General features: G+C 64.7%; 53 protein-coding genes and 1 pseudogene (1 of these 54 running past the window's edge). 33 read left to right on the forward strand and 21 right to left on the reverse strand.

Annotation, left to right across the window (positions count from 1 at the left end):
- The first annotated feature begins 595 nt into the window (after window positions 1-595).
- The 4 genes from C437_RS13815 (at window position 596) to C437_RS21130 (ending at window position 2,565) form a co-directional block, all read left to right on the forward strand.
- Complete coding sequence (locus C437_RS13815; protein WP_004517590.1) at window positions 596-1,237, forward strand: Era-like GTP-binding protein; 642 nt, start codon at window positions 596-598, stop codon at window positions 1,235-1,237.
- Window positions 1,238-1,241: 4 nt separating this feature from the next.
- Window positions 1,242-1,625 carry a DUF2073 domain-containing protein gene (locus tag C437_RS13820; protein WP_004517591.1) on the forward strand — a complete coding sequence of 128 codons (384 nt, stop codon included), beginning with the start codon at window positions 1,242-1,244 and terminating at the stop codon, window positions 1,623-1,625.
- On the forward strand, window positions 1,625-2,311 hold the full coding sequence (locus tag C437_RS13825) for an OapC/ArvC family zinc-ribbon domain-containing protein (RefSeq protein WP_004517592.1): 687 nt from the start codon (window positions 1,625-1,627) through the stop codon (window positions 2,309-2,311). The genes C437_RS13820 and C437_RS13825 overlap by 1 nt, the downstream gene beginning before the upstream one ends.
- A 128-nt stretch (window positions 2,312-2,439) precedes the next feature.
- Window positions 2,440-2,565, forward strand: coding sequence for a hypothetical protein (locus C437_RS21130; RefSeq protein ID WP_004517593.1), 126 nt, complete (start codon window positions 2,440-2,442; stop codon window positions 2,563-2,565).
- 123 nt (window positions 2,566-2,688) lie between these two features.
- Here the strand turns inward: C437_RS21130 and mdh are convergent, their stop codons facing one another.
- Complete coding sequence (mdh, locus tag C437_RS13830) at window positions 2,689-3,603, reverse strand: malate dehydrogenase (RefSeq protein WP_004517594.1); 915 nt, start codon at window positions 3,601-3,603, stop codon at window positions 2,689-2,691.
- A gap of 127 nt (window positions 3,604-3,730) precedes the next feature.
- Between mdh and C437_RS13835 the strand changes: the two genes are divergently transcribed.
- Window positions 3,731-4,543: an Sjogren's syndrome/scleroderma autoantigen 1 family protein gene (locus C437_RS13835; RefSeq protein ID WP_004517595.1), complete on the forward strand. Its 813-nt coding sequence runs from the start codon at window positions 3,731-3,733 to the stop codon at window positions 4,541-4,543.
- Window positions 4,544-4,551: 8 nt separating this feature from the next.
- Here C437_RS13835 and C437_RS13840 read toward each other — a convergent pair whose 3' ends face one another.
- From C437_RS13840 to C437_RS13855, 4 genes are all read right to left on the reverse strand, one after another.
- Window positions 4,552-7,065, reverse strand: a complete 2,514-nt coding sequence (locus tag C437_RS13840; protein ID WP_004517596.1) for a DEAD/DEAH box helicase — start codon at window positions 7,063-7,065, stop codon at window positions 4,552-4,554.
- 66 nt (window positions 7,066-7,131) lie between these two features.
- Window positions 7,132-7,731 carry a hypothetical protein gene (locus tag C437_RS13845; RefSeq protein WP_004517597.1) on the reverse strand — a complete coding sequence of 200 codons (600 nt, stop codon included), beginning with the start codon at window positions 7,729-7,731 and terminating at the stop codon, window positions 7,132-7,134.
- A complete protein-coding gene (gene glyS / locus C437_RS13850; protein WP_004517598.1) occupies window positions 7,732-9,522 on the reverse strand; it encodes a glycine--tRNA ligase in 1,791 nt (596 codons plus the stop codon).
- On the reverse strand, window positions 9,519-10,364 hold the full coding sequence (locus tag C437_RS13855) for a CBS domain-containing protein (protein WP_004517599.1): 846 nt from the start codon (window positions 10,362-10,364) through the stop codon (window positions 9,519-9,521). The genes glyS and C437_RS13855 overlap by 4 nt, the downstream gene beginning before the upstream one ends.
- A 371-nt stretch (window positions 10,365-10,735) precedes the next feature.
- Between C437_RS13855 and C437_RS20670 the strand changes: the two genes are divergently transcribed.
- Together C437_RS20670 and serA are read left to right on the forward strand one after the other, a co-directional pair.
- Window positions 10,736-10,903 (forward strand): DUF7556 family protein, encoded by a 168-nt coding sequence (locus tag C437_RS20670; RefSeq protein ID WP_004517600.1) that lies wholly within the window; start codon window positions 10,736-10,738, stop codon window positions 10,901-10,903.
- A gap of 146 nt (window positions 10,904-11,049) precedes the next feature.
- Complete coding sequence (gene serA / locus C437_RS13860; protein WP_004517601.1) at window positions 11,050-12,636, forward strand: phosphoglycerate dehydrogenase; 1,587 nt, start codon at window positions 11,050-11,052, stop codon at window positions 12,634-12,636.
- 33 nt (window positions 12,637-12,669) lie between these two features.
- Here the strand turns inward: serA and C437_RS13865 are convergent, their stop codons facing one another.
- The 7 genes from C437_RS13865 to C437_RS13895 all read right to left on the reverse strand — a co-directional run bounded on the left by C437_RS13865 (window position 12,670) and on the right by C437_RS13895 (window position 21,710).
- On the reverse strand, window positions 12,670-12,885 hold the full coding sequence (locus C437_RS13865) for a hypothetical protein (protein ID WP_004517602.1): 216 nt from the start codon (window positions 12,883-12,885) through the stop codon (window positions 12,670-12,672).
- A 57-nt stretch (window positions 12,886-12,942) separates the two neighbouring features.
- Window positions 12,943-13,992, reverse strand: a complete 1,050-nt coding sequence (locus C437_RS13870) for a sensor histidine kinase (protein ID WP_004517603.1) — start codon at window positions 13,990-13,992, stop codon at window positions 12,943-12,945.
- On the reverse strand, window positions 13,985-16,051 hold the full coding sequence (locus C437_RS13875) for a hybrid sensor histidine kinase/response regulator (protein ID WP_004517604.1): 2,067 nt from the start codon (window positions 16,049-16,051) through the stop codon (window positions 13,985-13,987). Before C437_RS13875 ends, C437_RS13870 begins: the two co-directional genes overlap by 8 nt.
- 120 nt (window positions 16,052-16,171) lie before the next feature.
- A complete protein-coding gene (locus tag C437_RS13880; protein WP_004517605.1) occupies window positions 16,172-20,359 on the reverse strand; it encodes a DNA-directed DNA polymerase II large subunit in 4,188 nt (1,395 codons plus the stop codon).
- A gap of 1 nt (window position 20,360) precedes the next feature.
- Window positions 20,361-20,783, reverse strand: coding sequence for a PPC domain-containing DNA-binding protein (locus tag C437_RS13885; protein ID WP_004517606.1), 423 nt, complete (start codon window positions 20,781-20,783; stop codon window positions 20,361-20,363).
- Window positions 20,784-20,971: 188 nt separating this feature from the next.
- On the reverse strand, window positions 20,972-21,481 hold the full coding sequence (locus tag C437_RS13890) for a 2'-5' RNA ligase family protein (protein WP_049919815.1): 510 nt from the start codon (window positions 21,479-21,481) through the stop codon (window positions 20,972-20,974).
- A gap of 40 nt (window positions 21,482-21,521) precedes the next feature.
- Window positions 21,522-21,710, reverse strand: a complete 189-nt coding sequence (locus C437_RS13895; RefSeq protein WP_004517608.1) for a DUF7554 family protein — start codon at window positions 21,708-21,710, stop codon at window positions 21,522-21,524.
- Window positions 21,711-21,867: 157 nt separating this feature from the next.
- Here C437_RS13895 and C437_RS13900 point away from each other — a divergent pair, with 157 nt between their 5' ends.
- From C437_RS13900 to argF, 11 genes are all read left to right on the forward strand, one after another.
- The gene (locus C437_RS13900; RefSeq protein WP_004517609.1) at window positions 21,868-22,953 is read left to right on the forward strand and encodes a helix-turn-helix transcriptional regulator; all 1,086 of its coding nucleotides are present in this window, start codon (window positions 21,868-21,870) and stop codon (window positions 22,951-22,953) included.
- 137 nt (window positions 22,954-23,090) lie between these two features.
- Window positions 23,091-23,876, forward strand: coding sequence for a hypothetical protein (locus tag C437_RS13905; protein WP_004517610.1), 786 nt, complete (start codon window positions 23,091-23,093; stop codon window positions 23,874-23,876).
- A gap of 398 nt (window positions 23,877-24,274) precedes the next feature.
- Window positions 24,275-25,534 carry an argininosuccinate synthase gene (locus C437_RS13910; RefSeq protein ID WP_049919822.1) on the forward strand — a complete coding sequence of 420 codons (1,260 nt, stop codon included), beginning with the start codon at window positions 24,275-24,277 and terminating at the stop codon, window positions 25,532-25,534.
- 4 nt (window positions 25,535-25,538) lie between these two features.
- Window positions 25,539-27,038, forward strand: coding sequence for an argininosuccinate lyase (gene argH / locus C437_RS13915; RefSeq protein ID WP_004517612.1), 1,500 nt, complete (start codon window positions 25,539-25,541; stop codon window positions 27,036-27,038).
- 165 nt (window positions 27,039-27,203) lie between these two features.
- The gene (gene lysW / locus C437_RS13920; protein ID WP_004517613.1) at window positions 27,204-27,368 is read left to right on the forward strand and encodes a lysine biosynthesis protein LysW; all 165 of its coding nucleotides are present in this window, start codon (window positions 27,204-27,206) and stop codon (window positions 27,366-27,368) included.
- Between the two features lie 84 nt (window positions 27,369-27,452).
- Window positions 27,453-28,349: a lysine biosynthesis protein LysX gene (lysX, locus tag C437_RS13925; RefSeq protein ID WP_004517614.1), complete on the forward strand. Its 897-nt coding sequence runs from the start codon at window positions 27,453-27,455 to the stop codon at window positions 28,347-28,349.
- On the forward strand, window positions 28,346-29,383 hold the full coding sequence (argC, locus tag C437_RS13930) for an N-acetyl-gamma-glutamyl-phosphate reductase (RefSeq protein ID WP_004517615.1): 1,038 nt from the start codon (window positions 28,346-28,348) through the stop codon (window positions 29,381-29,383). The genes lysX and argC overlap by 4 nt, the downstream gene beginning before the upstream one ends.
- A 16-nt stretch (window positions 29,384-29,399) precedes the next feature.
- Window positions 29,400-30,260: an acetylglutamate/acetylaminoadipate kinase gene (locus C437_RS13935; protein WP_004517616.1), complete on the forward strand. Its 861-nt coding sequence runs from the start codon at window positions 29,400-29,402 to the stop codon at window positions 30,258-30,260.
- Window positions 30,257-31,384, forward strand: coding sequence for an aspartate aminotransferase family protein (locus C437_RS13940; RefSeq protein WP_004517617.1), 1,128 nt, complete (start codon window positions 30,257-30,259; stop codon window positions 31,382-31,384). The genes C437_RS13935 and C437_RS13940 overlap by 4 nt, the downstream gene beginning before the upstream one ends.
- Window positions 31,381-32,442 carry a [LysW]-lysine hydrolase gene (locus C437_RS13945; RefSeq protein WP_004517618.1) on the forward strand — a complete coding sequence of 354 codons (1,062 nt, stop codon included), beginning with the start codon at window positions 31,381-31,383 and terminating at the stop codon, window positions 32,440-32,442. The genes C437_RS13940 and C437_RS13945 overlap by 4 nt, the downstream gene beginning before the upstream one ends.
- Window position 32,443: 1 nt before the next feature.
- A complete protein-coding gene (gene argF, locus C437_RS13950; protein WP_004517619.1) occupies window positions 32,444-33,340 on the forward strand; it encodes an ornithine carbamoyltransferase in 897 nt (298 codons plus the stop codon).
- 126 nt (window positions 33,341-33,466) lie between these two features.
- On the opposite strand, the gene C437_RS13955 is transcribed toward argF, so the two are convergent.
- Entirely contained in the window at window positions 33,467-34,210 is a 744-nt protein-coding gene (locus C437_RS13955; RefSeq protein WP_004517620.1) for an SDR family oxidoreductase, read from the reverse strand.
- Window positions 34,211-34,287: 77 nt separating this feature from the next.
- Window positions 34,288-35,265, reverse strand: a complete 978-nt coding sequence (locus C437_RS13960) for an orotate phosphoribosyltransferase (protein WP_004517621.1) — start codon at window positions 35,263-35,265, stop codon at window positions 34,288-34,290.
- 440 nt (window positions 35,266-35,705) lie between these two features.
- On the opposite strand from C437_RS13960, the gene C437_RS13965 reads away from it, so the two are divergent.
- From C437_RS13965 to C437_RS13980, 4 genes are all read left to right on the forward strand, one after another.
- Complete coding sequence (locus C437_RS13965) at window positions 35,706-36,095, forward strand: helix-turn-helix domain-containing protein (protein ID WP_004517622.1); 390 nt, start codon at window positions 35,706-35,708, stop codon at window positions 36,093-36,095.
- Between the two features lie 65 nt (window positions 36,096-36,160).
- Window positions 36,161-37,552, forward strand: a complete 1,392-nt coding sequence (gene thrC, locus C437_RS13970) for a threonine synthase (RefSeq protein WP_004517623.1) — start codon at window positions 36,161-36,163, stop codon at window positions 37,550-37,552.
- A 235-nt stretch (window positions 37,553-37,787) separates the two neighbouring features.
- Window positions 37,788-38,462 carry a DUF4166 domain-containing protein gene (locus C437_RS13975; protein WP_004517624.1) on the forward strand — a complete coding sequence of 225 codons (675 nt, stop codon included), beginning with the start codon at window positions 37,788-37,790 and terminating at the stop codon, window positions 38,460-38,462.
- A complete protein-coding gene (locus C437_RS13980) occupies window positions 38,459-39,442 on the forward strand; it encodes a YndJ family protein (protein ID WP_004517625.1) in 984 nt (327 codons plus the stop codon). The genes C437_RS13975 and C437_RS13980 overlap by 4 nt, the downstream gene beginning before the upstream one ends.
- 7 nt (window positions 39,443-39,449) lie before the next feature.
- Here the strand turns inward: C437_RS13980 and C437_RS13985 are convergent, their stop codons facing one another.
- Window positions 39,450-39,848 carry a GNAT family N-acetyltransferase gene (locus C437_RS13985; protein WP_004517626.1) on the reverse strand — a complete coding sequence of 133 codons (399 nt, stop codon included), beginning with the start codon at window positions 39,846-39,848 and terminating at the stop codon, window positions 39,450-39,452.
- A 201-nt stretch (window positions 39,849-40,049) separates the two neighbouring features.
- On the opposite strand from C437_RS13985, the gene C437_RS13990 reads away from it, so the two are divergent.
- The gene (locus tag C437_RS13990) at window positions 40,050-41,225 is read left to right on the forward strand and encodes an aspartate kinase (protein WP_004517627.1); all 1,176 of its coding nucleotides are present in this window, start codon (window positions 40,050-40,052) and stop codon (window positions 41,223-41,225) included.
- A 14-nt stretch (window positions 41,226-41,239) separates the two neighbouring features.
- On the opposite strand, the gene fer is transcribed toward C437_RS13990, so the two are convergent.
- From fer to C437_RS14005, 3 genes are all read right to left on the reverse strand, one after another.
- Complete coding sequence (gene fer / locus C437_RS13995; RefSeq protein ID WP_004517628.1) at window positions 41,240-41,902, reverse strand: ferredoxin Fer; 663 nt, start codon at window positions 41,900-41,902, stop codon at window positions 41,240-41,242.
- An 89-nt stretch (window positions 41,903-41,991) separates the two neighbouring features.
- Window positions 41,992-42,690 carry a metallophosphoesterase family protein gene (locus C437_RS14000; protein ID WP_004517629.1) on the reverse strand — a complete coding sequence of 233 codons (699 nt, stop codon included), beginning with the start codon at window positions 42,688-42,690 and terminating at the stop codon, window positions 41,992-41,994.
- Window positions 42,691-42,766: 76 nt separating this feature from the next.
- Complete coding sequence (locus C437_RS14005; RefSeq protein ID WP_004517630.1) at window positions 42,767-43,375, reverse strand: IMP cyclohydrolase; 609 nt, start codon at window positions 43,373-43,375, stop codon at window positions 42,767-42,769.
- A 508-nt stretch (window positions 43,376-43,883) separates the two neighbouring features.
- On the opposite strand from C437_RS14005, the gene C437_RS14015 reads away from it, so the two are divergent.
- On the forward strand, window positions 43,884-44,315 hold the full coding sequence (locus tag C437_RS14015) for a universal stress protein (protein ID WP_004517631.1): 432 nt from the start codon (window positions 43,884-43,886) through the stop codon (window positions 44,313-44,315).
- Between the two features lie 38 nt (window positions 44,316-44,353).
- Here C437_RS14015 and C437_RS14020 read toward each other — a convergent pair whose 3' ends face one another.
- Window positions 44,354-45,547 (reverse strand): inorganic phosphate transporter, encoded by a 1,194-nt coding sequence (locus C437_RS14020; protein ID WP_004517632.1) that lies wholly within the window; start codon window positions 45,545-45,547, stop codon window positions 44,354-44,356.
- A 157-nt stretch (window positions 45,548-45,704) separates the two neighbouring features.
- Between C437_RS14020 and C437_RS14025 the strand changes: the two genes are divergently transcribed.
- The 7 genes and pseudogenes from C437_RS14025 to leuS all read left to right on the forward strand — a co-directional run bounded on the left by C437_RS14025 (window position 45,705) and on the right by leuS (window position 54,507).
- A complete protein-coding gene (locus C437_RS14025; protein WP_079992056.1) occupies window positions 45,705-46,880 on the forward strand; it encodes a BMP family lipoprotein in 1,176 nt (391 codons plus the stop codon).
- Window positions 46,881-47,053: 173 nt separating this feature from the next.
- Window positions 47,054-48,610: an ABC transporter ATP-binding protein gene (locus C437_RS14030; protein WP_004517634.1), complete on the forward strand. Its 1,557-nt coding sequence runs from the start codon at window positions 47,054-47,056 to the stop codon at window positions 48,608-48,610.
- On the forward strand, window positions 48,607-49,887 hold the full coding sequence (locus C437_RS14035) for an ABC transporter permease (protein ID WP_004517635.1): 1,281 nt from the start codon (window positions 48,607-48,609) through the stop codon (window positions 49,885-49,887). The genes C437_RS14030 and C437_RS14035 overlap by 4 nt, the downstream gene beginning before the upstream one ends.
- A gap of 10 nt (window positions 49,888-49,897) precedes the next feature.
- A complete protein-coding gene (locus C437_RS14040; protein ID WP_049919823.1) occupies window positions 49,898-50,944 on the forward strand; it encodes an ABC transporter permease in 1,047 nt (348 codons plus the stop codon).
- Window positions 50,945-51,084: 140 nt separating this feature from the next.
- Window positions 51,085-51,482: pseudogene (locus tag C437_RS14045) on the forward strand (type II toxin-antitoxin system death-on-curing family toxin).
- 33 nt (window positions 51,483-51,515) lie between these two features.
- Window positions 51,516-51,686, forward strand: coding sequence for a hypothetical protein (locus C437_RS20675; protein ID WP_004517637.1), 171 nt, complete (start codon window positions 51,516-51,518; stop codon window positions 51,684-51,686).
- A 142-nt stretch (window positions 51,687-51,828) separates the two neighbouring features.
- On the forward strand, window positions 51,829-54,507 hold the full coding sequence (gene leuS, locus C437_RS14050; protein WP_004517638.1) for a leucine--tRNA ligase: 2,679 nt from the start codon (window positions 51,829-51,831) through the stop codon (window positions 54,505-54,507).
- Here leuS and C437_RS14055 read toward each other — a convergent pair whose 3' ends face one another.
- A complete protein-coding gene (locus tag C437_RS14055) occupies window positions 54,508-54,951 on the reverse strand; it encodes a GIY-YIG nuclease family protein (RefSeq protein ID WP_004517639.1) in 444 nt (147 codons plus the stop codon). It lies immediately after the preceding gene.
- A gap of 8 nt (window positions 54,952-54,959) precedes the next feature.
- The gene (locus C437_RS14060; RefSeq protein WP_004517640.1) at window positions 54,960-55,250 is read right to left on the reverse strand and encodes a hypothetical protein; all 291 of its coding nucleotides are present in this window, start codon (window positions 55,248-55,250) and stop codon (window positions 54,960-54,962) included.
- A gap of 92 nt (window positions 55,251-55,342) precedes the next feature.
- Here C437_RS14060 and C437_RS14065 point away from each other — a divergent pair, with 92 nt between their 5' ends.
- Together C437_RS14065 and C437_RS14070 are read left to right on the forward strand one after the other, a co-directional pair.
- On the forward strand, window positions 55,343-55,975 hold the full coding sequence (locus tag C437_RS14065; RefSeq protein ID WP_004517641.1) for a rhomboid family intramembrane serine protease: 633 nt from the start codon (window positions 55,343-55,345) through the stop codon (window positions 55,973-55,975).
- A 97-nt stretch (window positions 55,976-56,072) separates the two neighbouring features.
- A protein-coding gene (locus tag C437_RS14070; RefSeq protein WP_004517642.1) for a lamin tail domain-containing protein crosses the window boundary here: on the forward strand, window positions 56,073-57,383 show its 5' portion. The gene runs 138 nt beyond the window's last position; only the first 1,311 of its 1,449 coding nucleotides appear in the window; its start codon is at window positions 56,073-56,075; its stop codon lies off the right edge, out of view.

The following is a 57,383-nucleotide window of genomic DNA, read 5'->3' on the forward strand; positions in this document are numbered from 1 at the left end:
AGTGTAAATATTGGGAGGGGCATGAAGAGCCGATACTTGCAGCAGACTCCGACCGCAACAGGCCAACCCCCCCACCCCTTCGTTTCCGGTGGAGCGGGAAACAGGCCCGGGGGGAGGGGGTGGGGAGGCCGATAATGTTCTGTAAGAAGAGGAAAGATTTAATACAGTGCTACATAAACCAAATCCGTACTAGACAAAACAAAAGACTATCAGGGTTCAATGTACGGTTTTCTAGTGTCTAGACCACTCTAGCTAGTGAAGTCACAAGTCCCACCGATCTCCAGAACCGATGCGCTCCTGATTCAACGGGAAATTCTCCCACCCCCTCCCCAGGGGGGTGTGCTGTTCCACTTGAAACGAAGGGGTGGGGGGCTAGGATCGCTCACTCAAATTCGCATCGCTCGGTTCCATGGCCGAACTCGACTCGAATAGTCCCCCTTTCGATCAAACCCTCAGCAGCGTCCGCACGCTGCCCTGTGCTATGCTCTCCCATGTCAGAAAAGGGACCAATGTCTGACGTAGGCTTAAGTGAATTCGCCTATCTTTTAGGGTCAGAGCCGCCATACCGGACGACTCCGGGCGGCGGGAGGATAGGATGGGATTGTTAACAAACCTCAAAGATAGCATCTCACGCGCGGCATCGACGCTGTTCTCCGAAGAGGATCCGAAGCGTATCGGAATCTACGGCCCGCCAAACGCCGGCAAGACGACGCTGGCGAACCGTATTGCACGCGACTGGACCGGTGACGTTGTCGGGCCGGAGAGTCATGTCCCCCACGAGACTCGTCGGGCCCGCCGAAAGGAGAACGTCGAGATTGAACGCGACGGGAAGAAGGTGACAATCGACATCGTCGACACGCCGGGCGTGACGACGAAAGTCGACTACACCGAGTTCCTCGAACACGATATGGAGAAAGACGACGCCGTCCGTCGCTCCCGCGAAGCGACTGAGGGCGTCGCTGAAGCGATGCACTGGCTCCGTGAGGACGTCGATGGTGTCATTTACGTACTTGATTCCGCGACCGATCCGTTCACGCAGGTCAACACCATGCTCATCGGCATCATCGAGAGTCAGGACCTGCCGGTGTTGATTCTGGCAAACAAGATTGATCTGGAGGAGTCGTCGGTTCAGCGCATCCGAAACGCCTACCCCCAGCACGAGACGATTCCGCTGTCAGCGCTCGAGGGAGACAACATGGACGAAGTCTACGATAAAATCGCGGAGTACTTCGGGTGATATAATGGCGGAAGTCAAAGACCCAGACGACGGCGTTCAGATAGACCTCATCAGCGGTGAACGCATGGCCGGGCTGGCCTCGATGGAGAAGATTCGAATGATTCTCGACGGGGTCCGTGACGGCAATATCGTCATCCTCGAGGAGGGCCTTTCGCCCGACGAGGAGTCCCGCCTGATCGAAGTCACGATGACGGAGATAAGCCCCGATGAGTTCAACGGCATCGAGATCGAGACCTACCCCAAGTCCGAGGCCGCCGACGCCAGCATCCTCGACCGGTTGATGGGCAAACAATCGACCCAGAAGCTAACGGTCATCGGACCGGCCAACCAGATAGAGACGCTCCACAAGGACGAAACGCTCATCAGCGCCCTCGTCTCCCGGAAATAATGCCCCATCAGTGTACGGACTGTGGCCGTGGCTTCGACGACGGGTCCAAGGAGATGCTCTCGGGCTGTCCCAACTGCGGCGGGAACAAGTTCCAGTATCAGCCCGAGGGGGCCGACATCTCCGAGACGCCGGACGCGGAGCCACCGGAACCACCGGGACCTGACAGTACTGTCGCTCGTACCGTTGGCAAAACCGCTGCCTCGGTGCGCGACTTCGTCAGCGGTTCCGCTGCGGACGGGGACCGGGACGCTGCGCAGTCCCAGTTCGACGCCGACCGGTCGGCTGACGCCCAGCCGAGTGACCCATCCCACACGTCCGGTTCGCCGTCGACCGAACCCGACCGCACATCTGTGACCGAGGATTCAGCCCAGGCCAGCGCCCGCGGCGATATCGTCGAACCGGATGAGCTTCCATCCGACGCGCCGTCGGCGTCCGAATCTGAACACCGGTTCAGCCCTGTCGGTGCTGACCCTGACCCACCAGCGGAACCAGAACAAGAGGATCGCCCTGACCTGGAGGAACTGCGCGCAGAACTCAACGACCAGTTCGAGTCGATCAAAGTACTGGAACCCGGTCAGTACGAACTGAACCTGATGGAACTGTACGACCGCGAAGAGTACATCATCGCGTTGCAGGAAGACGGCCACTACTCGATTCAGGTCCCGGAAACTATCCGCTCTGAGTAATCGGCGCGGCCCTCTATTTTTACCGATTCGATACCCGCGAATTACCCCGTAGAACCGCTGCAGACACCATTGAGTATCAACGCGGCACAACCATTATATAATATGCCGTGGATGCTTCCGATAACGCCATGAGCCACCGAGAACTCTCGACATCGGAGTCACACCTCGAAGAGTGGGCGGCACTCCTCGGTGCTGATATCGACGACGACGGGCGCGACACCGATCTGCTTGACGACCAGGACGACCCCGCGTAACCATCGCGGACCGTTAGAGGGCGATTCGCAGTTACAGCTACGTCTCTCACCCAGATAGCGGAACGAAAAGGCACCTCGGGACGGCGTCAGTCCCGAACGTTCGCAGTATCGTGCGATACTGAATTACGAGATTTTGTCGTACTGATCGGAGAGCTTCTCGGCGGCGTCGGCCATCAGGTCCTGTTCGTAGTCGTCGAGACCCCATTCGACAATCTCTTCGACACCGTTGCTTCCGAGACGGACCGGGACACCGAAAGCGGTGTCTTCGTGCCCGAACTCGCCCTCCAGCTTGACTGAGGCCGGCAGCACCTCGCCGGTGTCGTTGAGGATGGCTTCGACCATGTGCGCGACGCCGCGGGCCGGCCCCCACTCGGTCGCGCCCTTGCGCTCGATGACGTCCATCGCAGATTCCTGCAGGTCGCCGAGCAACTGCTCTTTCTCGTCGTCGCTGAACTCGGGGTCAGTGCCGTCGACGCGGACCTTCGAGAACACGGGGACCTGTGCGTCGCCGTGCTCGCCGAGAATCGTCCCTTCGACGTTCTGGACCGGCGCGTCGAACTCCTCGCTCAGCACGTAGCGGAACCGCGCGGAGTCCAGGCGGCCGCCGAACCCGATGACCTGCTCACGCGAGCGGTCGCCGGCCTCGTAGAGGTGCCGGTTGAGCAGGTCGACGGGGTTGGAGGTAGTCAGTGAAATGTAGTCGTCGTTGTGCTCGTCGAGCGAGGACTGGATGTCCTCCATGATAGGTGCGTTGTCGCCGGCGAGGTCAATCCGGGTCTGCCCGGGCTGGCGCGGGATGCCGGCTGTGATGACGACCACGTCGGAGCCGGCGGTGTCCTCGTAGCCGCCCTGGCGGACGCGCGTGTTCGAGTCGTAGGCGATGCCGTGGTTCGTGTCGGCTGCCTGCCCGACTGTGTCGTCTTCCTTGTCCGGGATGTCCACGAAGACGACTTCATCAGCGATGTCACGGAGCGCGATGTTGTACCCTGCGGCTGCGCCGACCGTACCGGCTGCGCCGACTACGCTTACCTTTGTCATACCATTCGGAAAGGCTCGGGCGCGAACGTTAAACGTGTCGAAACCCCGATTCCGCCGCGCATCGTTCAGGCAGTATCGGCGTCTCGCACCCGTAAACTGTTTTCAGCCCGGCGGCGTTGTGACACGTATGAGCGACTTCGACAAGGAAGCCGAACGCGAGAAACTCCGCGAGAAGTTCGAGCAAGAGGAGGACAACCGGGCGGCGACCGAGCAGATGAGCGAACTCCTGTTGAAGGGCGCAACGATGACGAACGCCCACTGCAGCGAGTGTGGCGACCCCATCTTCCGCTACGACGGCCAGGAGTTCTGTCCCACCTGCCAGAAGCCGGTCGCTCGCAACACGCAGGAAAATGGCGCTGAATCGTCGGACACCGACCAACAAGAGGGGCAGGCTGACGATGGTGACCAGATTGAGGTTACCGATCCAACCGACGAGGCCCGCGTCCAGTTCGGCGATGCTGCCGAGGACACAGGTGAGAGTGTGGCGGACGCGACGGACGAGTCCGAACAGCGGGAGACCGCACACACCCAGCCCGACACCGCGTCACAGTCTCGCTCTGAGCCGGCGGCGCCGACATCCGATTCGGCCGTTCCACCTGAAGCGGGGGGTAACCAGTCGACCCAGCCGTCCGACGACTCGGAGCCAGCGCCACAGACTGCTGGAACAGGTACTTCGTCGGCGTATAGCGGTCGAGCTGCCAACGACCAGCCGCGTGGGACAGCACCACAGAACCCCCCTGTTTCCGCTCGACAGACTCGGACGACCGATAGTCACACGGACGATATTGCGGCCAATCTCGATGCGGCATCTGCGCTACTGGCCGAGACGGTTCACCGCTTTGCCGAGCGCGCCGCGGCGGCCGAGAACCCACGGGAGGCTCGCGAACAGCTCCAGGCAGCGAGAGAAGCGGCGGAAGCGCTGGACGCGACGCGGTTCTGAACGGACCGCTACGGCGCGTAGTCGCTGGCGATGACCTCTCGAATCCGGTCGGCGGTCACGTCGCCGATACCGGACACCTCTAGCAGGTCTTCCTTATCGGCGGTCATCACCGCCTCGACGCTGCCGAAGGCGTTCAGTAGCGTGCGCGCGGTTACCGGACCGACTTCGGCGATAGAGGCGACAACGTACTCCTGTTGCTCGGGGAGCGTCTTCGATTGTTTCTCCCCATGGACGCTCACCTCGCGGTCGGCCACCTCCTGTTCCCGCCCGGCGATGACCTCCAGCAGGTCGGCGGTCTCGTCCTCGTCACTGGTCCGTAACACGCTCGCGCCGAAATCGACTGCCAGCGACGCGAGCGCGCCCTGAATCGCCTTGTGGTGCACGTTTCGCGCGCCAAAGAGGTCCTCGCCCTCGATGACGACGACGGGCCGGCCGTAGTTGCGCGTGGCGTCCCCGACCTGTTCGAACATCGACCGGTCGCCGCCGGTCAGCGTGTCCATGAAGTCAGCGACGGTCTTGCGCTCGACGACGACGCGGTCCGAGAGTATGTAGTCCCCGACGGCCAGCGTTTCGAGTCGGGTCTCGATACCGTCCCGCGTCGAGAGGTCCCGGGCGATGTTCGAGTCGAGTTCCCGCTGGTCGGCGACGATCTCGACGGGGTCGTCCTCGTCGTCGCGTCCGGCAGTGGCGACCGTCCCGCTACTCTCCTCCTCTCCCGTTCTCTCGTCCCCATCGGTCGCCTCCGACGAGGCTTCTGCGAAGGCGTCCAGTCCGGCCTGACCGTCGCCGTCGTCGTTCTCATCGTTTGACTTGTTAGCTGTACTAGCCCTTTCGTTTCCGGTGGAACTCGACTGCTGTGTGGCGGTTTCATCGCGCTTCGTTCCACCCGAAGCGACCCCCTCGGCGTCTGGACCGTCGCCTCCCCCGCTCTCGTCTTCGTACTCGTCGAGCCCGGTCTGGTCGAGGCGGGCCTCCAGTTCGCCGGCGACGCTCTTGAGTTCGTTCAGCTCGCGTTTCATCCGCTTCTGGTCGTTGCGGGCCTTCCAGAAGTACGCCTCGTCGCGGGTGTCCTCGGCCAGCAGGACGACGACCCGTCCCTCGGCCTGGCGGCCGGTTCGGCCCTTCCGCTGGATGGCTCGAATCGCGGTCGGCACCGGCTCGTAGAACAGCACCAGGTCGACTTCGGGCACGTCCAGCCCTTCCTCGGCGACGGAGGTGGAGACGAGCACCTCGAACTCGCCGTTGCGGAACCGATCCAGCGTCTCCTGTTGCTGGGTCTGTGTCATCCCCTCGCTGCCGTCGGTGTCGCTCTGGCCGACGAACTTCTGCGTTGTGAAGTGGTCTGAGAGGAAATCGACGAGCGTCTCGGCGGTGTCACGGGACTCGGTGAAGACGATGACGCGCTCGCCGTTCTCGATGCCCAGCGTCTCCGCGAGCAACATCCGGGTCTGGCGGAACTTCGGATGGAGGTCGTCGTAGCTGTTGGCTTTCCGTATCGCCTCCCGCACCTTCGGCTCGCTGACGAGGCGCTGGTCGGCCTTCGATGCCCCGGAGGAGCGGGCGGCCTCCTTCAGCCGCTCGAAGTACCGCCGCAGGGACTCGACGCTCTGGGTCTCGACGTAGGTGACCGCGGTCCGGAGCTTGCGGATTTCGGCGAGCAGGCTCATCCCCTGATACCCCTCGCTCTGATCGTTGTTCATCAGGTCCCGCAGCTTGCCCTGCATCTGCTGGATTTCTCGCTCGGAGATGTCCGCCGAAGATTTGTTCGTGACGCCGAGTTCCCGCAGCTGGTCCAGTCGGTCCTCGATGACCTCGTTGATGGCGTCGCGGATTTCGACGACGATTTCAGGTAACTCGATGCGATTCCAGTCAACGCTTGTGTCGTGGGTGTACTCGGTCACGTCGGCGTCGTCCTCGGTCATCACCGCAACCTCCGCAAGCCCGAGGTTCTCACAGACCTCCAGTATCGCTTCCTCGTCGTCGCCGGGCGAGGCACTCATTCCTGTCACCAGCGGGTCCGCGGCGTCGGCGTGATAGCGGTCGGCGATGTAGTTGTAGGCGTAGTCGCCGGTCGCCCGGTGACACTCGTCGAAGGTACAGTGAGTCACCTCGGCAAGCGAGATTCGGTTGCCGACGAGGTCGTTCTCGACGACCTGCGGCGTCGCGATGACGATACGGGCGTCCTCCCAGAGCGCGGCCCGGTCGTCTGGCCGGACCTCACCGGTGAACACGACGACGTCCTCGTCGTCGATTTCCAGCGCTTCGCGGTAGAACTCGGCGTGTTGCTGGACCAGCGGCTTCGTCGGGGCCAGCATGAGTGCTTTCCCGCCGACGGCGTCGAGCCGTTCGGCGGTCACCAGCAGCGAGACGGTCGTCTTGCCCAGCCCGGTCGGGAGACAGACGAGCGTGTGGTCAGCGCTCGCCGTCTCCGCCAGTTCGGTCTGGTAGCGGCGGTTCTCCAGAAACTCGGGCGTCACCAGCGGGCGCTCGACGTACTCGCCACCGGCGTCGGTGGTCGCCATTACCTACGTGTTCGACCCCGCGGTGGTTAAGGGTTCAGATACCGCGGTGAAAGTGAACGGACGGCCTCAGAGGCCGAAACCGGGCAGGTACTGGACGCCAACCCACATCGCCAGCGCGCCGAGCACCGGAATCGAGAAGTTGTCGTCGATGACGTAGCCGGCGATACGGGGCTTGACGCCGTCGGCGAACGTCGCCGCGACCCCGCCGAGCACGGCTGCAGCGGGGGGGACAAATGGGGCTGCAAGCAGTGTGCAGACGCCGAACATCACCAGCAGCACCCAGGCCTGCTTGACGTTGCTGGCATCGCTTGAGCCCAGCAGGCCGCTGATGGGGTCGCCGATGGCGAGCATCAACATCGCGGGGACGGCGATGGTTTCGGTCACGCCGGGCAGTTCGACGGCGACGGCGACGATGGCCATTCCGACGATGTACAGCGCGTAGCCGGCGGGGTTGTCCTGCTCGTACTCGCGGGTGAGTCGGTCGTACACGACCCAGTCTAGCCCCGTCGTCAGCCGCACCGCTTCGAGAACGATGACAACGACCAGCGCCACAGTCAAAAAGCCCTGCACGACGCGCCACGTAATCAGGTCCGGCCGGAACAGGTGTGCGAGCGGCACCGCCGACCCGGTGACGTGGACCAGCCGGCGGGAGACCTCGTCGGCCATCTACAGGTCGTCGAAGGTGCGGTCGCCGGTACTGAGCTGTTCGAGCGTCTCCGCCAGCCCGTCGATGGGGAGCCGTTTCTGCTCGGTCGTGTCCCGCTCGCGAACGGTGACCGTCCCCGCTCGCGGCTCATCGCCGCTCGCGCTTTCCGAGGCGCGTTGCGCCTCGCCGCCGTCCTCCAGACTTTCGTAATCCACAGTAACGCAGTAGGGCGTTCCCACCTCGTCCTGCCGGCGGTAGCGCCGGCCGATGGCCCCGGAGTCGTCGTAGGTGACCGAGAGGCCGGCGGCCCGAAGGTCGCCGGCGATATCGGTCGCGAGCTCGGCCATTCCGTCCTTGTCCATCAGCGGGAAGACCCCGACCGTCGTCGGTGCCTGCTCCGGCGGCAGGTCGAGGTAAGTTCGTTCCTCGCCGTCGACCTCGTCGGTCTCGTAGGCGTGTGCGAGGACGGTGTAGATGATTCGGCCCACGCCGAAGGACGGTTCGATGACGTGTGGGCGGATGTGTTCGCCGTTCTCGGTGACCTCGTCGACGCTGAAGTTCGTCTGTTCGACGGGGACGGTGTGGGACTCGCCGTCGACCTCGACGGTGACCTCGTCATCGTCGAAGGCGTCCGGGTTCCGCTCGGCCAGCGCTTCGAGTGCGTCGGCGACCGCACCGGCCGACCCGCCGAACTCCGGCCCGAGGTAGCTCATATCGGGGTCGACAGTGGCCCGTTCGACGGTGATCGGCTCGTCGTACTGCTTGAACACGGTGTAGTCCTCGCCGGAGTGGTCGGCGTGTTTCGAGAGGTCGTAGTCGCCCCGGTAGGCGAAACCGGTGATCTCGATCCAGTCGCCGTCGACCTCGCTCTCGGCGTCCCAGCAGTCGGAGGCGTAGTGGGCGCGCTCGCCGGCGAGATGCTGGCGATACCGGAAGCGGTCCATGTCGACGCCGATGCGCTCGTACCACTCCTTAGAGACGCCGAGGTAGTAGGCAACCCACTCGCTCTCGACGACGCCGTCGTCGACGGCTTCACGAACGGTGAGTTCGCGCTGGCCGCCGTCCTCGGCCTGTTGGTCGGCGACGGAGTACAGCGGCAGGACCACGTCTTCGACCTCGGCCAGCGGCGGTTCGTTCTCCTCGGGGTCGATGAAGTGTTCGAGCTCGGCCTGGGTGAACTCCCGGACACGGACCAGCGACTTCCGCGGTGAGATTTCGTTCCGGTAAGCCTTGCCGATCTGTGCGACGCCGAAGGGGAGCTGATTGCGGGCGTACTCCGAGAGCTGTGGGAACTCGACGAAGATGCCCTGTGCGGTCTCCGGGCGGAGATAGCCCGGCGACGATGACCCCGGCCCGATGTTCGTCTCGAACATCAGGTTGAAGTTGTCGACCGGCTGGTCGGCCAGCGACGTGTGACAGGAGGGACACTCGATGCCGTGCTCGGCGATGAGGTCCATTACCTCCTCGTTGGGGAGTGATTCGGCCTCTTCGATGTCCGTGTTGTCCTCGACGAGGTGGTCGGCGCGGTGGGTCGCACCGCACTCGCCGCACTCGACGATCATGTCATCGAAGCCATCGAGGTGGCCCGAGGCCTCGAAGACAGGTTCGGGCATCACGTCGGGTGCCGAGATCTCCTGATGACCTTCTTTGACGACGTAGCGGTCCCGCCAGGCGTCCTCGATGTTCGATTTCAGCGCTGCGCCCTGTGGACCGTAGGTCCAGAAGCCCGCCGCGCCGCCGTAGGCGCTTGAGGAGGGGAAGTAGAAGCCGCGACGCTTGGCCAGCTCGGTGAGGCGTTCGCCTTCGCTCATAGGCCTCGCAGCAAGTCTATGTCCCGGACGATGCCGGTGAGCTCGTCACCCGACAGCAGCGGGATCTGCTCGATGTCGTGCTCGATCATCAGCTGTGCCGCCTCCTCGGCGGTGCGGCGCTTGTTCACCGTCACGACGTCGTCGGTCATGAACTCGCGGACAGGCTCGGCCGGGAGTTCGACGTTTCGGGTGGGCATGTACCGACCGCCGACCGCCTTGATACCTTCCCAGGCCCAGTCGTCGTCCTGATTGGCGATGGAGTCGCCGGTGTCGTCCTCGCCCTCGACGACGCGGGCGACAGCGATGATATCGACCTCGGTGAGCATCCCCGACATGTCCCCGTCGTCGCCGAGCACGACGCCGTAGGGGACGTTCGCGTGGGAGAGCTCCCGCTCGGCGACGGTCAGCGGTGTCTCTTCGTACACGCAGTTGATGTCGCGGTTGGCGAGTTCCCCGACGATCTCGTCGCCGTCGACGTCGCCGTTGGCGATGGACCGAATCACGTCGGTCACTGTGATGATGCCTTTGAGCTGGCCGTCGACGATGGGCAGGCGACGCTCGCCGTCCTCGACCATCATCCGTGCAGCGGCCTCGATAGACGTGTCCCCGCTGATTGCCGGGACTTCCTCAACGAGAATGGCGAGCTGGTCCTCGTCAGGGCTCTCGATGAGCGCATCGCGTGAAATAATCCCTCTGAATTCCTCGCCCTCGTCCGTCTCCTTGATAACCGGGACCGACGAGAAGGCCTGCTCCTGGAGGTACTCCAGTGCGTCATCACGGGTACCGGGTATGGTGACCGTGACGACCTCCGAGCGTGGCGTCATAGCGTCTGCGACGTTCATACTGCCAGAACTTCCTTCCCGCATCTACTAAGTCCTTAACATCCGTCCGTTTTCGCCATCCGGGTAGCATGTCGGGCGGCCAGCAGCTACCCCCGACGACCGTACAGGCGCTGTCGGAAACCGGGAGACCGTGCTGGATCGGAAACAACTACGTCTTCTGCCATATCGACACTTCGTCTCCAGGTGTGGACAGAATCCCTCCATCAACCCCTATTGGTTGAGATATCAGGCTCTAACTGTGCCAGCATACGAACCAGATCATCCCATTCCTGACAGGACGTGGACTATTGTCAGACGGTTGGCCCAGCGCCATACCACTCCCCTCTCTGGGTTTCGCTAAATTTTTATAGGGTTGTTACATATTATCATGCATGGAGTCGGAACCTGTCGCTCCGATTGAGATGGCCGCGGACGGAGACATCATGGCGTCCGTCGAAGAGGGTCCAACGGACCAGTTCATCGTCGCTGACGTGACCCGAGACGACGCCTATCTCACAACCCCGCTCGCTGACGCTGCTTCGCTCCCGGCCTGGCGATAGGTCCGGTCTCTCGATTCGTTTTCTCGACCGCTCTCGCCCAACAGGATACCCCATTAGCGGCGCGGTCGCTCCGCCCTGCGTCCCCGTCCGCAGTCGTTCGGACGGAGAAAACAAGCGTTATGCCGCCCCAGTAAGTTCGATTCGGTATGAAGGTACTCGTTACGGATCCTATCGCTGACGCCGGTCTCACGCGGCTCCGTGAGGCGGGCCACGACGTCGAAACAGCCTACGAGGTCGAGGGCGACGCGCTCCTCGACGCGGTGGCCGACGCGAACGCGCTCATCGTCCGCTCGGGCACCGAAGTCACTGAAGAAGTGTTCGAAGCCGCGACCGACCTCATCATCGTCGGCCGGGCCGGTATCGGCGTGGACAACATCGATATCGACGCCGCCACTGACCACGGTGTCATTGTCGCTAACGCCCCTGAAGGCAACGTCCGTGCCGCCGCGGAACACTCCGTCGCGATGGCGTTTGCCACCGCTCGCTCCATCCCGCAGGCCCACGACCGCCTGAAAAGCGGCGAATGGGCCAAAGGCGAGTTCCTCGGGACGGAAGTCAACAACAAGACGCTGGGCGTCGTCGGCTTCGGTCGCGTCGGCCAGCAGGTCGCCAAGCGACTCGGCAGCCTCGGCATGGACATCGTCACCTTCGATCCTTACATCAGCCAGGAGCGCGCCGACCAGTTCGGTGCGGAACTCGTTGATGACCTCAACGACTGTCTCGCCAAGTCCGATTTCATCACCATCCACACGCCGCTGACCCCTGAGACGGAGAACATGATCGGCGAGGACGAACTCGCACTGCTCGAAGGCGGCTACGTCGTCAACTGCGCCCGCGGCGGTATCATCGACGAGCCGGCGCTTGCTGAGGCCGTCGAGAACGGCGTCCTGAAGGGCGCAGCGCTCGACGTCTTCGGCGAGGAACCGCTGCCCGAAGACAGCCCGCTACTCGACGTGGAGGACATCATCGTTACGCCCCATCTGGGCGCGTCGACGGAGGCCGCACAGGAGAACGTCGCCACCTCCACGGCCGACCAGATCATCGCCGCGGCCAACGGTCAGCCCGTCGCAAACGCCCTGAACGCCCCGTCGCTGGACGAGGCGACATTCAAGCAGGTCGGGCCGTACCTCGACCTCGCCGACACCGCCGGCCGCATCGCGGTCCAGCTGTTCGGCGGCCACATGTCCGAAGTGCAGGTCACCTACGCGGGTGACATCGCCGAGGAGGACGTGGAGTACGTCACCGCGAGCGCCCTGAAGGGCGTGTTCGCGCCCTCGGACCTGCAGGTAAACGCCGTCAACGCCCCGCAGATAGCCAAGGACCGTGGCATCGACGTGACCGAGTCCAAGACCCGCACCTCCGAGGACTACCAGAGCCTCATCACCGTCACCGTCTCCGACGGCGAGGAATCCGTCTCCGTCTGTGGGACCCAGTTCGGCGGCGAGGAGCCCCGTATCGTCCGCATCGACGACCACCGTATCGAGGCCGTTCCCCACGGACATATGCTGGTCGTCCGCAACCGCGACGAACCGGGTACTATCGGCTTCATCGGCACCGTGCTGGGCGAAGCCGACATCAACATCGCCGGGATGTTCAACGGCCGCGAAACCATCGGCGGCGAGGCCCTGTCCGTCTACAACCTTGACGAGCAGCCGCCACAGGACATCATCGAGCGACTCAACGGCGACAGCCGCATCATCGAGACGACCTACGTCGAACTCGGCGACGAGTAACACACAGCGGATTTTTCGGAAAGCCAGTCCCGACTATTTTCCGTCGATAAGGCGCTCGTACCGGTCGACGACGGCCTGCCGGTGCTCGCGTTCCCGTTCGAGTGCGGTCTCCAGTGTCGCTACCTGTGAGCGCAACAGCGCGATCTGTATCTGATAGATCGTACTGGGGGCCTGCCGGGCTGATGGTGACGGGGAACCCGACTGGTCCCCGGAGTCGAACGGCGGTGCTGAATCGCGGGACGAGGCCATACCCGTGACAGGACCGCCACGGACAAAAACACCCGTCGGACAGCCGTCACGCGCCCGTCAGTCGCCCTGAGAAGTCCGGCGTCGGTCGTCGCCGGCGACAGTGACATCGGTGGTGAGTGGCAGCCGGAGCGTGAGCGTTGTTTCCCCGTCGCGCCTGTCGTAGGCGAGGTCTCCGCCGTGACAGTCCAGTATCCACTTCGTCAGCCACAGCCCCAGACCGGTGCTGTGTCTGAGTTGCGTTATCGGTTCGTCGCCGAACAGCACCGCCCGCTCGTTCTCGGGCAGCCCCGGCCCGTCGTCGCTGATCTCGACCACCGCGTCCGTCCGCTCACGGCGCACCGTGACCGACAGCCGCGGCTCCCCGTTCGTGTGCTTGACCCCGTTCTCGACGAGCTGTGCCAGCGCGATTTCCAACCGGTCGTCGACGGCGACGACCACGGTCTCGGAGGCCTCGACGACCAAATCGACCGTCGCAGCGTCGTCGCACCGTTCGAGCACCGACCGCACGCTCTCGACAAGGTCTGTCTGCGACTCCGTCGTCGCGGCTGACCCCATCACGTACTCCATCTTCCCGGCTATCTCGCTCAGCTCGGCCAGTTCGCCCGCTGCCGTCGCCATCAGGGACGCTTGCGCCCCAAGGTCGCCCGACAGTTCGGCTGCGAGCATCTCTGTCCCGTCGAGCAGCGGCACGAGTTTGTTCCTGAGGTTGTGCCGTAGCACACGGTGGAGCACCTGATGGTGTTGCTCGCGTTGCTCTCGCCCGGCCAGGTCGGTGTATATCACCAGTGCTCGGTTCGCTGTCGTCGGAACGACCCGACAGTACAACTGCCGGGGACCCTCGACTGTCTGTCCCGTGACGGTGCCCTGCTGGAGGTGGGGGTCGCCCGGCCCTCCATCGGATGCTCTCCAGTTGTCCCGCTCGATTCCCGGGACGTACTCGGTCAGTGGCTCCCCGCGTACCTGCTCGCCGTCGACGCCAAATAGTTCGCCGAAGGCCGGATTCACCGCCCGGAGTATCGGCTTGCCGTCGACGAACTCGACCTCGGCGACAGCGTCGTCGGTGTGTTCGAACAGTGCCCTGAACGACGTGGCATCCCGCTTATTCATCCCTGTACTGCGTGGCGGTGATGAACTCGAAGCGGGCGCCACCGGTCCCGCTTTCGGTTACAGACACGTCCCAGCCGTGTGCGCTCGCGATCTCTTTGACGATTGTCAGGCCGAGCCCCGTCCCGTCGTCACTCGTCGTGTAGCCGTTCTCGAAGATACTGTCCCGCTCTTCCGGGGGGATACCCACCCCGTCGTCGGCGACGTAAAACCCGTTGTCGAGTGCCGCGACCCGGATGGTCGACGCCTGCCCGTGTGTGACAGCGTTGCGAAACAGGTTCTCGAAGAGGTGTTTGAGGCGGGCGTCGTCCCCGGAAACGACGAGGCTGTCCGCCTCGACGACCAGCTCCGTGTCACAGGCGCTAACGTGGGTCCAGCAGGCGCGCGCGACCGCACTGAGGTCGACCGGCGACGGGTCCTCAACGCGGTCCCCCTGTCGTGTCAGCGTCAACACGCCCTCGATAACTTCTTCCATCCGCTCGTGAGCCTGACGCAGCCGGCCAACCCCGGCAGTACAGTCGTCAAGCTGGCTCAGCGTCCCTTTAGCGACCTGCAGCGGGTTTCGGAGATCGTGTGAGACGGTGCTGGCGAACTGTTCGAGCCGCTCGTTCTCCCGCTGTAGCGCCCGCTCCTTGCGGAGCCGTTGCAGGGCAATTTCGGCGTTGCTCGCGATTATCTGGACGAGGTTCAGGTCGGTCTCGTCGAACGCGTCTGCTTCTGTCTGTCCCACGCTGATGACGCCGTAGTCGCTTATCGGGACGTACAGCCACGAGACGACCGGTTCCAGCGCCGCGCCGCCGTCGTGGTCGCGGATATCCGTATAGACGCGTGCCTGCTGGTCCTCGAAGGCCGCACCGGGGAACCCCTCGCCGACCTCGTAGGTCGGCCGTTCCGACAGCAACCGCTCGGCCTTGTCGTTGACGTGACACGGCCGTAACTCCCCGTTTCGGTGGACGCGGATTACGTTGATGCGGAACGCCAGAATCGACTCGATGGCCGCCCCGACCTCGGCGGCGACCGCCGACGGGCTGTCCGCGCTGAGCAGGTCCCGCGTGGCCTCGTGGAGCGCCTTTATTTTCTCTTCACGCCGCCGTTTTTCGGTGATGTCCGTGTTGATGGCGACGTACCCGCGCGGCTCGTCGTCGCGCGGGAGCGGTGCAATCGTCTGTTCGATGACGTAGCGCTCGCCGTCGGGGCGTTCGTTGACCAGTTCCCCCCGCCACACCTCGCCGGCCCCGATGGTTTCCCACAGATCCTCGTAGACGGCCTCGCCGTGCTCGCCGGACTTGAGGATTCGCGGCGTGTGGCCGACGACTTCCGACTCGGCGTATCCAGTCAGCTCCTCGAACGCCGGATTGACGTACTCGATGACGCCATCGGTGTCAGTGAACACGACGGCGTGGCCGGCGCTCTCGACCGCCTCCCGGAACTTCCACGGGCTGATATCGTCGGCTTCTGGGCGGCTCTCGCCTACTTTTCCGCCGTCGGTCCGCGCCGCTCGCTGTCCGTCGGTAGCCCCGCGTATCAAGCCGAGCTGAGCGGAGCGGATATCGGTGTCAATCCGTTCAATCTCAGCCAGAACCTCCGGCCTCGCCAGCTCGCGGAGTCGTCGACGCACGTGGTCGAACGCCGGGTTCTGTTCGGGTTCACTGCTCGGCTGAATCGCATCGAGGGCCTGTGCCTTCCGCGTCAGCGACACCATCTCACGGCGGTCGCCGTTCCGGACCGCCATCGCCCGGTCGATTGCCTGTTTGAGTGCGTCCCCGTCGACCGGTTTGTGGAGGTAGTCGTCACATGGGACCGAGAGGAGTTCCGGCGTCGGTTCGGCCCCGGCCACGACGACCACGTAGTACGACCCGCTGGCGTCCCGGACCGTCTCTTTCAGTTCTTGAAACACCATCTCCGGCTGTCCGTGGTCGTAGACGACAACGTCCGCCTGCTCGAACGAGGGCGCGATTCCCGCCAGTGTCTCGGCCAGCGCGTAGCTGTACGCTGGATCGAGGCCCGCCTCGTACACCCGGGGGTCGACTGCATCGTCGATGACCAGCACGTCTCGATCCATTTCTTGCCCCCGTCTCTATCAGTATTCATAATATATTTCCCTCTGATTGTGAGCAGCTGAGAACGCGAACCAGTTTTAAATGATGCCCCGAACGTGTACTCCTGCGCCCGCCGACCCGTCTTACATGAAGTCGGCGATACCTGACTGTTTGTTGTGGTCGTTCTCGAACACCGACTCGATTTTCCGCTCCAGAATCTTGAGCCGCTGTTTCGTGTAGTCCCGTGCGCCGAACTCGTCGGCGACCCGAATCGCCGTGTCGATGTACTTGTTGACCGACCCCTCGTGGACCGTGAGGGTGACGCGGCCGCCACACTCCCGGCAGTCGCCGGTCAGGGGCGCGCGGCGGAACGACTCGCCGCAGTCCAGACACCGGACCTCCTGTCTGGAGAACGCCCGGAGGTTCCCGATGAGGTCCGGCAGGAAGTGGTACTCGATGATACGCTCGGCCACGTCGCTCTCGACGACGGCCCGGAGCTTCCGGGAAATCTCTAGCTGGGCGTCCATCTTGTCTTCCATCGAGCCGAGCGTCTTGTACGCCGAGAGGTCCGGCCCGGCGGCGATGTTCGTCGTGTCGTGGGTATGGCGGAACTCGGTGTACTCGCGGTCGGTCCCCAGTGTCTCCTCGGCGATCTTCATGATATCCTCGACCTCGGTCGGGTCTTTCATTTCGCGGGTGGCCTCGTAGAACTCCCGGGGATAGGTCTCCATGATGTCCATGTTGTGGGCCTCGTCGTCGATCTCGCTGGGGTCGATGCGCGAGGACATCACCAGCGGGGCGTCCATCTGGCCCCCGCGCTGGTTCGGGAGATACGACTTCGAGAAGTTCAGGAGGCCGTCCATCAGGAGCATCACGCAGTCTTCGTCGCCGTCACACTGCCCGACGTAGGTCCCCTCGACGGCCACTCGGTGGGTGTCAGCGACCGTGAGGCAGTAGACGTGGTCCACGTCGCTTTCGACGTACTCAACGGCCTCGACGGTGTCCGTCGGGGCTGCGCCGTCGGTGGCTTCCGTCGATTCTGCATCGCGTGCCGTCATCGTCGTCGTCTCGCCGCCGTCGTAGGCGGGAAGTTCGTCGCCGGCAGTCAGGTCGCTGGCCGGGATCTCTTCGATACCGTCCGGGCCGGCCCGGAGCATCGTGTGGTCGGGCGTGACCCGGAGTGTTCGGTCACCCACGTCGATGCGGACGAGGTGGTCCGGCGCGGGGTGTTTCGAGACGGCGTCGACCGGCTTGCGACAGGGACCGTCGTCACCCAGCGACGACACGGTGAGGTCGCCGTCGAGTTCCTGTACAAGCGTCCCGAAGTCGTCTTCTTCGGGGTCGTCCAGCCGCTCCTCGACCAGTTCCTCGATAGTACCGTACTCCCAGTCGCCGCTCTCGTCCTCGTACCACAGCCGAGTCTCCGGGTGGAAGCAGTTCCGGCGCTTGGCGGCGTGGAAGTACGGGTGGGCGTAGCCGACGGCGGCGGAAGTGAAGCCAACCACGCGCCCGACCGTTGCCGCGCTGGTGTGCGGAGCCATCCCAAAGACGAGTTCACCGACGAGGTCCTCGCGGTCGTCGAACTCGTAAAACCGCTCCAGCCCGTAGTACTGCTCCAGGAGGTCGTCGACGAAGCGGGCGGTCTGGAGCATGTGCTCGGCCGCGCCGTCCGAGAGCACGATGTCCTGGACCTTCAGTTCGACCAGCTGGTCCTCGTGGGTCAGCGGGTCGCCGTGGATGTCCTCCCTGTAGCCAAGCCCGCGGAGTCGCTCGGCGGAGACATCCAGTTCCGCGGCTCGGACCGCTGTCACCGGCAGGTCCGTCATGTCGTAGCGGACCGTCCCGTCTTTGAACGCCGACACGTCGTGTTTCGCCCGGAGGATGCCCTTCTCCATCGGCTCTGGGACTTTCTCCTCGGATGTGAGCCCTTTGACGGCTTTCAGCTGCTCGAAGGCCGTCTCGCGCTCGCCGACGTTCTGTAGCGCGTCCCGATACGCTTCCTGCAGGTCGAGCACTTTGTACTGGGTCGGCGAGGCGAGCGTCTCACACCGCGGACACTCCGCACGGCCGGACTCGTCGCGCTCGACTTCGCTTTCGCAGTCAGGACAGACGTACACCGGCTCCGTGGTCCCGTCGCATTCTGGACAGTTCGCCTGATGGGTCTCGGTCCCACAGTCGGGACAGCGACGGCGGGCGATCTCCACTTCGACCTGTCCGGGCGTGTCGCTCATGTCGTCGGCGTGTTTCGTCGCCTTGGCCACGTCCCGCTGTGCGCCGCCGGCCTCGCCGATGGGGCTGAGCGTGTGGACGGCCGGCGAGAGGTCCCGCCGCTCGGATTTCTCGGGCCGCCCCATCCGGTTGCCGATGCGGGTCGGCGCGCGCTCCCGTATCTGGAACGGGGCGATTTCGTTGACTGCCACAACAGCGTTCTGGCCGTCTTCGCGCTCGGCGTCCTCGGCGACGCCAATGGCGTCCAGTGACTCGCTCTCGCCGTAGGTCCGGGCGCGCTCGGAGAGGTCCGAAGGCGTCCAGTCGCGCTCTAGCGACCGCGAGAACCCGAGTGTGCGCACCAGCGGCACCCAGTCGGTGACCGTGATCGTGTCCTCGTCCTGCGTGTGTTCGACGAGCAGGTGTTCAAGCGTCTGCTGGACGGCGTCGCTCCGTGGCAGGATGAGCGCGCCGTCGTCGCTGTACGTCTCGCCCGCTGTGCCGTCCATCTCCGGATCGGCGTACGCCCCGTCGGCCTGTGCGATTTGGCCGTCCTCGACGGCGTCGGCGAGCGCACACACCCCGTCGACGCTCACGTCGTGCCAGAGGTAGGTGTACTTCGGGTGCAACGGCGCGTCGTAGTCGGTCGCCCACTCGATAGCTTCCTCGGCGCTGGGGTCGGCCAGGTCGATGTGGGGGGAGTCCCGCATCGCCTGTACGTCCGCGCCCGCGGCGTCGAGGTCCTGTTCCCACCACTCGACGGTGTAGGAGGCCGGCGCGAGCGGGTGGTTGTTCTCGACGAACTCGCCGTAGTTGACCAGATACTCCCCCAGGTCGAGTATCTTCTCGACGCCGTTACGGACCTCTAGAGCTTCCTCGGCGTCGTCGATGCGGCGTACGTCGCCGTTGGCCAACCGCACGGTCGGCCCCTCGATGGTGTCGACCGGGACGACGCCGGCGGCTTTCCCCGGTCGTTCGGTCTTGATCTGGGTGCCGGTCGCGAGGAAGTCGTCGACCAGATGCATCGTCGCCGGGTGGACGCCCGCCGTGGCGAAGCCGTGGTTTCTGGAGCGTCCGTACCGAAGCCGGAACCCGCCCGCCTTCGACGGGTGGGAGAACACCGGCCGGCCGGCGATGAGGTCCCGGAGGTATTTGTCGGCTGGCTCGACGCGCGGCGGGCCAGCCTGCTCGGTAGCGCCGTCCTCGCCGTCGTCTTCATCCCTCTCGCTCGCGTTGTCGCCGCTCTCGTCCTCCGAGCCGTCCCCCTGGTCGGCCTCGTCCTTGCCGATAGTCCCGTCGATGAGATCCTGGAGCCACGGCCAGTCGACCTCGTCGAGATTTCGGGTGTAGCGCTGGATTTTCGGCGCTTTCAGCGCGATTCCCTCGGCCAGTACCAGACACATCCCCCCGCGCGGCGAGTTCGAGTCGACGCGTTCGAGGTCCCGGTAGCCCGAGACTTCCTCGTCGCCGGTCGCCTCGCCGTCGAGCATGATGGGCATGTGCTCGGCGATGAACTTCGTCTCCTTCTCCTTGGGCGAGTACTGGAGGCCGGTGTCTTTATCATAGAGGTCGATCTCCTCAGCGTAGCGCCCGATCTCTTCCTCGCGGGCCTTGTACTGGTCGATGCCAAGCAGCGCGCGGGCGTAATCGGCGACCAGCACGGAGAGCGCCTGTGCCGTCCCGCCGGCAGAACGAATCGGGCCGGCGTAGTAGACGTTGATGAACTCAGTCCCGTCGTCGTTTTCCAGCAGCTCGACGCGGTCAATTCCTTCGATGGGGGCGGCGACGACACCCTCGGTCAGCAGGGCGACAGCGGTCCGGACTGCGCCTTCGACTTTCCCTTCCCGGCTGTCGTAGTCGCCGACAGTCCCTTCGACGAAGTCATCGACCAGTTCCAGCGCGGCCTCCTCGCGGGACATCTGCCCCTCAAGCTCTCGCACCCGCTCGGCGACGCCGTCGATGCCGAGGATGTTCTCGACCCGGTCGGCCATGTCGCGCGCGGTCGGAATCTCGACTTCTGGCTTCGGGTCGCCACCGCGCTCTTTGGCCCGCTCTGCGACATCGAAAGCGGCTTCGAGCTGGGTTTCGAGCGTTTCGAAGTACTGTTCGTCGGCCTCTCGCATCTTAGATATTCCAGAGGTCCAGATCGGTCGGTTCGTCGTGCTCCCGCTGGAGTTCTGTCTCGAATCCGCGGACGTACAGCTCGCCCGCCCAGACGGTGCCGGCGTTCAGGTGGCCGGCGACCGCCTCGCCGTCGGGCCGTGAGAGGACGGCGTGGGTGTGGGCGAAGCGCTCCCCATCGAGGTGCGAGATGTTGCCCATGCAGGCGGCAACTTCAAGCGGTTCGTCGAAGGTCAACGAGTCGTACTCGGTCCGGTCCTGGTCGTAGAACATGAGTTCCGCGTCTTGGACCGCCCCGAGTCCGTAAAAAAAGCCGGCGTCGATGCCCTGTTCGTCCGCGAAGGCCTCGATCTGCGCGCGCCAGTCCCCACCGTGGTCCAGCCGGCAGACGAACTCGGACGTACTGTCGACTTCGCGGTAATCCATATCTGTACTGGATGGCAGGCCGCTCCAAAAGCGTTGCTTTCGGTCCAACCGTTTATATCCGAAGCCGAGACCACGGCCGCTGTGACGTAGTCACCGCCCGTCGCGTTGCGCGGTTGTGCGGCACACCGCGGCGGGACTGACGCGTGCCGCCTGTTCGCCACGATGTCAGGACAGACGACCGACCGGCGTTATGCCGGCAGTGACACGCGACTTACCGGCTGGTTTCGGTCGGCGTCGTAGAAGGCGAGTTCGTCGACGGTCCATTGGACCGGCTCGATGTCTCGCTCGACCAGCCGCGCGGCCGTGTCGCGGTCCCCACCGCGGGCGACGGTTACGTGGGGGACGTACTCGTCGCCCTCCATGTCATCGACGGGGTCGAACCGCTCGCAGAGTCGCTCGTGCAGGGCGACCAGTCCGGGGCTCTCCACAGCGAGATACACCACCGGCGAAGGACCGGTCACGGCCGTCTCGAACTGCTCGACGCCCGAAACCCGCGCCTCGAACGCGGGCTGGCCGCGAAGCGCCTCGCGTCCCTGTGCTTCTCGTCGAGCGTAGGTCGTATGGTCGCCGTCGCCCAGTCGCTTGGCGACTAGCGTGTGTTCGCCCCGTCCCCGTCGCTGTGCGAGCGGCAGGTCCGCCGCGAGGTCGGCCGCCAGCGACGTGACTGCCGACGGGAGCGGGACGTTGATGCTGTACACAGTGAGCGAGTCGCCCGCTACGGGCAAAAAGAGCGCGGTCCTACAGCCGGTCGAGCAGCCACAGGACGATGAGAACAACGAGGACGATCCCGAGTATCGGCTGGAGCGGCCCGAGGAGCCAACCCAACAGCCCCAGAACCCCGCCAACAATTTCGAGCACCAACCAGACCACAATGAGGACGAGGACAATCTTCAGCAGGCTGTCTACGTCGAGTTTGGCTCTGTCCATGCTCGACAGAACTCCCTCGCCGGGCAAACCCCTTATGGCCGTGGGAGCTGGCGGTTCAGGTCCGAGACGGAAGCGGCATGGGATGTAAGGCTACTTGCTATTCAATCAGACAATCGGCAATAAACGATATACCTGCTGAGGGGATAGCCGCGGTAGGATGGGCCGGACCGCTGGAACGCTGGTAGTTATGCTCGTCGCGACAGCACTGCTTGTACCAACAGCGGCCGGAATCGGTTTCGGTGGCCTCGAACAGCAGTCAGTCGACCCGGACGTGGTCGTGATGACGGCCGACGTGGAACCGGATGGGGCCGCCGACTGGACGGTCGCCTACCGCATCCGGTTGGACGACGACGACGCCACGCAGGCGTTCAAGGATCTGCAGGCGGACATTCAGGCCAACCCGTCGGCATATACGGACCGCTTCGAGAGTCGGATGCAACGTACCGCCGGGGCAGCGGAAAACACGACCGGCCGCGAGATGGCTATCGAGAACGTCACCGTGAGCGCGCGCGAGGAGACGTTCGGCCAGACGTACGGCGTCATCACCTACCGCTTCCAGTGGACGAACTTCGCCGCTGTCTCGGACGACCGACTCGAAATCGGCGACGCGCTCTCGGGGCTGTTTCTGGACAGCGAGACCTCGCTGACAGTACAGTGGCCGTCGGACTATCGAGCTGAGTCCGTCGCCCCGCAGCCCGACGAACGGGGGAACGCCTCTGTTACGTGGCGCGGCCAACAGGAGTTCGGGGAGAACGAGCCACGGGTGGTCGCCAGTTCGTCTCGCGGTGACGGGGGTAACAGTCCCCTCATTGCCGGCTTCCTCGCCTTGATCGGTATCGCCGCCACAGCGTACGTTCTCAGGCGGTACGGCATGCTCGGTGGCGGTGAGACAGCCGAACCACCGGCATCGATGGTCGAACCGGACGACCCGCCGCCGGAACAGCCCGTAGCCGGCACGGACGCAGATGCTGGCGCACCCCCGGCCGAACTCCTGAGCAACGAGGAACAGGTCCTGCAACTGCTCGAATCGAACGGCGGGCGACTCAAACAACAGCAGGTGGCCGGCGACCTTGACTGGACCGACGCCAAGACGAGCCAGGTCATCGGAGGCCTGCGCGATGAGGACAAGGTCGAGACGTTCCGCATCGGCCGGGAGAACGTTGTGACGCTCCCCGATACTGACGTGACCGGTGGAAACAGCGACGAAGGAGACGAGGCCGACAGCGGCGACGAACCTCAGTAATAAGGCTGTCGACGGTTTATCCGAACAGGTTTGCCATATCCACCGGCATATTGCGGTTTTAATCCGGCTTAACCGGCGCTAATCCGGAGTCACTAACGCCTATTTATAGGATGTTCAGGAGCCAAGCAAGTGGTGTCATGAGACGAGCGACCCCGCTGTTGGTGGTGCTGGTGCTCGTAGTGAGTACGCTCGCCGCCGTCCCAGCCGCAACGATGGCACAGGAAACGGAAACGGTGACCGAACAGGCCGACGAGAGCACGACGCCCCCCGGCGCACAGCTTGCGGGCGTCGTCAGCGTGCAGGGGGCCGAAATAGACGGTGAGGTTCAGTCCCGGACCTTCGGGGTTCGTGTCGCACGGGCGAACACCAACGACGCCAAAGCCGCCGTCGTCGCCGACCAGCTGAACGACTCTGAGTCGCGACTGGAAGAACTGCAACAGCGCAAGCAGGCGCTGGAGCAAGCCCGCGAGAACGGCTCGATGAGCGAGGGCGAGTACCGGGCGAAGGCCGCACAGCTCCACGCCGAAACGAAGACCGTCCAGCGGCTGGCCAACGAGACGAACGAGACAGCCAGCCAGCTCCCCGCCGAAGCGCTGGAGAAGAAAGGTATCGACCCGGCGGCGATCAGGACCCTCTCACAGCGCGCAAGCGAGCTGAGCGGGCCGGAAGTCGCCGCTATCGCACAGGGAATCGCCGGGCCGAACGTCGGGCAGCAGGCTCGACCTGACGGTGCCGGCGACCGCGGCGGTGATGCGGCGGACCGAACCGAAGCGGGTGACCGTCCGGGGGCCGGGCCGGATCGGACCCCGGCGAGTGAACGGACGGACGATACCGATACGACGCCGGCCAACGAGACGGCCACCAGCGGCGGGGACACCGAGCCGCCGGGTGGCGGGTCCGACGCTGTCGACGCTGGCCAATAGCCAGAAAGAAGGCGAATACACTGTTCAAAGCTCGTCACACGCCAGTCAATCTGCTGGTACTGGCCGCTTCAGGCGACGTGATGGCTGCTACGGGACTGTGTCTGTTGACCACACCCACACCACCGTGAACACGGAAACTATTAGTACCCGAGTCACACAGCAGAAAGTAGATGACGCGGACCTCTCGCTCCACGATGCTTGCTGCGGATAGCGAGGGGTCCCTCCGTTTCTCCCCACGACGACGACCGGGCCGTTTCTAGGCCCACTACTACTTACTCTTCACTCGGCAGGTTCGTTTCGTCGCCAGACGCCGTCGTCGTCGGTTCGATGGGATACTCGATATAGTGTTTGATCGAGAAACCGACAGGCACACCACGGAACAAATGCAGAACACATCCATGCCAGAAGGAAACGGAACCGTCGCGCTCGCGTTCTCGGGCGGGCTTGACACGACAGTCTGCGTATCGCTGCTGAAAGAGGAGTACGGCTACGACGAAGTCATCGGCGTCACCGTCGATGTCGGCCAGCCCGACTACGAGTTCGAGGAGGCCGAGGAGACCGCCGAGGCACTGGGCGTCGAACAGCACGTCGTCGACGCCAAAGCGGAGTTCGCTGACCTCTGTATGGAGGCCGTCAAGGCCAACGCCGACTATCAGGGGTACCCGCTCGGGACCGCCCTCGCGCGCCCGGTCATCGCCAAGGCCATCCTCTCGGTCGCCGAGGAGGAGGGCTGTTCGGCCGTCGCGCACGGCTGTACCGGCAAGGGCAACGACCAACTGCGCTTCGAGGCGGTCTGGCGCGACTCTGACCTCGACGTCATCGCGCCGGTGCGCGAACTCGGGCTGACCCGCGAGTGGGAGAACGAGTACGCCGCGGAGAAGGGCCTGCCCGTCGAGGGCGGCGACGGCGGCCGCTACTCCATCGACACGAACCTCTGGAGCCGCTCCATCGAGGGCTCGGAACTCGAAGACCCGAGCACCATCCCGGCCGACGACATCTACAAGTGGACCGACAACCCCTCGGACAAGGACGCCGAACTCGTCGAGGTCACCTTCGAGGACGGCATCCCGGTCGCCGTCGACGGCGAGGAACTCGGTGGCGTCGAACTCATCGAGCAACTCAACGCGCAGGCGGGTGCCCACGGCATCGGCCGCACGGACATGATGGAAGACCGCATGCTCGGGCTGAAAGTCCGCGAGAACTACGAACACCCCGCGGCCACCGTCTTGCTGACGGCCCACGAGGCGCTGGAAGGCCTCGTCCTCACGCAGGAGGAACGCCAGTTCAAAGCCCAGGTCGACCAGGAGTGGTCCCAGAAGGCCTACCAGGGTCTCGTCGACGCGCCGCTGACGGGCGCGCTCGAAGCGTTCATCGACGATACCAACGAGCGCGTCACCGGCTCTGTTACTGTGAAGCTCGAAGGTGGCCACTGCCGCCCGGTTTCGCGCGAATCGGAGTACGCCGTCTACAGCGAGTCGGCGGCTTCGTTCAACGAGGAGGACGTTTCCGGCGGTATCACACAGCAGGACGCAACTGGCGTCGCGAAGTACCACGGCTTCCAGTCCCGCCTCGCGAACAAGATTCTGGATGACGCGAAGAAAGGGGCCGCCGTCACTGACGGCAGCGGCGATGCCGTGAGCGAGGACACGGAGGAGTAACGGCATGAGCGACGGCGGGGACCACGAGACGGCAAACGCTGACGACCACGACGAGACGGTCGTCCGCCGGGACCGCTTCGCGGGCGGGCCCGCTCGGTCGTTCCTCTCCTCGCTGTCCGACGACCAGCGCATCTTCGCGGCCGACCTCGCGGTCGACCGCGCCCACGTCGTCATGCTGGCCGAACAGGAGATCATCGACCGCGAGACGGCCGGCGAGGTGCTGGCCGCGCTGGCGGATGTCGAGGACGCCGGCCACGGGGCGCTGCCCGACGGCGAGGATGTCCACGAGGCCATCGAGGGCGCCGTCATCGAGCGCGTCGGCCCGGACGGCGGGAAGATGCACACCGCCCGCTCGCGCAACGACGAGGTGGCGGCCTGCATCCGCTACCGCCTCCGCGAGGACATCCTGGCCCTTGTCGAGACGGTCGTCGGCGCCCGCGAGCAACTAATCGAGGTGGCCCGCGCCGAGCGCGAAACGGTGATGCCCGGCTACACGCATCTCCAGCCCGCCCAGCCGACGACGGTCGCCCACTGGGTGCTGTCCTACGAGCAGGCGCTCCAGCGCGACACCGCGCGGTTGGTGGACGCCTACGAGCGCGTCAACCAGAACCCGCTGGGCTCGGCCGCGTTCGCGGGGACCCCCTTCGACGTGGACCGCGAGCGCACGGCGGCACTGCTTGGCTTTGACTCGGTGGCGGAGAACTCGATGGACGCCTCGGCGACCCGGGACTTCCTCGTCGAGACGACGAGCGCCGTCGCCACGCTGGCGACGACCCTGTCGGGGCTGGCCGAGGACGTGGTCGTGATGGCGAGCAAGGGCCACGTCGACCTCGACGACGACTACGCCTCGACCTCGTCGATCATGCCCCAGAAAAAGAACCCCGACACGCTGGAACTGGTCCGCGGACGCACGGGCGACGCTGTCGCCGGGCTGAACGGCCTGTTGACTAACCTGAAAGGCCAGCCCCGGGCGTACAACCGCGACCTCCAGCGTGCCGGGCGCCACGCCTGGGACGCCATCGACAGCGTCACCGAGAGCGTCGCGGTCGCGGCCGGCGCGGTCGCGACCGCCGACTGGCCCGCCGAGACGCTCGAAGCGGCGGCCACTGACGGGTTCTCGACGGCGACCGGCGTGGCCGACCTGCTGGCGATGGCCGGCGTCCCGTTCCGGACGGCCCACGAGGTCGTTGCCGAGGCGGCAGCGGACCTGGAAGCCGACGAAGACGCGCCCGACTACGCGGCGCTGTCGGCCGTCGCCGAGGGCGTGCTGGGCGAGCCCCTGTCGACCTATGTCGACCGCGAGGCCCTGGAGGCCGCGCTCGACCCGACTGAAAGTGTCGCCATGCGGGACTCTCGCGGTGGCCCGGCCCCCGATGCCGTCGCCGAGCAGGTGTCGACAGCCGAGGACGTGCTCGCGGCCGACAGCGAGGCACTGGCCGACTGCCGGCAAGCGGTTTCACAGGCGGCTGACCGCCGCCGGACGGAGGTGGACCGATATGTCTGAGCGACCACCGTCCCCTCGCGGGACAATTATACCATAATTCTGATATACAACTCAGAAACGTCGCGGATTCAGGCTTTTCAAACCATTAGAGTGCTGTCTGTGTAGTAAATTTATTCTGATATGTTCGAAGGCTTTAAGTGGATCCCTATCACAGGATGAACTACAATGGCAGAATGCATCGAGTGCGGGGCGGACGTGTCCCTGCACGACGACCTCGAAGTCGGAGAGATTGTCGACTGTACCACCTGCGGTGCCGAACTCGAAGTCGTCGGCGCCGACCCCGTCGAGCTCGACAGCGCACCCGAGCTCGAAGAGGACTGGGGTGAGTGAGGTGTTCGCGGTCCCGCGGCGCTCGACGCCGTACGTACCCGTGGCGCGTGACGCCGCGAGCCGCGAACGCACGGAGGACCCAGTATGAAAGTCGGACTCCTCTACTCGCGCATCCGCCGGGACGAGAAGCTCCTGCTGTCGGAACTGCGCGAGCGCGACCACGAGATCGAGAAGATAGACGTTCGCAAACAGCAGTTCAACATCCACGAGGCCCCCGAAGCCTTCGAGGACCTCGATATCGTCGTCGACCGCTGTCTGGCGACCAGCCGCAGCGTGTACGCGACGAAGTTCGCGGAGGCCTACGGCGTCCCCGTGGTCAACGGCCCCGAGGTCGCTGACACCTGCGCGGACAAAGTCAACAACAGCCTCGCGCTTGAGGCCGCGGGCGTCCCGACGCCCAACACCGACGTGGCGTTCACGAAGGACGCGGCGCTTGAGTCCATCGAGAAGTTCGGCTACCCCTGCGTCCTCAAGCCGGTCGTCGGTTCCTGGGGTCGCCTGATGGCGAAGATCGACTCCCGCTCGGCCGCCGAGGCCATCCTCGAACACAAGGAGACGCTCGGCCACTACGAGCACAAGATCTTCTACGTCCAAGAGTTCGTGGAAAAGCCCGGCCGCGACATGCGCGTGCTGGCCGTTGACGGCGAGCCAATCGCGGCGATGGTCCGCTCCTCAGACCACTGGCTCACGAACGCCGCGAAGGGCGCAGAGACCAACGAGTTCGAACTGGACGACCGCGCGCTGGAACTGGTCGAGAAGGCCTCCGACGCGGTTGGGGGCGGCTTGCTCGGTATCGACCTAATGGAAGTCGGCATCGACGAGGAGAGCGGCGAGTTCGAGGACTACACGGTCCACGAAGTCAACCACACCGTCGAGTTCAAAGCGCTGAACGAGGTCACCGACGTGGACGTGCCCGCGAAGGTCGTCGACTGGCTCGAACAGAAGGCGGCGACGGAAGCCGACGCCGAGGTGACAGCATGACGTACACCGCAAGCGTCGTCGGCGGCTCCGGGTTCACCGGCGGGGAACTGCTCCGCCTGCTCGAGGGCCACCCCGAGTTCGAACTCGAACAGGCCACCAGCCGCTCGAAGGAGAACAAGACTATCGGGCACTCACATCCGAACCTTCGGCACTCGGACCTGCGCTTTTCATCGCCCGAAGAGCTAGAGTCCGTGGACGTGCTGTTTGCCGCGACGCCCCACGGCGTCTCGATGGAGCAGATCGACGCGTTCCAGGACGCCGCCGGCACGGTCGTCGACCTCTCGGCGGACTTCCGCCTCGATAGCGAGGCGCAGTACGACGAGTGGTACGATGGGCATTCGCGCCCGGACCTGCTCGAAGAGAGCGAGTACGCGCTGCCGGAACTGAACCGCGACAATCTTGAAGGGGCTGACCTCATCGCCTCCGGCGGCTGTAACGCCACGGCGACGATTCTGGGTCTGCTCCCGCTGTTCGAGGCCGACATCCTCTCCGGCGACGAGCAGGTCGTCGTCGACGTGAAGGTCGGCTCCAGCGAGGGCGGGGCCGGCGGCGGCGAGGCCTCTAGCCACCCCGAGCGCTCGGGCGTCGTCCGCCCGTACGCGCCGACGGGCCACCGCCACGAGGCCGAGATCCAGCAGTTCCTCGGCATCGACGTCTCCTTCACCGTTCACGCGGTGGACATGATCCGCGGCGCGAGCGCGACCTGTCACGTCTTCCCCGAGGGGCCCGTTTCGAAGGGCGACCTCTGGGGAGCCTACCGCGGCGAGTACGAGGACGAACCGTTCGTCGAACTCGTCGCTGGCGGCGGTGGCGTCTACCGCTACCCCGAACCGAAGTCGGTCGCCGGGACGAACCGCGCCGAGGTCGGCTTCGAACTCGACCCCGGCAACAAGCGACTGGTCGTGTTCTCGGCCATCGACAACATGATGAAGGGGTCGGCGGGTCAGGCCGTTCACGCCGCGAACGTCGCCCTTGGCATGGAAGAGACGGCGGGCCTGGAGTTCCAGGGACTCCACCCCGTCGGCGCACCGTAACCCTGGAGAGGTTTTCATGACAGTAGTTATCAAAGTCGGTGGCGCTCGCGCGGTCGACCCCGCGGGGGCGCTTGCGGACGTGGCATCGCTCGTGGCCGATGGTGAACAGGTCGTCGTGGTTCACGGCGGCTCCACCAAAGTCGACGAGACGCTCGAACGGCTCGGCGTCGAACCGGAGTACGTCGAGACGCCGTCGGGCGTCGTCGGCCGGTTCACCGACGAAACCACGATGGAGGTGTTCGAGATGGCGTTCGGGCATCTCAACACCCAGCTCGTCGCCGGCCTCCAGAGCGAGGGCGTCGATGCGGTCGGGCTCACCGGCGTCGACGGCAAACTGCTCTACGGACCGCGGAAGTCCGCAGTGCGGGTCGTCGAGGACGGGAAGAAAAAGATCCGCCGTGGCGACCACTCGGGCACCATCAAGCAGGTCAACGGCGACCTGCTGGAGACGCTACTTTCTGACGGCTACACGCCCGTTGCAGCACCGCCGATGGCTGGGGACGACGATGGCGACGTGATTCCCGTCAACACCGATGCCGACCGCTCGGCAGCGGCTATCGCCGGCGAACTCGACGCGACGCTGGTCCTCCTGACCGACGTGGCGGGCGTCTATGCGGACCCCGAGGACCCGGCGACGCTCATCGAGGCCGTCGAGACGGCCACCGACTGGGAGGCCCTCGAAGACGCGGCCGAGGGCTTCATGAGCCGGAAGATAATGGCCGTTGAGGAGGCGCTGTCCGGCGGCGCACCCGAGGCGGTCGTGGCCGACGCCAACGCCGACGCCCCGATTCGCTCGGCGCTCGACGGTGGCGGCACCCACGTCCACGCGAGCGCACTCGAACAGGATACAGACCAGACAGCGACGGAGGAACAATGAGCGGATTCGTCTTCAACGAGAAACCTATTCAGATCGAACGTGGCGACGGTGCCTACGTCTACGACGACAGCGGCACAGAGTACTTGGACATGGGCGCGTCCTACGCCTGCGTCCCGCTCGGTCACAAGCACCCGGCAGTACAGGACGCCGTCACCGAGCAGCTAGAGAAGATAACGTACGTCCAGGCGTCGTACCCCAACGCCCAGCGAACGGCGCTGTACGACCTGCTCGCCGACACCGCGCCGGACCCCATCGACAAGACCTGGCTCTGTAACTCCGGGACCGAGGCCAACGAGGCGGCGCTGAAGTTCGCCCGCTCGGCCACCGGCAACTCCAAAATCGTCGCGACGATGCAGGGCTTCCACGGCCGGACGATGGGCGCGCTCGCAACCACGTGGAAGGACAAGTACAAGAAGCCCTACGAACCGCTCATCGGTGATGTGGAGTTCGTCCCCTACGACGACAGCGAGGCGCTCGCCGAGGCCGTCGATGAGGACACCGCCGCGTTCATCGTCGAACCGGTCCAGGGCGAGGGCGGCATCAACCCGACCTCGGACGGCTACCTCGAAGACGCCCGAGAAATCACCGAGGACGCCGGAGCGGCGCTCATCTTCGACGAGGTCCAGACTGGCATGGGCCGGACCGGTGCGCTGTGGAACTCCCAGCGTGCCGTCGTCGCGCCCGACATGATAACCGCGGCGAAGGGGCTGGGCAACGGCCTCCCCATCGGCGCGACGCTGTGCCGGGACTGGATCGCCGAGGACTACGGCTCCCACGCCTCTACGTTCTCCGGCGGGCCGGTCATCTCTGCGGCCGCCGGTGCGACGGTCTCGACTATCATCGAGGACTCGGTGCCGGGCAACGCCGCCGTAATTGGCGACTACCTCCTGACGGAACTGGAAGCGGCTATCGGTGACGAGGTTCGAGACATCCGCGGCGAGGGCCTGATGATCGGCGTCGAGGTCGGCCGCGGCGCGAACGCGGCGCTGAAAGAGCTCGCACTGAACCACCAGGTGCTCGCTTTGCCGGCCGGCCGCACAGTCGTCCGCCTGCTCCCGCCGCTGACCATCGACGAGGCCCACGCCGACGCCGTTGTCGACGCGATGGCGGAGGTGGTGGGATGAGCGAAGCCGCGACGCCTGAGGCCGACACGGAGGCGCGTGACCTGCTGGAAGCGGTCGTCCGCATCCCCTCGGTCTCGCGCAACGAGCGCGAGGCGGCCGAGCAACTGGTCGAGTTCTTCGAGGCCCACGGCCGCGAGGTGTGGCTCGACGAGGTCGGCAACGTCCGTGCGCCCGCCGACGACGGCGTCCTGCTCACCTCCCACATCGACACGGTTCCGGGTGACATCCCGGTCCGTATCGAGGAGACCGACGAGGGCGACGTGCTGTGGGGTCGCGGCAGTGTCGACGCGAAAGGGCCGCTGTGTGCGATGGCCGTCGCCGCGGTCCGTACCGGGGCCTCCTTCATCGGCGTCGTCGGCGAGGAGGTCGACTCGAAGGGGGCCCGATTCCTCGTCGAGGACCGCGACTCTGCACCCGACGCGGTCATCAACGGCGAGCCCTCCGGCTGGGAGGGCATCACGCTGGGCTACCGCGGCCTGCTTGCCGGGACCTACGTCGCGACCAGCGAGTCCGGCCACTCCTCACGCCCGGAGAACAACGCGATTCAGGACGCTATCGACTGGTGGTCGTCGGTCGACGACGAGTTCGACGACGACGAGTGGCATCCGGTGTTCGAGCAAGTCACCTGCAAGCCCGTCGAGTTCGAGGGCGGTCCCTCTACCGACGGACTGAGCGTCGAGGCGACGATGGACGTGCAACTGCGGGTCCCGCCGGAGTACACCACCGACGAGATTCGAGAGATAGCTGACGGCTATCTGACCAACGGGACCGTCAACTGGAACGACAGAGTCGAACCGGTGATGCAGAGCCCCCGGACCAGCGCCGCCAGAGCGTTCCGGGCCGCGATTCGCCAGCAGGACGGCGAGCCGACGCTGCTTCGCAAGACCGGCACCAGCGACATGAACGTCTTCGCCAAGGCGTGGGACTGCCCGATGGTGACCTACGGGCCCGGCGACTCCGACCTCGATCACGCACCGAACGAGCACCTCCCGCTCGACGAATACGACCGCGCCGTTGCGGTGCTTGAAACCGCCGCCGGACGCCTGCTGGAGGACTGACATGGACATACTCGACGTCGACGACCTCACGACCGACGAACTGGCGACTGTCCTCGCCCGCGCCGCGGCCATCAAGGCCGACCACGGCGAGGGGAGTACGAGTGACCTGCTGGACCAGCAGACGCTGGGGATGATATTCGAGAAACCGTCGACACGAACCCGCGTCTCCTTCGAGACGGGGATGACGCAACTGGGCGGCCACGCCGTGTTCCTCGGTCCAGACGATATCCATCTGGGCCACGGTGAACCGGTCAAGGACACCGCCCGCGCGCTCGGCCGCTACGTCGATTTCATCATGGCACGCGTGTTCGACCACGCCGATGCCGAGGAACTGGCCGAATACGCCGAAGTCCCGGTCATCAACGGCCTGACCGACGACGCCCATCCCTGCCAGACGCTGGCCGACCTGCTGACCATCCGCGAGCAGTTTGGCGACTTTGAGGACGTCTCCGTGGCGTGGGTCGGCGACGGCAACAACGTCTGCCAGTCCTTTGTCATCGGCGCAGCGATGGTCGGGCTGGACCTCACTGTCGCCACCCCCGAGGGCTACGGCATCTCTGACGATGTCGCCGACCGCGCCGCTGCCTTCGGCAACGCGCCGGAGACGACTCACGACCCCGAGGCCGCCGTCGCCGACGCCGACGTGGTGTACTCCGATGTGTGGGTCAGCATGGGCCAGGAGGACAAACGCGGCCAGAAACTCGAAGATTTCGAGGGGTTCCAGATCACGACGGACCTGCTCGGAGACCGACCGTTCATGCACTGCCTCCCTGCCCACCGCGGCGAGGAGGTCACCGACGACGCCATTGAGTCCGACAACGCTGTCGTCTGGGACCAGGCAGAGAACCGCCTGCACGCCCAGAAGGGGCTGCTCGCGTGGCTGGCCGAGCAGGAATAACGGTTTGCGGCATCTGTACCGCGCGCCGTCGGCGCGCGGTTTCACGCGAATCGCGTCGCGATTCGCGCCTTTTTCGCCACCGAAAGACTCGCGCCGCTGTGGGAACCCGACGACGAAAAACGTGGTTTAGAAGTGCCCGAACTTGTCCCGGCGGAACACGTCGATGCTGTTGATAGCGGTCGGCGGGTCCTGTCGCATAGCGAAGGCGATAGCGTCGGCTACCTCCTCGGGTTCGGTCACCTCTCCCGGCTCGAACCGCTCGTTGAACGGGGTTCCGTCCTCGGAGCCGAACTCAGACCGCACCTCTGAAGGATTGACCACGGTGACGCCGATGTCGTCGTCACCGACCTGGCCGGCGAGGCTCTGGGCGAAGCCGCGGAGCCACCATTTGGTGGCGGCATAGACGGGGTTGAACGGTCGCGGATACTGTCCGGCGAAGCTACCGACGAACACGAGCGAGCCAGCCCCATCACGGAGATGAGGCAGCGACTTGCGGGCGGTGTAGAACGCGCCGTCGACGTTGACGTCTATCATCGTCCGGTACTGCTCGTCGGACAGTGTCTCCACGTCCGAGCCGCGGCCGACGCCGGCGTTGACGACGACACCGTCGAGCGAGCCGAGGGTTTCGACGGTCGACTCGATAGCGGCCGCGACCTGTGCCGAGTCGCTCACGTCGGCCGGCACGACATGGGCGTCGACGCCGTGGTCGTCGGTGATTTCGTCGGCCAGCTCAGAGAGACGGTCTTCCCGACGGGCGACCAGCGCCACGTCCGCCCCGTCGTGTGCCAGTTTTCGGGCGGTCGCTGCGCCGATACCCGAACTCGCGCCGGTGACCAGTACAGTCGTCTCTGCCAGTGGTGCCGAATCCATGGTCGGACTCATGGGTGTCTCGGGGTTAGCGTTTGGGCCCGGCGACTCACGACGTGGCGACGGTCGACCGCCGCGAGTCAGAGAAACACCGACGAGGCCCGCTTGACGAAGTCGACGGGGTCGGACCGGAGCTGTTCGACGTATCTGAGCGGATCAGATTTGACCGCTTCAATGGACATGCGGCCGTTTCTGGCGACGCGGCTCAGATAGCCCTGCTGGAGCATGCGGTTTTGCTCCTTGCTGTAGACGGGCTTGTTCGTATGCATGGCTATTGTTCGGGCCTGAGAATGCGAACTCTCGATGAATAGCTTGGCGTCTGAACACTGGTACACCCCGGCCTTGTACTCGCCGTGGTTGCCTGCAGCGACCCGCGTGGCCTTATCGGGGTACTGCATCATCACTAGCTCGTCGTACTCGATCCCGTGTTCGTCAAGCCAGGCAGCGGTCTCGCTGCGATATTTCTCCAGCCGACAGGTGACTATTTTCCCGATTTTCACCGACGGAACACAGATCGGGTCAACAGTCGAGATAAACTCCCGGTATTCCGGCCCGTCGTCGTTCTCTTCCGGCGTCGGGTCGCGACAGAGGATGCCGTCGAGGTCAACGCAAGAGTTTCTGAGGAAGGCGTGGTGCATCATGTTCCACTCGAACACTCTCGGAAACGCCAGGGTCTGGGCGTACGTATCGACGAACCGCTCTGCGCCCTCGTCAACGTACACAGCGCCGTAGTGCACGTCAGCGGACAGGTCGAACCCGTCAATTACTGACTGGGCATCGGTCATTTCGCTGCCGGTGTAGACGGTATCGTCGACCACCAGTATCTTCGAGAATTTCGAGAGGTCGAACTCACCGTCGTACCGTTCCCCCGTCTGCAGGAGTCTCCCCTCCCGCAACCCGTCGATATCTGTCATCGGGAGGTTGAGATGTAGCGAGAGTAAGTTTGACACTAACATTCCACTTCTGGGTATTCCGACGATCAGATCCAGGTCATCTGGTAGATCGACGATCCACTCCTGCGTATCACCACTGAGATGGTCGAAACTCCTGTAATTCATTGGTCTCTGGGATCGGGAAGTATTAGCAGCCTCATCGTAGCTCGAACACCACGAGGAGAAATGCGCTTACTTCTTTTCAGGTGACATCCGCCGGCGAGTGTTAATACCTTTGATATATAACACTACGGAATATTATACTGAAATTAAAGGTCGCCTGCGATAGCCCACATTCTGCTGTAGGACAATTCTCCACCCGAAACAGCACCCTTTTTGATTACATTGTCAATAGTTTTCACAGTAATACTTGCTGCCGGCATCCTGCTAGCTGTGGCTTCCAGCTGAAACAGTACTCGATCTGATATATCTGGCAACGGCTCACAGGGATACCCCGAGCTACTGACGATAGCCCGGAACCGGATGGAAGCAGCCAGAGCTGGTGCCACGGCGGTGAGGTTGAGGTAACGACCCTGTTTATCGGGGTTGGAACAATACAGGTGGGTATGTCTGTCAACCCGTCTCCGGACCAGTTTCACGAACTGATGGTCGACGACGAGCCGAATCTCTCAGACGTGATGGCCTGTGTGTTCGGTGTGCAGGAACACGAGGTACGGACGTATCAGACATTGCTTGAGACACCTGCAAGCACTGTCGAAGAACTCGCTGACGAACTTGGCCGCGACCGCTCGAACGTCAATCGTTCGCTGTCGACGCTCCGCGAGAAGGGGCTCGCGACGCGGAAACGACGGCTCCTCGATGGTGGTGGCCACGTGTACCAGTACACTGCGACACCGCTGTCGGAGGCCCGTGAACTGATGCACGAGACGCTCGACGAGTGGACCGTCGCGGTCCATCACCGCATCGACGAGTTCGACGCCAGCCCCGGCGAGTGATAGCTATCGCGCCGTGAGTCCTGATGGAATGGCCGACAACCGTCCGACTTTTGCCCACTGGGGGCATGGTCCCGATAATGGCTGACCTGCAACTCACCGACGACGTGCCGCCGGTTGCCGACGACGGCGTCTGGCTGGCCTGTATCGAGTGTGGTGAGACGTTCGCTCCGTTCGACGCGATTCGCTACACCTGTGACGACTGCGACGGCCTGCTTGAGGTCCGCTACGACGACCTCCCGACCTTCGACGAGTTCGAGGGCTCGGGGGTCTGGCGGTACAACGCCGCCCTGCCCTTCGAGGAGGGCGTCACGCTCCCCGAGGGTGACACGCCGCTCCACGAGATGCCCCGCCTGAAAGACGACATCGGCGTCGACGCGCTCCGCGTGAAACACGAGGGGATGAACCCCACCGGTTCGTTCAAGGACCGGGGCATGACCGTCGGTGTTCGGGTCGCGCAGGAGGTCGGCGTCGACCGACTGGCCTGTGCCTCGACAGGGAACACCTCTGCGGCGCTTGCGGCCTACGGTGCTCGCGGCGGGATGGAGACGCTCGTGCTCCTGCCCGCCGGGAAGGTCGCGGCTGGGAAAATCGCGCAGGCGAGCCTCCACCGCGCGCGGATTCTGGAGGTCGACGGCAACTTCGACCAGTGTCTCGACATCGTGCAGGACCTCGCCGCCCGCGGCGAGGCCTACCTCCTCAATTCGCTGAACCCCTTCCGCCTAGAGGGCCAGAAGACTATCGGGCTGGAGATCATGGAGGAGTTCTACGCCGACAACGGCGAGTACCCGGACCGCATCGTCCTGCCGGTCGGCAACGCCGGCAACACCGCGGCGCTGTACAAGTGCTTCCGGGAACTCGTCAAGGCCGGCGCTATCACCGAGGACCAGGTGCCCAAACTCACTGGCGTCCAGGCCGAGGGAGCCGCTCCGATGGTCGAGGCTATCGAGAACGGCTACGAGGACACCCGCCGCTGGGAAGACGTCGAGACCCGAGCGACCGCCATCCGAATCGGCAATCCGGTCAACGCGCCGAAGGCGCTGCCGGGTATCCGGGAGACCGGCGGCACCGCCGTCGCCGTCTCTGACGAGGAAATCACCGCGGCCCAGCGCGATATCGCCGGGGAAGGCGTTGGCGTCGAACCGGCCTCTGCGGCCTCCATCGCCGGCCTCCGGAAACTCCGACGCGAGGGCGAGGTCGATAGCGACGAGTCGGTCGTCTGCCTGACCACGGGCCACCTGCTCAAAGACCCCGAGGCAGCCGCCGAAGCCGGCAACGAGCCGGAACCGGTCGCAAACAGCACCGAGGCTGTGCTGGACCTCATCGAGGAACCGTCGTCAGTCACTGATACAGTTCGGCGACAGGTCTCGAAGGCCACCGACGCACCGCTGGTCCCGGCGCTAGTCGCCGGTGGTCTCGGCGTCGCGTACCTCTACCGGAAGTTCCTCTCGAAGAAGTAACGTCAGCGGGCAGGACCGCCACCGGTGTGGCTCTGTTCGACGCTCTGGCTGAAACCTGACTTCGCCGACTCCCCGTTCGATATTTTCCCACCTTTTCGCCAGTAGAAATATCCATCTGCCGCGGGAATAGCGACGCAATGGACGCACAGACGCGGGGCGTGTCGGGAGTGCCGTGCCGGAACACTGTCGTCGAGACGCCGCTCGCGCCGGGGACGCCACCAACTGGGGTAGTGCTGTGACGGGCGTCTACGAACGGGCGCTGGGCGACGCGGCCGACGACCTCCATCCGAAGGTTCGCGACCGATACAGCCTCGGGGCGGACGACGGGACGGTCTGTGTTGGCCGCGGCGAGATGGACATCACTCGCGGGACGCTGGTTCTGCCGGCGCTGTACGCGATGACGACCCAGAACATGCTGTTTCCCGAAGCCGGCGAGGACGTGCCGTTTTCAGTGACGACAGTGGCCTACACGACCGAGGGTGGGCACGAGGCGATGACGACCCGCCGCGCATTTGACTTCCGTGACACCACTCGCGTGTTCGACTCGCTGACCGTCTGGGACGCTGATGCAGAGCGACTGCTTGACTTTCTCGGAACGCACGGCCGGGTCGCCAGCGAACTCCACCCGCAGGTCGAAGACGGCGCGCTCGTGGTGACCGGCGGCCGGCAGTGGGCCCGTCTGGGCAACCGCTACGTTCCGCTCCCGGGGCCGTTGGCCGCCGCTGTTGAGGTGCGTGACCGCTACGACGAGGACGACGAACGCTACCACGTCACCGCGACCGTCGAGAACGACCTCGCGGGCCATATGCTCGGCTACCGCGGGACCTTTACACAGGAGCAGACTGCCAGCGACGGAACCCCTGACGACCTCCGAATCGTCCCCGGGCTTGCCCGACTCCCGCCGCGATGAGCGGCCGTCCCGTCGGTGCCCGGCAATCAGAACCCGACAGCATCGCCCAGCCCGCCATCGGCGGCGTCGCCGTGGCAGACCTGAGCACGGTGCTTGGGGCGGTGGTCTGGCTGTCGCTGACGGCGACTGGGGCACTCGATACTATCGAACGGGCGCTTGCACTCGCGCCGCTCGTGCTGGTCCCGCTTGCGCTCCGAACGGCGGTAACCCGGACGTTTCAGGCACCTGCAAATCGGCTCACGACCACAGCTATCTGGCTCCAGCCGGCCGGCGCACTCCTGCTCGCGGCCTCGCTGGTCGTTTCGTCACCTGCGCCGCTGGCCGCCGCGCTCGCAACGCCGTGGCTGGCCGTTACTGGCCTCCTCGGATACACCGCGCTCGTGCGGACTCACAGACGCGGCGGTCTGTCGCTTCCGGAGACAGCTATCGATGCCGGCTTCGCCTACATCTCAGTTGGCGCGGTCGCGCTCCTGCTGGCCCATCTCGACCTGACGTTCTGGTTCGACCGCGTCATCATTCGACTGACGGCAGTCCACTTCCACTACGCCGGGTTCGTCCTCCCGGTCGCAGCAGGACTGGCCGGCCGGCACCTCGGTGCCCACTTACGGGGATTCCGCGCTGTCGTCGGTGTCATCCTCGTCGGCCCGGCGCTCATCGCGGTCGGCATCGCCTTCTCGCCGGTAGTGGAGATCATCGCCGTGAGTGTCTTCACCGTCGCTGTCGCGGCCTTCGGTGTCCTCGTTCTGTGGCGTGTCGTCCCGAGCTGTTCCCGACCACAGGGCGTTCTGTTGGGCGTCTCCGCGGTGGCGCTCCCCGTTTCGATGGCACTTGCGCTCGGCTACGGAGTGTCGACGTTCACCGGTCGCTCGCTGGGACTCACGATTTCGACAATGGTCGCGTTGCACGGGTCGCTGAACGCGTTCGGGTTCGGGCTCTGTGCCATGCTCGGCTGGCGACTCGGCCATTCGTGGGCCGCGTAGCCGAGAGTCAGTGCTCCGCTCGCTCTGGCTCTAACCGGTAGCGTGTCGTCTCCTGTCCGTCGAACCGGGGGCCGTTTCCGGTAGACGTGAACCCGACGGCCTCGACAGCGGTCTGGACCTCCGATTCGTCTTCCGGGAGCAGTAGCTCGACAGTCATGTGTTCCCGACGTGCGAACGCAATCGGGTCGGAAAGCAGTTCTTCACAGGCCGCCGTTGACCCGGCCAGCTGCGTCACGTGGACGGTTCCACGCTCGGCGTCGAAGCTCACGAACCCAATGATGTCGTCACCTTCCTCGGCCACGCGGACGGTACGGTCGTGGACGAGGTTTCGCATCACGTCCGGCGGCCCGTCAGCGAGGGCGGCCAGTCGTTCGGCGTCATCTTCGATAGCGTCGCGGATATCCATACATGTGCGTGGGAACCCCACGCAAATAAACGGTGTGTCGGACGCTCCGGACTGTGCCCGCCTTCGCAGCAACAGGGCTTCGCACGACGGAATCTGCCGGTCGCCGTCAACAGTGAGACGCGGTCACAGATGAACACAGTTATCCCGAGCGACGGATAACGCGAGGGCAATGGTTCACATGCACACGGGCACGGTGGTAGCATGCGCGTAGTCGCCAAGTTCGGCGGGACGAGCCTCGGTAGCGGTGACCGCATCAACCGGGCCGCAGACTCGATTGCCGCTGCTGTCCAGCAAGGCCACGAGGTCGCAGTCGTCGCCTCGGCGATGGGCAACACGACTGACGAGCTGCTCGACGAGATCAACTACGACGCCGACTCCGCGGACCGCGCGGAGATCGTCTCGATGGGCGAACGGACCTCTGTCCGGATGCTCAAGGGGGCACTCGCCGCCCGCGGTATCGAGGCCGTCTTCCTCGAACCCGGCAGCGAGGACTGGCCGATTATCACCGACGAGTACGGCGAGGTCGACGTCGAGGAGACACAGAAGCGCGCTCACGCGCTCGCCGGCCAGCTCAAGGACGTCGTCCCGGTCATCACCGGCTTCTTGGCCGAAGACTATCAGGGCAACGTGACGACGCTTGGCCGTGGCGGCTCTGACACGAGCGCCGTGATGATGGGCGACTACATGGACGCTGACGAAGTCGTCATCGTCACCGACGTCGAGGGCGTCATGACCGGGGACCCACGGGTCGTCGAAGGCGCGCGGAACGTCGGCAAGATATCCGTCGACGAACTCCGCTCGCTGTCGTTCCGCGGGGCCGAGGTGGTCGCGCCGTCGGCGCTGTCGTACAAGAGCGACGACCTCGGCGTTCGCGTCGTCCACTACCAGCACGGCGATCTGCTCTCCGGTGGCACGTCCATCGAGGGCGAGTTCCAGAACCTTATCGACCTGCAGGAACAGCCAATCGCCTGTGTGACCGTCGCTGGCCGCGCTATCCGGAACAGCCCGGGCATCCTCGCGGACCTGTCGGGTGCTATCGCTGACGAGGAGATCAACATCGAGGCCAACTCCTCTGGGATGGACTCGTTGACGTTCTACGTCGACGAAGACGACGCCGAGGAGGCCGAGGCACTGTTGCACGCCCGCATCGTCGACGATGAGACGCTCTCGTCGGTCACCGTCGAGGACGAGATCGCCGTCATCCGCGTCACCGGCGGCGACCCGAGCCAGTCGGCGCTGGCCCATCAGGTTATCGAGCCGCTGGCCGACGCCCATATCCACCTCTACGACGTGATTACGTCTGCGACATCGGTTTCGGTGTTCGTTCCGTGGGAGGACCGCGAACAGGCCCTCTCGCTCGTCCAGGACGTATTCTGAACGCGGAGTCCTTTCTAATCGGTTGAGGAGGCCTGCTCGAACCGGCTCGCGGGCAGCAGGAGTTCGCTGACTTCTGGCAGGTGTTTCAGATTGTAGACGATTTTCGCGTTGTCAGACACTGGTGCGGCGATACACGACAGGCGAATCCCCTTCTCAGTGAGCTCGGGCGGGAGAATGTGGCTCGCCGGCGACGGCATCTCGCCCTCGACGACTGCCACCGCGCAGTTCGTACACGCGCCGCCACGGCAGGCAAACGGCCACGCGAAGCCGTTCTTTTCCGCCGCTTCGAGCAGCGTGTCGTTTGGATCGACGTAGAACCGTCCGAAATCAGTCGACTGCAGGTTCGCGTCGCCGGCTTTCTCAAACAGAGCCTCGTCTTCGAGTGCCCAGCCGTGGTCCTCAAGCACCTCGAAGTTGAGAAACTCCACCATCGGATCGTCCGGCTCCGGCGGGGCCTCCTCGGCCTCGGGCTCTGCCTCCGCTGTCTCGTCGGGCAGCGGGTCCCCGGGCTCGTAGCCGTTCTGCAGCCGTTCGTAGGCTGTCTTGACTGCCTGAAACTCAGCCGTCGACCCACCCTGATCGGGGTGTGCCTCCTTCACCCGCTCGCGGTACGCGTCGACGATCTCCCCGTCGTCGGCGTCCGGCGTGATTCCGAGGACCTCGAATGGGGACTCCACACCACACAGTAGCGGTCACGGACATAAATCCTCTCCTCCCGCTGCAGTATCTGCAGGCTACGGATGCCGGGCGACGCGCTGTTCCCGGGCTACCGCCCCTGCGTCAACCGGAAGCCGATTTCCCGCGGTAGGTCAGCGTCGGTAACCGCATCGATGACCGCGCTCGTGTCGTAGGCCACGCGGTGCTCCTCGACGCTCAGGTCCGCGAGGTCGAGTACGGCGTAGGCGGCCCGGTGGTCCCTGTCGCGGGGCTGGCCCACGCTGCCGGGGTTCAGCACGACGCCGCCATCGTACACTTCGTGGTGCTGCTGGTGTGTGTGGCCCATCACGAGGACGTCCTCATCGCCCAGCAGGTCCGGGCCGAACTCCTCGGGGAACGTGTAGTGGTCCGGGTCGTCCGGATGGCCGTGGACGAGCTTCACACGGCCGTCACACACTCGTCGCTCGTCAGGTAGTGCTGCCAGCCATTCCAGTTGCTCATCGGACAACTGTTCTGTGGCGTGTTCGACGCCGGCCTGCGCCATCCCGTTGAACGCAAACGGCGTCTCGGCGGCGACGGCCCTGTCGTGGTTGCCCATCACTGTCGGAATTTCGTCGGCCGGCCATGGAACGTCGTCCGGGAGCGTTGCCGACTTGCCCCGCATCGCGTCGACGCAGTCGGCGTGCCAGGGGTTGTAGCCAACAACATCGCCCGCACAGACCAGCCTATCCACCGATGGCATATCCGCAAGCACCGCCGCTAGCGCCACCCGATTACCGTGGATATCAGAGAGGATTCCAAGCTTCATTGCTAGTGTCTACCCCCTGTGGGGTCTTGAGTGTCGGTCTCGGCTCAGTATCTGTGTCCGCTGTGTGGCCATCCGTTCACTCCCCGTTGTACACTGCCACGTCGAACTCGCCTCCCGAACCCGTGACGCCGGCCGAACAGACGGCGTGTTCGTACTCGTGGTCGTACACCTCGCGGGCCGCTCCGCCAGCGTCGGTCGCGGTCAGGTCGAACGCAGTCGGGCTGTTCTCCTCGTAGGTCGCCACCAGCGTCGGCTCGGTGACCTCCTCGACGAGCAGCGCGTCCCGGCGAACGGTTCCGATGACTGCACCCGGCCCGTCGGCGTTCGTCGTCGGGTCCGCCGCGTCGACGCCGACGATGCCGGCAACCCGCGGCGTGTCGTAGTCATCCTTCTCGAAATCGAGCGACAGCAGCGGTTCGGCAAGGGCGTCTCGCGCCGGATAGCCCAGTTCGAGCTTCTCGGCGATGGGGTCGACGTGCGACCCGTTCCCGACGACTGCGCCCCGCTCGGTGACGCGGACGCCGTTGTAGGAGATGTAGGGGTTGTCCGTCTCCGGGGCGTCCGGCGTCGGTTCGACGGTCACCGTGCCGTCGCGCTTTACTGTCTGGCGGTTGGGGAACGAGCGCGAGGAGACGCGGTACGCGCCGACCTCGGGACTGACGACGACGAATCGTCCGACGTACATACACGAGTGTGCACGGCACCCCGAAAAAGTGCTATCGATGTCCGGCCCCGCGTTGCCATCTGCGGTAAAATCAGGTCGAGAATTTGAGAACTGGTGGCACAAGGCATGCGGCGATGAATCGCGCAACGCTTACAAAGGGGCACCCGATACTGTAGAGTGCACACAGTCCATTGGGGTAGAGGCCAATCCTGAAGCCTTCTGGGGGCTTCGACCCTGGTTCGAATCCAGGATGGACTATTTCTGCGGCGAGCAAACTCGCGAGCTGCGAAATTGTAATTACTGGAATCGAACCCTGCCAGTCGCACGTAGCGAAGCGAGCACGTCTGGCTTCGGTTCGAATCCAGGATGGACTACTCTTGTCGCGAACAAACCGTGAGCGACAGCGTCGTTATTAGTGGATTCGAGCCCTGAAAGACGAGCGAAGCGAGTCTTTCCGTGGTTCGAATCGGCTATTCCACTCGATACCCCGGGCCCTCGCATACTTGTGGCTCCCGTTCGGAGACATTGTATGGCACCGACGCACGTCCTCGTCCCGCTGGACGGGTCACCGCTGGCTGACGAGGCGCTGACCTACGCGCTGGAGACGTTCGACTGTCGGATTACAGTTCTGAACGTCGTCGCGCCCCTCGATACAGGGATGAGCGAAGGCGGGATGCTCGAACCGGGCGCAGAGCGCCGGGCGGCGGCCGACGAGCGGGCGACGAATCTCGTCGAGCGGGCGTCACGAGAGGCCAACGAGGCCGGCAAGCAGGTCGAGACGGCCGTCGAGACCGGCGACCCAGCTGAGACGATTCTGGGCTACGTCGAGGAGACCGACGCGGACCAGGTGGTGATGGGCGGCCACGGGGGGACCCGAAACGAGATTGTCCGGCGGTTGTTGGGGACCGTTGCGACAGCGGTTGTCAGCGAAGCGCCGGTGACAGTGACGGTCGTCCGATAGTCACGAACGCCGACGACCCGGCGGCATGCAGGCACCGTTTACGCTTGACTGCCGAGAGCCGCTTCCAGTACCTGGTACACGCCGAAGCCGATGACGACGCTGGTGACGAGCGTGATAAGCCAGAAGCCGACAGTCACACCGATTTTCCGGCGGGAGACGCCGGCGGAGCCGCCGGCCAGCCCGCCGCCGATGACTCCGGAGATGATGATGTTGTTGAACGAGATAGGGATGCCAAGCGCGATGGCGGCCTGGGCGATGATGAAGCCGGGGACCAGCGCCGCGATGGACCGGCGGACGCCGAGCTGTGCGTACTCGCGAGAGGTCGCCTGCAGTAGGCGGGGTGCGCCCATCCATGCCCCGCCGAGGATACCTACTGCACCGAGCGCCAGCAACACAAACCCGGGCAGACCGAGTTCGGCGCGGTAGAGGTTTTCCAGCGGGCCGGTCGCGAGGCCGACCTGACTGCCGCCACTGGAGAAGGCAACGACGCTGCCGAGAACAACGAGAAAGGTCTTGATACCCTTCTCGACGGACGCCTGGGTCTGCAGGCGGATGTAGTAGAAGCTCCCGGCGGCGACCAGTAGCGTCGCTGCGACGGCGGCGATATCCGTTCCGACCACCATTCCGGCGAAACCGGCCAGCGAGCCCTGGTCAGTGCCGGCCGGCGACGGGATGATGCTCAACTGGACGTTGGCGACGATCCCTCCGACAACGCCGGCGAGCAACGGGACGCCGACCGTTTCGGGGATGTCGTCTCGACGCAACACAGTCGCGGTGAGATAGGCCAGGCTCCCCGAGACAGGCGGGACGAGCAGCCAGAAGGTCGCGATGCGGCGATAGGTGTCGAAGACGGGGTCGCCGCCGAGCGAGAGGCCGACGCCGACCATCGCGCCCGTCGTCGCGAACGCCGCCGGAACGGGGTAGCCCGAGTAGATGCCGAATGCCATGAACCCAGTCGCGGTCAGCAGGCCGGCGACTGCCGCCAGTGAGGTGATTGCAACGCCGTCGATGAGGCCGGCACCGACCGTCTCCGAGATGCTCCCGCCCTGTGTCAGCGCGCCCAGCGCGGCGAGGATGCCGATCAGGAAGGCGGCGCGCATCGTCGAGATGGCGTTTGCACCGATAGCCGGGGCGAACGGCGGTGAGTTGCTGTTCGCACCGAGTGTCCAAGCCGTCACCAGGCCGGTGACCGTCGCGAGGGCAACCAGTGCCCAGAAGACGAGGGTAGTCACCGCGTGTCCGGCCCCGTCAGGGCCTGCCAGTTGCTGCTGTGTGAACGCGACCAGACTGTCATTGCCAGCCGTTCACACCCAGTACATAAAATGTCCGCGGCGTCGGCAGCGAACGGTGATCGGCCCGCCTTGCCATGGTTTGTCGCCGATGTGGCTAATGTGCGACACCGAAGTCTTTAACGCCCATCGACACCGCTGGTGGGACATGTCACAGCGACGGCGCACGTTCATCAGTAGTGTCGGTACCGCAACTGCAATCGGGCTAGCCGGCTGCCTCGGCGGCGATGGTGGAGACGGCGGCGGCGACGGTGGCGACGGTGGCGACGGTGGAGATGGCGGCGACGGTGGCGATGGCGACAGCGGTCCGGCCGCTCGTATCGGAATGGTGTATGCGACGGGCGGGCTCGGCGACGGGTCGTTCAACGACCAGGCCCAGACCGGCGCTATTCGAGCCGCGGACGAACTGAACATCGAATACGACGAGTCTCAGCCCGAAGCGGTACAGGACTTCGGCAGCCTTCAGCAGCAGTACGCACAGTCCTCGAACCCGGACTACGATCTGGTCTGCTGTATCGGTTTCCTGCAGGCGGACGCCCTCACCGAGAACGCCGAACAGTACCCGGAGCAGGACTTCATGATCGTGGACTCCGTCGTCGAGGCGGACAACGTCGGCTCGTACGTGTTCGGTGAGCATCAGGGCTCGTTCCTCATCGGATTGATGGCCGCGAAGCTGACCAGTCAGGACTTCTCGGCTGGAGCCGGCTCCACGCAGAGTGACTCCGCGAGCGTCGGCTTCGTCGGCGGCGTCGAGGGTGACCTCATCGGTCGCTTCGAAGCCGGCTACAAGGCCGGTGTCAAGCATGCGGAGGAGGACGTCGACATCCAGACAGCCTACGTCGGCGACTTCAACGACCCGTCCGGCGGGCAGGAGGCTGCTCTCTCGATGTACGAGTCCGGTGCGGACATCGTCTACCACGCGGCCGGCAACACCGGGACTGGCGTGTTCCGGGCGGCCCAAGAAGCGGAGCGCTTCGCAGTCGGCGTTGACCGTGACCAGTCCGTCACCAAAGAGAACTTCAGCGACGTCATCCTCGCGAGTATGGTCAAGCGCGTCGACAACGCTGTGTACACGTCGGTCGAATCCGTCGTCAACGACAACTTCGAGGGCGGCGCTGTGAACACGCTCGGCCTCGAACAGAACGGTGTCGAAGCGGTGTACGGCCAGCAGCTCGGCTCGGAAATCCCACAGAGCGTCAAAGACGAGGTGTCCGAAGTTCGCCAGAGTATCATCGACGGCGACATCAGCGTTCCGACCGACCCCGAAAACGCCTGAGACGGAGCAGTGGCACAGTGTACCGGTCTGGGCCGGCTCTGAGGCCGGCACCGCCGGAGACAATCCACACTCGTCCGTCTGAGTCACCGCGGCCACACACGCAGTTGCCGCATATTTTTGGCAGACATGTGGAACCGTGAAGTTAAAACACCGGGACGGTAACGGCTCAGAGTATGGAACAGGCCGTCCACCTCGATGGTATTACAAAGCGGTTTCCGGGGGTAGTCGCGAATGACGACGTCGATCTGGCGGTCGAGAAGGGGACGGTTCACGCACTGCTCGGCGAGAACGGTGCGGGAAAAACCACCCTGATGAACGTCCTCTACGGGCTCTATCAGCCCACCGAGGGGACGGTCAACGTGCACGGCGAGACACAGCAGTTCGACTCGCCGCGCGACGCCATCGACGAGGGTGTCGGTATGATCCACCAGCACTTCATGCTGGTCGATCCGATGACCGTCACCGAAAACATCACGCTTGGGAACGAGCCCCGCAAGTGGCTTGGTCTCACGGTCGACAGCGATCAGTCCCGAAAACAGGTCCGTGAACTGTCCGAGCGGTACGGGTTCGACGTGGACCCCGACGCCCGAATCGAAGATGTCGGTGTCGGCGTCCAGCAGCGAGTCGAGATTCTCAAAGCGCTCTATCGTGGTGCGGATGTCCTGATTCTGGACGAACCGACGGCCGTACTCACACCGCAGGAAGTCGACGACCTCTTTCGCGTGCTCGAAGAGCTGACCGATCAGGGCAAGACGATTATCTTCATCACGCACAAGCTCGGCGAGGCGATGGAGGCTGCTGACGAGATAACTGTCCTTCGCGAGGGGAAAAACGTCGGGACGGTCGCAGCCGACGATATCACTCGGGAGGAGCTGGCCGAGATGATGGTCGGCCGGGAGGTGCTGCTCGACCTCGACCGGGACCCCGCCGAGCCGGGCCGGTCTATCCTCGACGTCGAGAACCTCGTCGTGGAGGACGACCGCGGCGTCAATGCGGTCGACGGGATTTCGCTCGAGGTCCGGGCCGGCGAGGTGCTCGGCATCGCTGGCGTTGACGGAAACGGCCAGTCGGAACTGGTCGAGGCAATTACCGGGCTTCAGCTGCCTGACGAGGGAACGATCACGTACGACGGCGTCGACCGGACTACCGACAGCCGCCGGGAGCGCATCGAGGCCGGACTGGCCTACATCCCGGAAGACAGACAGGAACGGGGGCTGGTGATGGACTTCGACCTCGTCGAGAATGGCCTGCTGGGAAGCCAGCACGCCCCCGACTACTCCTCGAAGGGCCGCATCGACTGGGACTACACGCGCGACCACGCGGAGGAGATAATCGAAGAATACGACGTTCGGCCGCCGGATGCCAACGCCCACGCGAAGTCACTCTCCGGCGGGAACCAGCAGAAGTTCGTCGTCGGTCGGGAGTTCGCCCGGGACCCGCGTCTCGTCGTTGCCTCTCACCCCACTCGCGGTGTGGACGTGGGGTCGATGGAGTTCATCCACGACCAGATCAACGCCCTCCGAGAGGCGGGCCGAGCCGTCTTGCTCATCTCCTCGAATCTGGATGAGGTCCAGTCACTTTCGGACCGGCTTGCCGTCGTCTACGAGGGCGAGATCGTCGACATCGTCGATCCCGAGCGCGTGACCGAGGAACAACTCGGACTGCTGATGGCCGGGGAGCAACCTGACGCCGCCCCGACCATTGCGGCGGACGGGGAGGGACACCAATGAGCGATAGCGACCCGTCACGGAACGGCGACAGCACATCGACGCCGGACGCGGACGACCGGTGGTCACAGTATCGACAGCGACTCATCAGACTGGGCCAGACCTCTGTCGGCGAGCGGATCCTCATCGCTGTCTCGGCGCTGGTGCTCTCTATCGTTGTCGGGACGGTCATCGTCACCGCCGCGGGACTGATGGCGACGTGTCGCTCGCCGGTGCTCACGTTCGGTTCCACGACGCTGTGTTACGACCCGTTCTACGTATTCAATCGGCTGTTCCTCGGCGCACTGGGCGATCCCTTCGCCGGCGGCTGGTCGCCGCTGAACGCGCAGTTCGCGGCAACGCTCCGGGAGACGACGATTCTGGTCTTTACCGGGCTCTCGGTGGCCTTAGCGTTCCGTGCCGGCATCTTCAACATCGGGACGCAGGGCCAGCTTATCATCGGAGCGCTGGCGGCCGCACTGACGGTGCTCTGGGCGGGCTCGCTCGTCTCCGGGACGATCGCACTCGTCCTGTTCATTCCGCTCGGGCTGCTCGCCGGCGCGATTGGCGGCGGTCTCTACGGTGCAATACCCGGCGCGCTGAAAGCCTATGCCGACGCAAACGAGGTGATTACCACTATCATGCTCAACTTCGTTGCTGTCCGAGTAACCCTGTATCTCGTCCGGAACCAGTTCGCCGACCCGACGAGTCAGGCGACACAGACCCGGACGCTGCCCGTCGAGGGGCAGTTCCCGTCGATCCTGTTCGACCCGCGGACGGACTTCTCGCTGCTCGCGCTGCTGATCGCGCTCGCGTTCGTCGGGGGCGTCTACTACCTGCTTGAACACACGGCCTTCGGCTACGATCTGCGAACCGCCGGCATTCAGCCCGCAGCCGCGGAGTACGGCGGCGTCGACTCCGCCCGAACGATCCTGACCTCGCTGACGCTGTCGGGCGCGCTCGGCGGCATCGGCGGGGCCGTGTTCGTGATGATGACGCTCGGGAAGTTCCAGACGGGTATCCCGAGCTACGGCTTCGACGGAATCACTGTCTCCATCCTCGCCGGCAACAACCCCATCGGGGCCGTCTTCGCCGCGCTGCTGTTTGGCGTCCTCAAGTCCGGTTCGAACGTGGTGGCGTTCGCGACCGACGTGCCGCCACAGCTGGTTGGCGTCCTCCGGGGGCTCATCATCCTGTTCGTCGCGATGCCGGAGTTCTTCCGTATCATCGGCCGGCGGCTCGCAGCGCGCGAGCCCGACAGTCCGGCCGCCGCGACCGCGGGAGGTGGTGCTGATGACTGACGACAGTGCCATGAATCGACTCTCGTCAATGTCAGGCCGGCTGTTCATCGCCGCCGCGGCGTTCCTCGCACTGGCCGTCCTCGCCGGTTTCGGCCTCTTTGCACCGGAGTCGACTCTCGGCCAGATATTCTGGGTACTGGCCTCGAAATCGACGCTGTCATCGACTCTGCGGCTCTCGGTCCCAATCGTGCTGGCCGCGCTGGGCGGCATCTTCGCCGAGAAGAGCGGTATCATCAACATCGGGCTCGAAGGCCTGCTCATCATCGCAGCCTTCGCAGCCATCTTCGGGGCTGATGTCACCGGCTCGCTGTGGCTCGGGTTCCTCATCGGCATCGTCGCGTCGACGCTGCTCGCCGGCGTGTTCGCCGTCGTCTGTATCGAGTTTCGCGCCGACCAGATTATCGCTGGCTTGGCTGTGTGGCTTATCGCGCTTGGCCTCGCCCCCTTCGCCTCGCAGGTGTTCTACGGCGGGCCAAACACCAGCAGCGTCGGCACCTTCGATACAATAACCGTCCCGACGCTTGCCGATATCCCGTTTTTCGGCGCGCTGTTCGACGCCTCGCCCGCGGTGTACATCATGTTCCTCGCCGTGGCGGCGTCGTGGTACGTGCTGAACCGCACCACCTTCGGCCGCTGGGTCCGGGCCGCCGGCGAGAACCCGAAGGCGCTGGACACCGCCGGCGTCGACGTGTCCCGCGTCCGCTACGCTGCTGTCCTGCTGTCCGGCGTCCTCTCGGGGATGGGCGGAGCCGCGCTGGCAATCAACATCGGCCAGTTCACCGGCAACGGCCCGACGATGGTCAACGGCAAGGGGTTCATCGCTATCGTCGCGTACCTCTTTGGCAACTACAACCCGGTCGGCGCGCTGCTGTCGACCACGCTGTTTGCCGGCCTCGACGCAGTCCAACTGCGCCTCCAGACCGCCGACGTGATTGCCGTCCCCGACTCGCTGGTCCAGACTATCCCGTTCGTCGCGGTCATCGTCGTGCTCGCGCTGGTGGGCAAGACTCGCCTGCCCGAAGCCGCCGGCGAGCACTACGAGTCCGGCGAGGAGTAGTCTGATTCTATGTAACTGTTTACCGCGACAACCGCCCGATTTGTGGCAACGTAATCCGATCCGTACGCAACGCTGTCGAAGATGAGGGGCGACCTCGATGGTTGAGAAACGGTTAACGAGGAGCATGAGAAAGTCAGCGTGTGACTGACGATATCGCGTATCCCTCTGTCGAACTCGTCTTTGGTCTCCACGAACAAATCGTGGGAGAAGGCGAGATCACGGAACCGGGGGTCCGGTCGGAGGACGCGGTTGCATCCGCGCTGCAGTACATCTCGGAAGGGTTCTTCGGGGAGGTTCCTGAGACAATTCATCACAAAGCGGTCCATCTGATGCGGCTACTTGTTGCGGAACTCCGTTCGTCGACGGAAACAAGCGAACAGCACTCCGGGCGGTGGTGGTCTTCTATATGATGAACGGATACACGTTCGACTACGGTGATGAAATTCGAGCCCTCTTGCACCGGTTCGCAACTGACGAAGCCGCGGTCGACACAGACACGGCGGTCATCTACTTTCGAGCGTGTGCTCGCCGCAACTGATAAAGGGACACACTGGATATAATCAGACAGAAAATGGCGTCTAGCACCGATTCCTCAACGCCAGTCGACGACGAGGTCAGCCAGCTATACGAGCGGTATCAGGCGGCCGAAAGTGATGCCGAACGTCGCGAGATCGCCTTGGAGATGGGGAAGCTTGACGGACGCCGCCACGCGGATATCTATGCAGCACTTGAAAACGAGTGATACGGACTGTTGTACGGTGCTGTGACAGTTGCCCGCAGTCGGGGCTTTTAATCCGTATCTGTTCGGGCACGCTTTTCGTGACCTGACCGACACTGGCTAGCCGAACACTCATGTGCGCGGACGGCACACCACGAAGTAGCAAATGTCGCGCCGATATGACCACGCGCGGGTCCAGGAGTACTGGCAGCAGGCCTGGGAGCGAGACGGCGTCTTCGAGTGCCCGACCGACGCCGACGACCCGACCTACGTGCTGGGGATGTTCCCCTACACCTCCGGGTCGTTGCACATGGGACACATCCGGAACTACGCCATCACCGACGCGTACGCTCGATACCGGCGGATGGCCGGCGACGACGTACTTCACCCGATGGGATGGGACGCCTTCGGCCTGCCGGCGGAGAACGCCGCATACGAGCGAAACACCGACCCCGAATCCTGGACCCGAACGTGTATCGACCAGATGAAAGACGACCTCCGGGAGATGGGCTTTGGCTACGACTGGTCCCGGGAGATCACCACCTGTGACCCCGAATACTACCAGTGGAACCAGTGGCTGTTCACCCAGTTCTACGACGAGGGGCTGGTCGACTACGGCGCGGCGACGGTGAACTGGTGTCCGGATTGTGAGACAGTACTTGCCGACGCACAGGTCGAGACACCACCGGAAGCCGACGAAGGCGAGACGACCGCCGGCACCGGCCACAGCCACACCCACGGCGGCGGCGTCTGCTGGCGCTGTGGGACTGGCGTCGAGCAACGGGACCTCGACCAGTGGTTCTTCGCCATCACTGACTACGCCGAAGAGCTGTATCACGGGCTGGACGAGCTAGAGGGATGGCCCGATGGCGTCCGGGACAGCCAGCGCAACTGGATCGGCCGCCAGGAAGGAGCGCGCGTTGCTTTCTCCGTCGGCTACGACGACCACGACACCGTCGAGGCGTTCACGACGCGGCTCGATACGGTGTACGGCGCGACGTATCTGGCGTTGTCGCCGGGCCACGACCTCGCGCGGGCGCTGGCCGAGACGAACGACGCTGTCGCCGAGTACGTGGAATCAGTGGCGAATACGGACGACGCTGGGATGAGCGGCATCGAGACGGACCTCACTGCAACCCACCCCTACACCGACGAGGAACTGCCGGTGTACATCGCGGCGTACGTCCTCGACGATGTGGGCACGGGCGCGGTCATGGGCGTGCCGGCCCACAACGAGCGGGACCACGCCTTCGCCGACGAACACGGCCTGCCCGTACAGCAGGCCGTCGAACCGGTCGACGGCAGCGGGACGGACCTGCCACACGCGCCCTACACCGGCGATGGGATGCTCACGGACAGCGGCGAGTACGACGGCCTCGCCAGCGCCGCCGCCCGCGAGCGACTGCGCGAACACGACGCCGCTGAGGAGGCGGTGACCTACCGCCTGCGGGACTGGCTCATCTCCCGGCAGCGCTACTGGGGGACGCCGATTCCTATCGTCCACTGCGACGACTGCGGCCACGTCCCGGTCCCCGAGGAAGACCTGCCGGTGGAACTGCCAGAGTACGTCCAGACGACAGGCAATCCCCTCGACGCCGCCGAGGAGTGGAAGCAGACGACCTGTCCCGACTGCGGGGCCGACGCGGTACGAGAGACGGACACGATGGACACGTTCGTCGACTCCTCGTGGTATTTTCTCAGATATCTCTCACCGCACTTCGAGTCAGCTCCCTTCGACCAGCAAACTGCCGACGAGTGGCTCCCGGTTGACGTGTACGTCGGCGGCGAGGAACACGCCGTTCTCCACCTGCTGTACATCCGCTTTTTCACTCGGGCGCTGTCAGATATCGGCCTGCTGGACCGCGAGGAACCGGTCGAGCGACTCATCAATCAGGGGACGGTGCTTCACAGCGGCGAGAAGATGTCCAAGTCGAAGGGCAACGACATCGCGCCCCACGAGTACGGGGCCGAGACGACGCGGCTGTTCGTCCTCTCGGCGGCCCACCCCTCTCAGGACTTCGAGTGGACCGTCAAGGACGTCTCGTCGGCATACGACTTCCAGCAGACGCTGTATCGGCTCGTCACCGAGTACACCAACCAGACCGAGACCCGCACCGAGAGCGCCGACCACGACGCGTACTTGGAGCGGGAAATCGACCGGACAATCGCCGCTGTCACCGAGGAGTACGACCGCTTTCGCTTCCATCGAGTCATCGGCGAAATACAGCGCTTTGCACGCCTACTGGGCCGCTATGCGGGCTACGACCGCCCCTACCAGTTCGCCTACAGCCGGGGCCTGCGAGTGCTCGCCGGCCTAGTCGCCCCGATTGCGCCGTTCCTCGCCGAGGAGATGTGGCAACTGCTCGACGAGGACGGCCTCGTCGCCGAGAGCCGGTGGCCGGAACCGCTCCGGGACGTGGAGGACTACCGTATCGAGCGGCAGGTCGTTCGGCGGACGCTTGACGACGTGCGCGAGATCACAGAGGTCGTCGACATCGACGAACCCAACGAGATCGAACTCGTCGTCGCCGCCGACTGGAAGTACCGCGCCTACGAGATAGCCCGCGAGTCGGACCCCGACGACGCCATCGTCGGTGAAATCATGGCCGACGAAGCGATCAAACAGCACGGCGACACGGCCGCCGACTTCGCCGACCGCCTGGCCGACCGCGGCGCGGGACTCGAACCGATTATCGACGGCCAGCGCGAACTCGACACGCTCCAGCAGGCCGCGTGGCTGTTCGAGGACGAGTTCGGCTGCAACGTGGTTGTCCGGCGGGCGTCACCGGACGACGACCTCGCGGCCAAAGCCCGCCCGAACAAGCCCGCGATCCACATCTCCTGACTACTCGGTCGCGGCCGCGTCGCGGGTGGCCTCGTGCGCGTCGGTCACCGCGTCGACCAATCGCTCCCGCTGTTCGTGATATATCAGGTGTGAGCGACAGTCACAGTCCGAGCAGCCGAAGGCGTCGACGTGGTCGAACCCCGCTGTCGTCGGCCCGTCGACCCGCTGAGCGACGGCACATTCGATGTCGGCCTCGGTCGTGACGACCCGGTCGACGGTTGTCGCCGCGTCGCCAAGCAGGTAGTCGATGTGCCAGTGCCGGGTGTCGTTGTCGCCGGCGGCGACCGCACGGTGACGGTCGATGCGGCCGAAGCCGCCGCTTCCCAGCGCGCTCCCGGTGTAAGCGTACCAGCCGACTGGGAACTCAATCTCGCCCAGCGCGCCGACCGTTATCGGCCCGCCGGCGTCCCGTTCGAGTACCAGCGTGTAAGTTCCGCCGGGCATGCGCCCGTTCAGGTCCCGATATCGGGGTCGGCGGCGAGTTCGCCGAACCCGTCGATGCGGAACTCTCGGGAGTCAGTGCAGTCCTCGTTCTCGGCGGCGAGTTCGCCGACGACCCAGTTGAACCGGCGCTGGAATCCGTCGTAGGGCGCATCCGCGAGCAGGTCAGTGACGCGGTCGCTCGTCAGGTCCTCGTCGTACTCCTCGGCGAAGGCGGCGATATTCTCGGCGGCTGTCTGTGCGATTTCGTCGTCGGTCTCGTCTGCGAACGCCGCGGTGATGGCGTCAGTCAGTTCGGACATACACGAGGTAACGCCACGATGCCACGTATGCGTTCTGCAACGGTTCGGGGTGTCCGAGCGTTTCTTGTATCGAGGGCGACAAAAACGGTCCAATGAAGCCGCTGCGACAAAGCCCAACCGTGGCCACGCTGGCCGTCATCGTTGTTGTGTTTCTCACACAGCAGGCCGTCGGCGTGGTGACCGCCCCGCGCAGCCTGTTTGCACTCTCGCCCCCGCTGTTCAGTCGCCCCTGGACGCTCGTCACCAGCGTGTACGCACACGCTGGCTTACCCCATCTCATCGCGAACGCCGTCGGGCTGGCGCTGGCCGGCGTCGTCATTGAACGCCGGACCACGCCGCTCCGGTTCCACGCCTTCTTCGTCTCGACCGGTGCACTTGCCGGTGTTTCACAGGTCTCGGTAACCAGTCTCCTCGGCCCGCTCGTCCCCGGAATGGTCAGCCACGTCTCTATCCTCGGAGCCAGCGGCGCGGTGTTTGCGCTCTTCGGCTATCTGCTTGCCGCGAACCGTCTGACCGATACCGTTGTTGGCGGATTCGAACTCGCGCCCCGCGTCCAGCTGGTTCTCGCTGGTGTCGTCGCCGCTGCCATCACGTTCGCCACCGCGAATCCCGGCGTCGCGCTTATCGCACACTTTACCGGGCTCCTGCTTGGATTCCTTGCTGGCCGCGTTCACCTGCTGCGGCCGGCGGATTCACCGCAGACACCCGAGTCTGCGAACTACTGACTGCGTGCCGTTGTTCCGGGAGAGCGACGACACGCCCTGTCTCGTGGCACGTAGTTGGTAAGTGATACCAAATAACTCGGACGCGTAGACAGACGGAATGGTCCAGAGTCGCGAGGTTGCGTCCGTCACCATCGCAGTACTGCTGGTGCTTGCTGGGTGTGGCGGGTTCGTCGCGAACGGGGTGGACAGCAGCGCGAACCAGCGGACTGCAACCGAGACGACGACGCCGGAGGCCCCCTCGCCGGCCGCAGCGAACGGGACGCTTGAGGTCCACTTCATCAACGTCGGCCAGTCGGTGGCGACCTTGCTGGTCAGTCCCGATAACGAGACGATGCTCATCGACTCCGGGGACTTCACCGACGACGGTGAGTACGTCCTGCAGTATCTCGACCGACAGGACATTGACCGAATCGACCACTTCGTCGTCTCGCACAACGACGCCGACCACATCGGCGGGAACGCGGCCGTCATCAGGCACTACGAGACCGAGAAAAACGGCGTCGGCGCGGTGTACGACCCCGGTATCGCCGCGAGCACGCAGACCTACGAGCGATACCTCGACGCCGTCGACGCCTACAACGTGACGCTGTACGAGACTCGCGAGGGTGACCGGATTCGCTTTGCGGGCGTCGAGACGACCGTGCTCGGCCCGCCGGAGCCGTACCTAGAAAACGCGGCCCGCAACGAGAACAGCATCGTCCTCCGAATCGAACACGGCGAGACGAGCTTTCTCTTCACCGGCGACGCGGAGGACGACCAGGAGGCGTATCTCGTCGAGACCTATGGATCGGGGCTCAGATCGACAGTGCTGAAAGCCGGTCACCACGGCAGTGCGTCAAGCACGAGCGGGTCGTTGCTCAACGCTACTGACCCCCGGACCGTCGTGGTGTCAAGCGCCTACGATTCACAGTACGGCCACCCGAGCAACGAGACGCTCGGGCGGCTTGCGGCACGCTCGGTTCCGGCGTACTGGACCGCCACCCATGGCGACACCGTCCTGACCAGCAACGGGACCGCTGTGACCGTCAGCACGCAGCGAGCAGCGCCGACCGCACCGCTGTCACTGCGGTCTGGAAACCCGATTGCGCCGGGCACGACTGAGCCGGTCCAGCCGCGAGCGATCTACTTCGACCGCTCGTCCCCGCGGACTGATACGCCGGTCGCAACCGAGACGCCGTCCGTGACCGACGGTGGAACGCCCACGGAGAACACGAGTGGCGACCTGATTATCGACCGGGTGCGCGCCGATGCGGCGGGCGACGACCGGGACAACCTCAACGACGAGTACGTCGTGTTCCGGAACGCGGGCGCGGAACCGCTGGAAATGGGCGGCTGGACGGTCGCTGACGAAGCCGGCCACACCTACACCGTCCCCGATGGATTCACCCTCGAACCGGACGCGACCGTG

This window comes from Haloarcula vallismortis ATCC 29715 (assembly GCF_000337775.1).
In the GTDB taxonomy this organism is placed as follows: domain Archaea; phylum Halobacteriota; class Halobacteria; order Halobacteriales; family Haloarculaceae; genus Haloarcula; species Haloarcula vallismortis.

Coding starts and splice junctions, on each gene's coding strand:
- C437_RS13815 (WP_004517590.1), top strand. CDS start 596: ATGGGATTGTTAACAAACCTCAAAGATAGCATCTCACGCGCGGCATCG.
- C437_RS13820 (WP_004517591.1), top strand. CDS start 1,242: ATGGCGGAAGTCAAAGACCCAGACGACGGCGTTCAGATAGACCTCATC.
- C437_RS13825 (WP_004517592.1), top strand. CDS start 1,625: ATGCCCCATCAGTGTACGGACTGTGGCCGTGGCTTCGACGACGGGTCC.
- C437_RS21130 (WP_004517593.1), top strand. CDS start 2,440: ATGAGCCACCGAGAACTCTCGACATCGGAGTCACACCTCGAAGAGTGG.
- mdh (WP_004517594.1), bottom strand. CDS start 3,603: ATGACAAAGGTAAGCGTAGTCGGCGCAGCCGGTACGGTCGGCGCAGCC.
- C437_RS13835 (WP_004517595.1), top strand. CDS start 3,731: ATGAGCGACTTCGACAAGGAAGCCGAACGCGAGAAACTCCGCGAGAAG.
- C437_RS13840 (WP_004517596.1), bottom strand. CDS start 7,065: ATGGCGACCACCGACGCCGGTGGCGAGTACGTCGAGCGCCCGCTGGTG.
- C437_RS13845 (WP_004517597.1), bottom strand. CDS start 7,731: ATGGCCGACGAGGTCTCCCGCCGGCTGGTCCACGTCACCGGGTCGGCG.
- glyS (WP_004517598.1), bottom strand. CDS start 9,522: ATGAGCGAAGGCGAACGCCTCACCGAGCTGGCCAAGCGTCGCGGCTTC.
- C437_RS13855 (WP_004517599.1), bottom strand. CDS start 10,364: ATGAACGTCGCAGACGCTATGACGCCACGCTCGGAGGTCGTCACGGTC.
- C437_RS20670 (WP_004517600.1), top strand. CDS start 10,736: ATGGAGTCGGAACCTGTCGCTCCGATTGAGATGGCCGCGGACGGAGAC.
- serA (WP_004517601.1), top strand. CDS start 11,050: ATGAAGGTACTCGTTACGGATCCTATCGCTGACGCCGGTCTCACGCGG.
- C437_RS13865 (WP_004517602.1), bottom strand. CDS start 12,885: ATGGCCTCGTCCCGCGATTCAGCACCGCCGTTCGACTCCGGGGACCAG.
- C437_RS13870 (WP_004517603.1), bottom strand. CDS start 13,992: ATGAATAAGCGGGATGCCACGTCGTTCAGGGCACTGTTCGAACACACC.
- C437_RS13875 (WP_004517604.1), bottom strand. CDS start 16,051: ATGGATCGAGACGTGCTGGTCATCGACGATGCAGTCGACCCCCGGGTG.
- C437_RS13880 (WP_004517605.1), bottom strand. CDS start 20,359: ATGCGAGAGGCCGACGAACAGTACTTCGAAACGCTCGAAACCCAGCTC.
- C437_RS13885 (WP_004517606.1), bottom strand. CDS start 20,783: ATGGATTACCGCGAAGTCGACAGTACGTCCGAGTTCGTCTGCCGGCTG.
- C437_RS13895 (WP_004517608.1), bottom strand. CDS start 21,710: ATGGACAGAGCCAAACTCGACGTAGACAGCCTGCTGAAGATTGTCCTC.
- C437_RS13900 (WP_004517609.1), top strand. CDS start 21,868: ATGGGCCGGACCGCTGGAACGCTGGTAGTTATGCTCGTCGCGACAGCA.
- C437_RS13905 (WP_004517610.1), top strand. CDS start 23,091: ATGAGACGAGCGACCCCGCTGTTGGTGGTGCTGGTGCTCGTAGTGAGT.
- C437_RS13910 (WP_049919822.1), top strand. CDS start 24,275: ATGCCAGAAGGAAACGGAACCGTCGCGCTCGCGTTCTCGGGCGGGCTT.
- argH (WP_004517612.1), top strand. CDS start 25,539: ATGAGCGACGGCGGGGACCACGAGACGGCAAACGCTGACGACCACGAC.
- lysW (WP_004517613.1), top strand. CDS start 27,204: ATGGCAGAATGCATCGAGTGCGGGGCGGACGTGTCCCTGCACGACGAC.
- lysX (WP_004517614.1), top strand. CDS start 27,453: ATGAAAGTCGGACTCCTCTACTCGCGCATCCGCCGGGACGAGAAGCTC.
- argC (WP_004517615.1), top strand. CDS start 28,346: ATGACGTACACCGCAAGCGTCGTCGGCGGCTCCGGGTTCACCGGCGGG.
- C437_RS13935 (WP_004517616.1), top strand. CDS start 29,400: ATGACAGTAGTTATCAAAGTCGGTGGCGCTCGCGCGGTCGACCCCGCG.
- C437_RS13940 (WP_004517617.1), top strand. CDS start 30,257: ATGAGCGGATTCGTCTTCAACGAGAAACCTATTCAGATCGAACGTGGC.
- C437_RS13945 (WP_004517618.1), top strand. CDS start 31,381: ATGAGCGAAGCCGCGACGCCTGAGGCCGACACGGAGGCGCGTGACCTG.
- argF (WP_004517619.1), top strand. CDS start 32,444: ATGGACATACTCGACGTCGACGACCTCACGACCGACGAACTGGCGACT.
- C437_RS13955 (WP_004517620.1), bottom strand. CDS start 34,210: ATGGATTCGGCACCACTGGCAGAGACGACTGTACTGGTCACCGGCGCG.
- C437_RS13960 (WP_004517621.1), bottom strand. CDS start 35,265: ATGAATTACAGGAGTTTCGACCATCTCAGTGGTGATACGCAGGAGTGG.
- C437_RS13965 (WP_004517622.1), top strand. CDS start 35,706: ATGTCTGTCAACCCGTCTCCGGACCAGTTTCACGAACTGATGGTCGAC.
- thrC (WP_004517623.1), top strand. CDS start 36,161: ATGGTCCCGATAATGGCTGACCTGCAACTCACCGACGACGTGCCGCCG.
- C437_RS13980 (WP_004517625.1), top strand. CDS start 38,459: ATGAGCGGCCGTCCCGTCGGTGCCCGGCAATCAGAACCCGACAGCATC.
- C437_RS13985 (WP_004517626.1), bottom strand. CDS start 39,848: ATGGATATCCGCGACGCTATCGAAGATGACGCCGAACGACTGGCCGCC.
- C437_RS13990 (WP_004517627.1), top strand. CDS start 40,050: ATGCGCGTAGTCGCCAAGTTCGGCGGGACGAGCCTCGGTAGCGGTGAC.
- C437_RS14000 (WP_004517629.1), bottom strand. CDS start 42,690: ATGAAGCTTGGAATCCTCTCTGATATCCACGGTAATCGGGTGGCGCTA.
- C437_RS14005 (WP_004517630.1), bottom strand. CDS start 43,375: ATGTACGTCGGACGATTCGTCGTCGTCAGTCCCGAGGTCGGCGCGTAC.
- C437_RS14015 (WP_004517631.1), top strand. CDS start 43,884: ATGGCACCGACGCACGTCCTCGTCCCGCTGGACGGGTCACCGCTGGCT.
- C437_RS14025 (WP_079992056.1), top strand. CDS start 45,705: ATGTGCGACACCGAAGTCTTTAACGCCCATCGACACCGCTGGTGGGAC.
- C437_RS14030 (WP_004517634.1), top strand. CDS start 47,054: ATGGAACAGGCCGTCCACCTCGATGGTATTACAAAGCGGTTTCCGGGG.
- C437_RS14035 (WP_004517635.1), top strand. CDS start 48,607: ATGAGCGATAGCGACCCGTCACGGAACGGCGACAGCACATCGACGCCG.
- C437_RS14040 (WP_049919823.1), top strand. CDS start 49,898: ATGAATCGACTCTCGTCAATGTCAGGCCGGCTGTTCATCGCCGCCGCG.
- C437_RS20675 (WP_004517637.1), top strand. CDS start 51,516: ATGGCGTCTAGCACCGATTCCTCAACGCCAGTCGACGACGAGGTCAGC.
- leuS (WP_004517638.1), top strand. CDS start 51,829: ATGTCGCGCCGATATGACCACGCGCGGGTCCAGGAGTACTGGCAGCAG.
- C437_RS14055 (WP_004517639.1), bottom strand. CDS start 54,951: ATGCCCGGCGGAACTTACACGCTGGTACTCGAACGGGACGCCGGCGGG.
- C437_RS14060 (WP_004517640.1), bottom strand. CDS start 55,250: ATGTCCGAACTGACTGACGCCATCACCGCGGCGTTCGCAGACGAGACC.
- C437_RS14065 (WP_004517641.1), top strand. CDS start 55,343: ATGAAGCCGCTGCGACAAAGCCCAACCGTGGCCACGCTGGCCGTCATC.